The sequence below is a fragment of the Thermosynechococcus sp. M3746_W2019_013 genome (assembly GCF_015296045.1).
Taxonomy (GTDB): domain Bacteria; phylum Cyanobacteriota; class Cyanobacteriia; order Thermosynechococcales; family Thermosynechococcaceae; genus Thermosynechococcus.
Genome location: NZ_DVDW01000009.1, coordinates 1 through 54,756 on the forward strand (window position 1 = coordinate 1; position 54,756 = coordinate 54,756).

Genomic DNA, 54,756 nt, shown 5'->3' on the forward strand with positions numbered 1-54,756 from the left:
AAGTCTGAAGAGGAGCGATCGCTACAGCCGAATGGCCAAAGCAATGACTCCAAAGGCAATGAGGAGCACGCCGCTGACTCTGGTGATCCAACTCGACCACTGCCGCAGGGCCAGTAGCTTTTGTAGGGCACCACTAAAGGTACCCACCACGATCAGGGGCACGACGTAACCTGTTGTGTAGGCCAAGAGCAAACCTGCCCCCACCCAGAGCTTTTGGGTTGTGGCCACCCACGCCAACAGCGTTGCCAAGACGGGTGTGCTGCAGGGGGCAGCAACTATGCCAAAGGTGGCCCCTAGGGTATAGGACTGCAAACCCGCAGGGACGCGATCCGGCAGTTCCTCTAGGAAGCGACTGCGGGGAAAGCTGAGGGGCAAGGCCTCGAGCAAATTTAACCCCATGAGAATGGCCACCAAACTAACCACAAGGGTTAACCCCCAGCCCACCTGACCGTAGATGCGCCCGGCCAAGGCCGCTGTCATCCCCAATACCGTTAAGGTGGTGGCAAGACCCAAGGCAAACCAAAGTGACTGGCGCAACACGGAGCCATGTTGCTTGCTGGCATAGCCGGCGATATAACCCACCGTAATCGGCAGCATGGAGAGGGTACAGGGGGTCAGACTGGTGAGCAGTCCCGCCAAAAAGACGATACCGACACTGATCACCGTTAGATCACGGAGTTGACCGGTCACCCACTGGTTGGCCCACTGTTCCAGTTGGTAGAGTCCTAGGCTGAGGCTGGCCATGGTTTTAGGGGCTAAAGGAAACGGCAGGCCCGGCAGTGACAATTACCAGTCGCTCCGGATCAATTAGCTCTCGTAGGGCTTGATTGACCTCCTCTAAGGTCACCTGCTGCAAGCGATCGCTAAACTGTTGCAATTCCTGCGGCGGTAAACCCACACTAGCATTCCCCAACAACGTCCGTGCCACCATATCCACATTCGCCAACTCCACGATATAGGTATTGCTGAGGCTACGCTTGGCCGCATCGAGTTCGGCAGCAGTGAATCCCTGGCGGCGCGCCTCCCGCAGCAGTTGCAGTGTCGCTTGAATGGCCTTGGCGGTATCTTCGGGGGCAGTTTGTAACTGAATCATAAACGGTCCGGCCTGACGACTGGCCGTAAAGAAACTGTAGATACCGTAGGTTAACCCCTGGCGATCGCGAATCTCCGTACCCAAGCGACTGGCCAGCGTATCTCCCCCGAGAATGTGATTCATCAGCATCGCGGCATAGAAGCGAGGATCCCGGCGATCGATCCCCGGTGCCCCTAAATAGGTAATGGCTTGGCTTTTACCGGCAATGACCGCATTCCGAAAGAGGGTTTGCGGGGGCGGCGAAACCGCAGGAAAGGTGAGGGAAAGGGGAGCCGTTTGGGGCTGCCAAGCGCCAAAAATGTCATTGAGGCGCGATCGCACCGCCAGGGGGTCAAAATCTCCCACGAGGGTCAAAATCGTGCGATCCGGCCTATAGGCGGCACGATAAAAGTTCAGGAGGTCTTGGCGTTGAATAGCCTGCACCGACTCCGGGGTGGCAAAGGGATGCAGCGGATGATTGGCTGGATAGAGGGTTTCCTGCAGGACACGGCGCCCCCAGCGCACCGGATCATCCGCCTCCAGACCCAGGGCTGTCAGGTAGCGCTGCTGACTCAGTTTGAACTCTGCCTCTGGGAAGGTGGCTTCCTGCAGCACCTCGCCAAGGGTGGCCAAGAGGGTGGGTAGCTCCCTAGCTAGGGCATAGCCTTCGACATCAACCCCGTCGCGAAGGGCGCTGAATTCAAGGCTAATGCCGCGATCCTCAAGGGTTTGCGCTAAGGTGAGGGCAGTTTTGGTGCGGGTACCGTTAAGCAAATTGGCGGCGGTGAGGTTGGCAACCCCCGGCTGCGTTAGCAGATCATAGCCCGTGCCAGCATCAATCCGCCCCGCCAGGGTAACCGTGGGGGTACTGCGATCCACCAGTAAGAGCACCCGCAGACCATTTTGCAGCGTTAAGGTTTCCACCCCATTGGTTTTGACCGCCGGGGCAGCCTGGGTGCTTCCTGGGGGTAAATAGGCGGCGATGGTTTGGGGATCCACAGGTTCACCGACCAGATTGTGGGCTGTGGTTTGAACCGCCGGCCGACCCGACAGCTCCACATCGACAAATTCACTGGGAATAAATTCCCCGACAATCCAGCGATCGCGCCCAAAATAGGTTTGCACCACCCGTTGCACATCGGCAGGGGTGACCTTTTCAATGGCCGCCAGGTGGCGATCGCTAAAGCGGTAATCGCCCGTGAGGGTTTCATCATTGGCCAGTTGACTAGCTTGGGCATCAATATCGCGATTGCGGAGAATAAAATTGGCCTTAAGCTGTTGTTTGGCGCGTTGCAATTCACCCAGACTGAGGGAACGCTCCGCCACTTGCTGCAAAATCTTGCCAATGGTCTGCTCAATGGTTTCAAGGGATTGATCGGGGCTGGCGATCGCCCCCATTTCAAACCAGCCCCCCTTCTGCAAGGCAGCTACGTAGGAGTAGGCCGAGCTGGCTTGCCCCGTTTCCATCAGTTCCTGATACAGGTACGAACTGCGGCCGCCACTGAGGAGCATATCCAGGACATCCAAGGCCGCTTGATCCGGATGGGTCATCCCTGGAATAGGCACCAAAATCTGGAGTAGCGGCGCACTCCCCGGTTCCCTGAGGCGAATTCGCTGGGCTGAGCCGGCCTCAGGCGGCGGCAGCGGCGGATCGATCAAAGGTTCTGGCGGCTGCGGAATTGCCCCAAAGGTTTTCTTGACCAGCTCCAGTGCCCTCGCAGGACAGACATCGCCAGCAATCACCACCACGGCATTATCGGGGCGATAGTACTGCTGATAAAAACCCCTGACTGCCGGTAGCGTCAACTGCTCCACATCACTGGCTGTTCCCCCCACTGGTAAGCCGTAGGGATGCTTGGGATAGAGGGCCGCTAGCACCGCACGACTGAGGCGATATTCAGGACTATTTTCATAGCCTTGCAGCTCCGAGATCACCACCCGCTTTTCACTTTCAAGGGCATCGGGGGTGATGAGGGTATGGCGCAGGCGATCGGCTTCAAGGATCAGCAGTGGCTCCAGTTGGTCAGCGCGCACCGTGTGGTGGTAGGCCGTCAGGTCATAGCTGGTAAAGGCATTGGAAGAACTGCCCAGGGCATAAAATAGCTGCCCAAACTGCACCGGTCGGCTTTGGGTCCCCTTAAACATCAGATGCTCTAGCTGGTGGGCAATCCCGTTTTCTCCCTTGGGTTCATGGCGAGACCCCACGCGATACCACACCTGCAAACTCACAACGGGCGCCGTGGGAATTTCCTTAATCAGAACGGTCAGGCCATTATCTAAGACCGTTTTGGTCACGCCACTACCGAGTCCTTCTACCATGGCCAGGGGAAAAATTACAGCTAAACTGGTACTCAAGAGCATCAAGCCAACAAATAAGAAGATTCTAACGAATTTTGGAGTGAGCCCTAGGATCATTGTTTCACTGAATTGCCTTTTAATTGCCTTGGGGGGCGATCGCGCTCCCAGAAGTCCTCATCGCCGCAGAAAGACTCGCCAGAACCACCCCTGATGCTGCCGCCATCATGATTGTTGTTATTGTTGTTGCGATTGTCGTTTCATCGTTGTTGCCATCCACACCAGGCGATCGCACAGATAGACTTCAAACTTGTACCCTTGCCAACTCACTTCCATCACCTTGGAGCTTGGGCAAGTCCGTCTGAAGATGAGGAAGAAAAGTACATCTGTTTGCTTTCGGCACATCTGCGCCCCAGGCCAGCCACTCTCTAAGGACCTTGGCTTGAAATTCCTGATCACCCATCTGCTAGTTGCCCCGCAGGTTCTCTCTATCTTGAATGAATCTTGGCAGAGCGGGTGAAAAAAACGCCTAGGGCACAAAGCGCAGGAATTTTTTCTTGCCCACCTGCAGCACTTGGTTGACGTAGGGTTCTGGCGCGGTGAGGGTAAAATCCACATCGGTAATTTTCTCACTGTTGAGCCGGACACCACCCCCTTGGATTTGCCGCCGTGCTTCGCTGCTGCTGGGGCAGAGCTTGGTGTGACTGAGCACGTAGGTTAGCTTTACAGGAAACTGAAACTCGCCAAGGGAATACTCTGGAATTGATCCCGCCTGTGCCGTTTGCCCTTGGGTGACGATCGCCGCTAGTTCTGCTTGGGTTTGCAGGGCCAGCTCTCGCCCATGGTATTGACTGACCACTTCTAGGGCTAAGGCCTTCTGGCGATCGCGAGGATGAGCGGGCAAACTGTCCAAAGGCAAATCCGTAAGCAACTCAATGTACTGGTTCACCAAAGCATCGGGAATTTTTTCAAGCTTGGAGTACATACTGGCTGCCGACTCCGTGAGCGCCACATAGTTGCCAAGGGACTTGGACATTTTCTGTACCCCATCCGTACCCACTAGGATCGGCATCAGCAGGCCAAATTGCACGGTTGGCAAACGAAAGTGACGCTGTAAATCGCGACCGACGGCAATATTAAACTTTTGATCGGTTCCCCCCAATTCCACATCTGCGGCCACCGCCACCGAATCATAGCCCTGCATCAGCGGATAGAGAAACTCATGGAGAAAAATAGGCGTTTCCTTGGCGTAACGTTCCGCAAATCCCTCCTTGGCCAGCATTTGGCCCACGGTCATCGTTCCTAAAAGCTCAAGCACTTTGCGCAGATCCAGTTTGGCAAGCCACTCTGAGTTGTAGCGAATTTCTAAGCGGCCGGGGGTCTCAAAATCCAAAATCGGCCTCACCTGTTCAAGGTAGGTTTGCACATTGGCTGCTACCTCCTCAGGGCTGAGTTGTTTGCGTACTTCCGACTTCCCCGTGGGATCGCCAATTTGAGCCGTAAAGTCACCAATAATCAGCACGGCACAGTGCCCCGCATCCTGAAACTGGCGCAGCTTGCGCAGGACAATGCTATGACCGAGGTGAATTTCACTGCCGGTAGGATCAATGCCAAACTTAATTCGGAGCGGGCGTTGCGTTTGCCGCAAATAGGCCCAGAGATTTTGCTCGGGTTTGGCGGAATCAGGGACATGGGGGAACGTTTCCACAACGCCGCGCTGGAGCCGTGCAATGGTGGCCTCAAGGTCTGAAGACATCATTTGATTGGGCATTTATGGGCATTTATTGGGGTGAGGACATTTTCTGGTCTAGGATGGCTATGATAGCAATCAATGGCGATCGCGCGGCAATTTTGCCATTCCCGACTTTTATCCAAATAAAAAATCGTATACGAAGCAAAAAATAATAGGCCTGAGGCAGCGATTATCGTGTCCACCACTACCCTTGGCAAACATCCCTCCCAAACCCGCCCCCAAGATGAAAACTTCTGGCGTGGGGTACTGCGAATTGCTAACCGCACCTTCCTGGTGGGGATGACCCTTGGGTGTGCGGCTATTGGAGGTGGCCTGTTGGGCCTAGCGATTAGCTTTCGGAATCTTCCGGATGTGCGATCGCTACGGGGCTATGTCCCCACTGAAACCACCCACATTTACGATGCCAAGGGCACACTCCTTGTGAGCCTTCACGATGAAGAAAACCGCGAAGTCGTTTCCCTAAACGAAATTTCCCCCAATCTGAAGCTGGCTGTGCTGGCGATCGAAGACAGCAGTTTCTACCAGCATCGCGGTATTAATCCCATTGGTATTGCCCGTGCCTTGATGGTCAACCTTACCTCTGGGCGTACCGTGCAGGGCGGCTCTACCCTGACGATGCAATTGGTTAAAAATCTCTTTTTGTCTCGCGATCGCTCCATCAGCCGTAAAGTAGCTGAGGCTGTTTTGGCCATGCGCCTCGAGCAGATCTTCAGCAAAGACGAAATTTTGGAGATGTACCTCAATCAGGTCTATTGGGGACATAACACCTACGGCGTGCAAACTGCAGCCCAAAGCTACTTCAAAAAAAATGCCGCAGATCTCACGCTTGCCGAAGCCGCGATGATGGCTGGGATTATTCAAGCTCCAGAAGCCTATAGCCCCTTTGTGGATTTTGATCTCGCCAAGGAACGGCAGCAATTGGTGCTGGAGCGGATGGTGGAGTTGGGTTGGATTACCCCCCAAGAGGCTGCTGCCGCTGCCCAAGAACCCATCAAGCTGGGGGAAATTACCTCCTTCCAGCGCAGTCGTAGCCCTTGGATTACCGATGCTGTGTTGCAGGAGTTGACCCGCCAATTTGGCCGTGAAGCTGTCATTCGCGGTGGCATGCGGGTGCAAAGCAGCCTTGATCTCAAAATGCAAAAAATGGCGGAAGATGCCATCCGACGGGGATATGAAAGCCTGCAAGCCAGTGGTGTGCGTGCAGATCAGTTAGCTTTAGCTGCCGTGGATCCGCGTACCCACTATGTCAAAGCGCTGGTGGGGGGAGTAGACTACAGCCGCAGTCAATTTAATCGAGCTACCCAAGCCCTGCGCCAGCCGGGATCTGCTTTTAAGCCCTTTGTCTATTATGCCGCCTATGCCAGTGGCAAATATACCCCCGATTCAATCATTAGCGACTCGCCAGTGCGGTACCGGGATGGGGACGGATGGTATGTGCCTCGCAACTACGATGGCTCATTTATGGGTGGAATGTCTATGCGCCTGGCCTTGGCCATGTCCCGCAATATTCCCGCAATTGTCCTTGGCCAAGAGGTCGGCATTGAGCGCGTAATTGAAATTTGCCGTACCCTTGGCATTACCAGTCCAATGCTGCCGGTGGTTTCCCTGCCCTTGGGAGCGGTGGATCTCACCCCCTTGGAAATGGCCGCTGCCTATGCCACATTCGCCAATAATGGCTGGCAATCTCCCACGACAACAATTATTCAAGTCACCGATAACAACGGTCATTTGCTGTTGGATCACACACCGCGCCCCAAACTCGTGCTTGATCCTTGGGCTGCCGCCGCCCTAAATAACACAATGCAGAGTGTGATCACCAGTGGCACAGGGACAGCAGCCAACATTGGCCGGCCTGCCGCAGGAAAAACAGGCACCACCTCTTCTGAGCGGGATATTTGGTTTGTTGGTTATGTGCCGCAACTCTCGGCGGCTGTTTGGGCAGGGAATGACAACTATGCGCCCTTGGGGCAGGGGGCAACGGGGGGTGGTTTTATGGCACCCATTTGGCGAGATTTTATGGCTCAGGCCCTCAAGGATGTGCCTGTGGAGGACTTTACCCCGATGTCGAAGTTCCAGCGACCCAAGCCGCAGCGGCAAAAAAATTAACTCTGCTGGTGCAATTCCCGATCCCCCATAGGGTGAAGCGGTTCAGGGATTGAGCTTGGCATTGGCGGAGGCCGCGTAGGTTATGGGGGCTGGTTGGGCGTTGCAACTCATTGGCAAAAAGTCTAGTAAAACCATTGTAATTATTCTCAATAAGCTCTGGTTGTTGCAAATGCCACTTGTTGTCGGCTATCATGCAAACCAATACCGGCAGATCAAGCGAATCTCCTATGCCACTTTATACAGCAGCAGCCTTGAAGGCGGAACTGAATGAGAAGGGTTGGCGGTTGACGCCACAGCGAGAAACCATTCTCAATATCTTCCAAAATCTGCCTAAGGGCAATCACCTAAGTGCTGAGGACCTGCACCATGAGCTGCGCAAACAGGGACACTCCATTAGTTTATCCACCGTTTATCGTACCGTGAAGTTGATGTCACGGATGGGTATTCTGCGGGAGTTGGAACTTGCTGAGGGACACAAGCACTACGAATTAAATACCATGTCTCCGCATCACCATCACCACATGGTGTGTGTACAATGCAACCACACGATTGAGTTTGATAATGACTCCATTCTCAAGCAGGCCTTGAAGCAAACGGAGAAATATGGTCTGCAACTGATTGATTGCCAACTGACGATCTATACCATTTGTCCAGAGGCGCTGCGGCGCGGTTACCCGGGACTGCCGGAAAACTGGGTCTGTAGTCGCGCGATCGCCCACGGGACGGAACCCCCCTCGCGGGGTAAATAGGGGATGTTACGGCCTCTAGGGATTGCCCTTGTTTTAATCCCTAACATTCTGGGGGTGGAGTTTCCCCATGGGCAGATGGCCTTTGATCAGCCCCCTGTTTGTGTTGAAGTTGTTCTTGAAGCCCATACCCACTATCCTCAAGTGTGGCTCAGGAATACCACCTACAACTTCGTTGTTCGGATACCGACCACCGCAGGGGACCCCCTTGCCCGTCTTGAGATTCAGCAACCGCCGGGCATTGAGACCATTTACTGGTTGCCCCAACGCCTTTGTGCTTTTATGGGCGATCGCGCCTTGGGTCAAAATATCGCTACGGGTGGCTTGCAATTTTACCGCAATTCTAATTTTTTGCTAACGTGACCGCTGTTGCAACATTACCGCCTCCCCTGCAGCCGGGCGATCGCCTTGCCGTCGCCTTTCCCAGTGGTGTTCTGCGCCAAGGAGAACCTTTTTGGCAGGGGGTGGCCTGTTGGCAAGCCCAGGGCTATGAGGTCATTGTTAATGAGGCTGACTTTGCAGGCTGGGGCTACCTTGCGGGTTCTGATCAACAGCGGCGCGATCGCCTACGGCACTTATTGCAAGATAATTCTATTAAGGGTATTCTCTGCGGGCGAGGGGGATTTGGGGCAACTCGTCTGTTGGAGCAGTGGCAGTGGCCTTCAGCACCCCCAAAGTGGCTAATTGGTTTTTCAGATATTACGGCTCTTCTGTGGAGCTATGCGGCCCAAGGGGTGGCCGGCGTCCATGGTCCAGTCCTCACCACACTGGCGCAAGAGCCCCTTTGGAGTCAGCGGCGTCTTTTTGATCTGGTCCAGGGCAAGCCCCTAGAGCCCCTATGGGGAAGCGGTTGGGGGGGCGGTGTGGTGCAGGGGCGCCTCTTAGTGGGAAATTTAACGGTCGCAACTCATTTACTGGCCACACCTGATTGCCCGCCTTTTGAGCATGTGATCTTGGCCCTAGAGGATGTGGGTGAAGCCCCCTATCGCATTGACCGTATGCTGACGCAGTGGCGCCGTAGTGGAGCGTTGTATCAGATCAAGGGGATTGCCCTTGGCCGTTTTAGTCGTTGTGAGGATCCCACCACGCAACCGAATTTTCGGCTGATTGAGGTTTTGGGCGATCGCTTGGGGGATTTGGGAATTCCCATTGTTAGTGACTTGCCGTTTGGCCATGAGGGGGTCAATGCCACATTACCAGTGGGGGTGGCGGCTGAGCTAGATGGCGATCGCGGTTCTTTGCGGCTATTACTCTGACAAGCTGACAACAAGTAAATCACAAGCTGACAAGGCATCGAAATACCCGATGCGCCGCTGTTAAGGGGGGCCAAAACTAATCGAACCTATAAGCACAAGCCGATCGCGAGTAAACAATGAAATGAAAATCTGAGTGATAAGATATGGGGGATTCCATCAAGGCACGTAAAGAGTTATGGATTTGGTGACACTGGCTGGACAGCTCAATGCAGGCACCATTTTGCCGGAAACCATCGTGATTGTGGCGCTGCTTGTCGTCCTGTTGGCAGATTTGATTCAGGGACGTCAGGCCGATCGCTGGACACCCTACTTTGCAATTGTTGGTTTAGGGGGGGCGATCGCCACGATGATTCCCCTGTGGACTCAGCCCGCAACCGTCAGTTTCTTTGGCAGCTTTATTTCCGATCACCTCAGCCTCTTCTTCCGGGGACTGATTGCCCTCTCCGCTTTGGGCACGATTCTCATGTCCATTCGTTATGTTGAGCAAACGGGCAGTTCCCTCGGCGAATTTATGACAATTCTGTTGACGGCCACAGTGGGTGGCATGTTCATTGCCGGTGCCCAAGAACTGGTGTTTATCTTTGTGGCCCTAGAAACCCTGAGTATTGCCTCCTATCTGCTCACAGGCTATACAAAGCGCGATAGCCGCTCCAACGAAGCCGCCTTGAAATATCTCCTGATTGGTGCGGCCAGTTCTGCCATTTTCCTCTATGGCTCATCGCTACTGTACGGCCTTTCCGGTGGGCACACGCAACTGCCAGCCATTGCCCAAGCCCTGTCCTCCGAATCCTTGGGCCTTGTCGTGGCCTTAGTGTTTGTTATTGCCGGCATTAGTTTCAAAATTTCCGCAGTACCCTTTCACCAATGGACGCCCGATGTCTATGAGGGTGCCCCTACCCCTGTGGTTGCCTTTCTTTCGGTGGGTTCCAAAGCCGCTGGCTTTGCCCTTGCCATTCGCTTTTTGACCTTGGCCTTCCCCAGTGTCACCGATCAGTGGCAACTCATCTTTACGGTGCTGGCGATCCTAAGCATGATTCTCGGCAATGTGGTGGCACTCGCCCAAACCAGTATGAAGCGGATGCTCGCCTACTCCTCCATTGGTCAGGCGGGGTTTGTGATGATTGGTTTTGTCGTGGGCACTGAGGCAGGCTATGCCAGTATGCTTTTTTACTTGCTGGTGTACCTCTTCATGAACCTTGGTGCCTTTACCTGTGTGATTCTGTTCTCCCTGCGCACCGGCACCGATCAAATTAGTGAGTATGCGGGCCTCTATCAAAAAGACCCCCTCCTGACCCTCGGCCTGAGCCTATGTTTGCTCTCTCTGGGGGGGATTCCGCCCCTGGCGGGCTTCTTTGGTAAGATTTACCTCTTCTGGGCCGGTTGGCAAGCAGGTGCCTATGGTCTGGTGCTGCTGGGTCTATTGACCAGTGTGATCTCCATTTACTACTACATCCGCGTTGTCAAGATGATGGTGGTCAAGGAGCCCCAAGAAATGTCAGAGGCGGTGCGCAACTATCCCGCAGTCTCTTGGTCAAGTTTTGGTCTGCGACCTTTGCAGGTGGGTTTGGTAATGACGGTGATTGCCACCTCCTTAGCGGGCATCTTGGCCAATCCCCTCTTCAACTTGGTGAATACGGCAGTATTGGATGTGCCCCAACTGGCTAATCAACCAAGGGTTATGGCGGTCACTTACCAAACTCTAGCGCCGGCAGGCAAATCTTAAGGATGATTTCAATTCCGATCCCCCATCTATCCTCCTAGAATCAGGGTAAAACCATGCTAGGACAAGTCACAGTGGTGGAATTGGCGCAACGCCTAGCCACAGAGGCGGATACCTTGCAACTCATTGATGTGCGGGAACCCGAGGAGTGGGCGATCGCCCATCTTCCTCACTTTACGCCTTTGCCCTTGAGCGCGTTTCCCCAATGGTCGCCCCAAATTTGTCAGCTCTTTGATCCAGACCGGGAAACCTTGGTGCTCTGCCACCATGGTGTACGCTCTGCCCAGATGGGGCACTGGTTAATTCAGCAGGGGTTTCGCAATGTCAAGAATATTGTTGGTGGAATTGATGCCTATGCTGCGGTAGTGGATCCAACCCTTCCCCGTTACTAGTGGATAATTTGGGAGAGTTTTCATGACGTTGAGAGTCGGTATTAATGGCTTTGGCCGCATTGGCCGCTTGGTGCTACGGGCGGGTCTTGCCTACGACAATATTCAGTTTGTTGGCATTAACGATCTCGTGCCTGCGGATAACCTAGCCTATCTCTTTAAGTACGATTCCACCCATGGCATCTATCCAGGTACCGTCAAGGCCACAGCGGAGGGTATTGAAATTGATGGTAAGTTCATTCCCTGTACGGCCATTCGCAATCCAGCAGAACTGCCCTGGGAATCCGTTGGTGCAGACTATATCGTTGAGTCCACCGGGTTATTTACGGGCTATGAGGGGGCGGCTCAGCATTTACAAGCTGGTGCCAAACGAGTGGTGATTTCAGCCCCCACTAAGGATGCCGATAAGGTGAAAACAATTGTTGTCGGTGTTAACCATGATACCTTTGACCCGTCGAGCGATCGCATTGTCTCCAATGCCAGTTGCACAACCAATTGCTTAGCCCCCGTTGCTAAGGTGTTGCACGCAAGCTTTGGCTTAGCAGAGGGCTTGATGACCACCGTGCACTCCGTCACTGCTACCCAGCCCACCGTGGATGGCCCCAGCAAAAAGGATTGGCGTGGCGGCCGTGGCGCTGGCCAAAATATTATTCCGGCTTCTACAGGAGCCGCCAAGGCAGTAACGCTGGTGTTGCCCGAACTTAAGGGCAAGTTGACCGGGATGGCCTTTCGTGTTCCCACCCCCGATGTCTCTGTGGTGGATTTGACCTTCAAAACCGAGAAGGCTACAAGCTATGGGGAGATTTGTGCGGCAATGAAGGCGGCGGCTGAGGGGGAACTCAAGGGTATTCTCGGCTATACGGAAGAAGCGGTTGTCTCCAGTGATTTTATCGGGGATGGCCGCTCCAGTATCTTTGATGCTACGGCGGGGATTCAACTCAATGCCAATTTCTTTAAGGTGGTGGCCTGGTATGACAATGAGTGGGGCTATTCCTGCCGGGTGGTGGATCTGCTCAAATTGATGGCCGCAAAGGATGGTCTGCTCTAGCGACCCAAGTCATGGAGGCTGTGGATGACTTCGCAGCAATGCTGAGTGACCGCTTCTAGGGCAGGGCGATCGCCCGAAGCGGGCGGTGGAAGGGGTGCACCAATGCGCACCGTAATTGGAACCGGTCGCGGCAACGTCCCTTTCTTGAGAATCTCCTGGGTGCCCCAAAGGCAAACGGGCAACAGGGGTGCTTGCGCTTTGGCTGCAATCAACGCTGCTCCTAGTTTCGGGTCATAAATACGGCCATCCTTAGTGCGGGTGCCCTCCAAAAAGACTCCTACTGCCCAACCCTGTTCTAGGGCTTTGAGGGCAGCCTGCAATGCCCGCCGATCGCCCGCGCCTCGCTTCACAGGATAGGCGCCATACCACCTAATCAATGTTCGAAAAATGGGAATGTGGAACAATTCCTCCTTAGCCATCCAGGCCACAGGTCGGCGCACACAGTTGGAGATGAGGGGCGGATCAAAGTAGCTGGCATGATTGGCTACCACCACTAGTGGTCCTCGCAGCGGTACCTGGTGGGCACCATAGATGCGCCCCCGAAAATAGGTGTGCAGGAGTGGACTCACCACTGACCATTTGAAGAGATGGTAGAGGAGCAGGCTGATCAGCGGCTCGCGATCGCGACTCACACCAGGCTCTCCAAACTGGCGATCGTTGCCACACCTCTGACATTGATCTCTGGGGTGGTGCGCTTGACCAAGCCAGCTAAGACATTACCGGGACCAATCTCCAGGGCTTGGGTCACTCCCGCCGCCGCCAGGGCATGGCAAGTGTCTACCCAACGCACAGAACCCGTCATTTGGGATCGCAACCGTGCCTTGATCAGCGCTGCATCCGTTGTTGGTTCGGGTTCGACATTGTTCAGGACAGGAAAGACAGCCGCTTGAAACTGGCACTCATCCAACAGTGTGGCAAAAGTTGCCGCGGCCGTCGCCATAAAGGGGGAATGAAAGGCCCCACTGACATTCAAAGGAACCGCCCGTTTGACTTTTATCTTTGCCAGTAGGGCTTCAACGGCCTCGGGCAGCCCCGAAATCACCACTTGTCCTGGATGATTATCATTGGCCAGAACCACATTGGGGGTGCTGGCGATCGCCTGCTGCAACTCCTGGCGGTCAAAGCCAATCAAGGCCACCATCTTGCCTCCACCGGCGGCATTCATCAGTGCGGCGCGCCGCTGCACCAATTTGAGTCCCGTTTCAAAATCAAAGACTTCTGCCGCATAGAGGGCAACATATTCACCGAGACTATGTCCTGCCACGAAGTCCGCCTTAGCTCCCCGTTCCTTGAGGGCATCCACCAGTAGGCTCTCGACGAGAAACAAACTGGGCTGGGTATAGAGCGTTTGATCTAAATTGCCAATGCAACCTGCACAGCAGTCAATGACCGACCACCCTAAAATGGCCGCTGCCTGTTGGCACCGCTCCTTGGCTGGGGGATAGGCTGTCAGCAAATCCGCCATCATTTCTGGATGTTGCGACCCTTGGCCGGGAAATAACCACGCTGTCTTTGTCATCGGCAGTGCTCAACTCAAACCGCAATCTACTTTACCCGATTTGGGAGGTCCGTTATACTAGAAAATTGTCAAGAAAAACCCACCCCTTCTATCTCCATAGGCTGACATGATTAAACTGCGTCTCAAACGCTACGGTAAAAAGCGGAACGCCACCTATCGTATTGTGGCCATGAATAATACCGATCGCCGCGATGGGCGTGCCCTTGAAGAATTGGGCTTTTACGATCCAATCCATGATGAAGTGCGCCTCAACGAAGAGGCTATCAAGCGGCGTTTGGCGCAGGGTGCACAACCCACAGATACGGTGCGGCGGCTCTTTGTCAAGGCGAATCTTCTCCCCGAAACTGCCCAAAAATAGGCAATGACTGAGTCGGCTGCCCCCAACTACGCTGCCTTGATTCGCTTCCTGCTTGAACCCTTTATGGAAGCACCAGAAACCCTGCGGCTCCATGCAGAATTTTCCCCTGCTAATTCTCGCATTTGGGTACGTCTTGCCTTTGCTGGCGAGGATAAAGGCCGGGTTTATGGTCGTGGCGGTCGCAATCTCCAGGCCATTCGAGCGGTTTTACAGGCTGCTGCCCAAGCCGCTGGTCAGCAGGTTTACTTAGATGTTTATGACGCTGCCAAAAGTACGCCTAAAATAGATCATCAAAGGAGCGATCGCCCACGGCGCTCCCGTCGTCGTTTTTATCCATCATCAAGGAGGCAAAGTTAGCGCGTGGCTGAAGTCCGTTTAGGTGAAAACGAATCCATTGAGTCCGCCCTACGGCGATTCAAGAAAAAAATCCAAAAAGCAGGTATTCTGTCGGAAGTCAAGCGGCGTGAACGTTACGAAAAACCCAGCCTGCGCCGCAAACGCAAACAGGAGGCCGCCCGCAAGCGCAATCGCTAAGTTTAGGGTATGACCACGAGGGAAAGCCTCACCATTGACCTCCACAGCATTGAGAGTGCGATCGCCCTTGTCGGTGAGCAAGAAGCCAACCTGCGCATCTTTGCCGCCCAAACAGGGGCGACCCTTGTTTTAAGGGGACGGGATCTCTACATCACTGGCACCCCTGCTCAAATCCAACTCTGCCAACAACTCATTCAAGACCTCAGTACCCTCTGGCGGGAGGGGCGTCCTGTGTCGGGGGTGGATATTCTCACGGTCCGCCATGCCTACGATACTCAGCAGCGGGAAGCCCTCCAAGAGCTGCAACAGGATATTCTAGCTCGCACCCGCCGCGGTGACATTATTCGCGCTAAAACCTTTCGCCAGCGCCAGTACGTTCAAGCAATTCGTAGCCACACCCTCACCTTTGGCATTGGGCCCGCGGGCACCGGCAAAACTTTCTTGGCCACGGTCCTAGCGGTCCAAGCCCTACTGGCGGGCACCTATGAGCGGTTAATTCTAACACGGCCTGCAGTGGAAGCGGGTGAGCGGCTTGGCTTTCTGCCAGGAGATCTACAGCAAAAAATTGATCCCTATCTGCGCCCCCTCTACGATGCCCTCTACGAGCTAGTAGAGCCGGAGAAAATTGGCAACCTGATGGAGCGGGGCGTGATTGAAGTAGCCCCCTTGGCCTATATGCGGGGGCGTACGCTGAATAATGCCTTTGTCATCCTCGACGAGGCTCAGAACACCACTCCTGCCCAGATGAAAATGGTGTTGACCCGTATTGGTTTTAACTCCTGCTTGGTGGTGACCGGGGACTTGACGCAAACCGATCTACCAGAACATCAAACCTCTGGCCTCAGTGTGGCTACGAAAATTCTCAAGGATGTCGAGGGGATCGCATTTTGTTATCTAACCAAGGGGGATGTAATTCGCCATCCCCTTGTCGAGCGGATTATTGATGCCTACGATCGCCATGAGCAGGCCTTGTGCCCTAAGCCAAAAGATCGCGCATCTGAGCATAGCGATCGCTCACCCAAGGCCAATTAACCACCTGCCACCAAGCCTCTAGGTACTGATCGCGACGGTTGCGATAGGTCAGGTAGTAAGCATGTTCCCACAGATCATTGCCCAAGAGGGGCACTTGCCCTTGCATCAGCGGAGAATCTTGGTTTAGCGTGGTGGTAATGGTCAAATTCCCTTGGGGCGTAAGCACAAGCCAGACCCAGCCACTGCCAAAGTGCTGCAGACCTGCCTGCTGAAACTGGGTTTGAAACTCTGGAAACGAGCCAAAAGTGTCTTCTATTGCTATGGCGAGGTCCCCCGTGGGCTCACCGCCGCCATTCGGTGCCATACTTTGCCAAAAGAGGGAATGGTTAGCATGGCCACCGCCGTGGTTGCGCACAGTTTCTTGGATAGCGGTGGGGAGTTGGTGAAGGTGGGGCAGGAGTTCTTCGATGGCCAGCCCGTGCCATTGACGGTAGGGTGTCAGTGCCTTGTTGAGAGTGTTGACATAGGCTGCATGGTGTTTGTCGTGGTGCAGACGCATTGTCTCTGCATCAATCACTGGCTCTAGGGCCTCGTAGTCATAGGGCAAAGGCGGCAGCGTATAAATTTCTGATGGCTCACCTGCCGCCACGGCTGGGCGCGATCGCAACCACAGTGCAGCAGCACTGCCGACTAGGAGGCTGAGGGTTTGACGACGGGTTAGGCGCATAACGAGTACGTGAAATGTTCCCGCTAATAGTCTAAGCCCCTCGGAATTATTCTTGGCGCAGCAGGAGTTGTTGGGCTTGGCTGGGAGTCAGGCGTTGGCCATCCAGCTCAATTTGTAGCACCTTGTCGGAGGATGGTTGCAGTGTGGTACTGCCCTGGCGGTGGTCTTTAGAACGCCCCTGATTTTGCCAAAGGCGGTTCATTTCTGAGGATGCAAAGCCAGTGGTCGGGGAAATGGGATTAAAGAGCGGGGGCAGAGGAGTGGCCAACGTGGCAAGGGGGTAGAATATCGCCGTCAGCGCTACGCTCATCCGCAGTAGACGGGTCATCAATCAATACCTCCTAGGAGCGATCGCAAGGGGAATTTCCCCTACCTACATCTTAGAAGCTCTTGGAAACTGCAAAATCCTTGCCCTGGAGAACTATCTTGGCGGCGCGTCTGGCTAATGTGAACTGAAATGCTGTAGCTAGATGACAATAGATGCAAGCAAAAATTCACGAGGTAAGTGAGGTTTGCAATGAAGCGCTTACCCATAGAAAAAAAATTGTGGTGCAGCCCCATATCCCCTACTTGATTCGCGAGCGGAAGCAAGGTGGAGAAAGAGGTCCGTCCCACACATTGGTGACTTAGGCAGCGCGTTTGACCAAGGAGCGAATGACGTTGTCTTTCATCATCAATAGGCGAGAGGCTTGCAACAGTAGCTCACGAGCTTCCTGAAGGCTCATGGCACTCACTTGCTCCTCCATGACCCGCATTTGAAACTCCTGTTCAAAGCTGAGGTCAACATTCAGTTCGGGGAAGCGTTGCTCCATAGAACGTACTCCTTATTCCATGTCATCGGGTATAGGTGTTAAAAAATATAACAAACACATTGACAAAGTTGCCACTCAATGGATATCACCTGCGCAAAGGATAAAATGTTCAGTATGAACGATTTCACGAAATTCTTGATCCGTTTCATAAATGAGACCTGATAGACTGAGCTAAAATTCAAGTTCAATGATGAGGACGGCAAGATGCGGTTGGCAGATGTCGCCGAACGGTTTGGGGCAACCCTCGACTGTCCAGAGCAAGGCGATCGCCCGGTGTTGGGGGTAGCCCCCCTAGAAACAGCAACAGCAACGGATATTTCTTTTCTGGCCAATCCTAAGTACACCGCCCTGTTGCAGATCACCCAAGCGGCTGCTGTGTTTGTGCGTCCCGACTTTCAAGGGGAGGCGGCCTGTCCTCTGCTGCGGGTGCCCCATCCCTACCTTGCCTTTGCCAAGTGTATTGAATGGTTTTACCCGCAACCCAAACCTGCCGCCAAAATTCACCCGACAGCAATTCTGGGAGCTGATGTGGTTTTGGGAGCTGAGGTCACGATTGGTGCTTATACGGTGATTGGCGATCGCGTCCGCATTGGCGATCGCACGGTCATTGATAGCCATTGCACCCTTTACGACGATGTGGTCATTGGCTCAGACTGTCGTATCTACAGCCACTGTGCCCTGCGGGAGCGAGTGCAACTGGGCGATCGCGTCATCTTGCAAAACAGCGTGGTTTTAGGGAGTGATGGCTTTGGCTATGTCCCCCTGGCGGATGGTCGTCACTACAAAATTCCCCAAGTGGGCACCGTGGTCATTGGCAATGATGTGGAAATTGGTGCTGGCACAACGATTGATCGCGCCACCCTTGGAGAGACCACCGTGGCAAATGGCACAAAAATTGACAACCTGACGATGGTGGCTCACAACTGCACCATTGGTGAAAATGCCATTCTCTGTGCCCAAGTGGGGTTGGCAGGCTCGACCCACATTGGTAATCACGTGGTCTTGGCTGGGCAGGTGGGGGCAGCGGGTCATTTGACCATTGGCGATCGCACTGTTGTCTCCGCCAAATCCGGCATTAGTAGCTCGGTACCGCCAGATAGCCGCATGGGGGGGATCCCGGCGATGGATCAAACCCTCTACCTCAAGGTCTCAGCCGCAGTGAAGCAATTGCCAGAGCTCCTCAAGCGAGTGCGCAAATTGGAAGCTAAGGTGGGCGAATAGCATCGATACTCTAGCCACCCTCTATAGTGGAATTAAGGACTAGCGTTGCCCTGTCTAGCCCTTATCAGAGGGTGAGGGAAAATGAGTCACATCAATCTGCGGCACTAAGTCTATGACTCCTCCAGCGGCAATTCGATTACTGCCCAGCGATCAAAAACTGTTCCAAGACCTCCTTGGCTATCATGAACTCACAACCAAGGCAGAAAGACAGGCGGCCTTGATCTCCTTGCTTCAGCGCGATCGCGCCCAAGTCATTGTCAAAAGTCTTGCCCAAGCTGCCTTTCCCCAAACCGCCTTTAATGTTGCTCTTTGGATGCTCAACCATGACTTGGTGACACTCGATTGGCTCTACGACATCACCTACCGCATTTCAACCCAAGGCTGCCAAGAAACGATTGATCTGAGGTTGCTCTACACGAGCCTCCAACACTTAAGTCCGGGGGATGCCGCCATTGTTCTAGGCCAAACCGATGCTGCCCTTAAGGCCATTCGTCTGGATGACTTAGACCTAGCCACCTTAATTACGACATTGGAACCGGGGATGGCCATTAGTTTGCTCTCTTGGTTTGTCACCTTCAAGAAAATTACGACAGTGGATCTAGAGTACATCAGTCAAATCGTCCAGAAGGTAAAACCGACTGCCGCGCCGCCCCAAGAGACCACTGAGATCCACTCTCAGCCCCTTGTCCCTGAGCCCCATATCATTGAACTCACCCTCGAAGACAAATTGCTAGAGTTAAATTTGCAATTGGGAGGCACAGAAACAGAAATCCTACCTAAGGTTTTGGATCGCTTTTTGTTTCGGCGTACCCGCGAAGATAAGGTGGTCTATCGTCCCAATACACAGGTGGTACGCCTAGCCTGCGTCGGCGGAGAGCGCCGCGACATTCCAGTGCCAGTGCGCAGTGCCAAAACGTGGCCACCGGGAGTCTATGTGATCTATCGCGAGCAGGAGTCCCTTCAACTGATGCGCTTGCCGGATAATGAGTTCTACGAAATTTTGCCCTTTGGGCCTGATCCCTATCTGCGTGCCGAAACGATCGCCCGCCTGGTCAAGGAAGGACAGCCCTAGCTATAGACAGGCAGTGTGAAGTGGAAGCAACTGCCTTTCCCCGGTTGGGAGTCCACCCAAATCTGGCCATAGTGCATGCGAATAATCTGGCGGCAAAGGGCAAGGCCAATGCCATAGCCTTCAATGGCGCGATCGCGATCGAGGCGAACCGTTTCGCCAAAAATTTTCTCCTGCTGTTCAATGGGAATACCCGGGCCGGTGTCACAGACGGTAACTTGCACCTTTTGGGTCATGCGATGAAAAGCACTCAGGTGAATTTTGCCCCCTGCGGGAGTGTATTTACAGGCATTGTCCAGTAGGTTGACCAGCACCTGACGAATGCGACTGCCATCGCCATAGACCAAAGGTAAATCCAAAGGAATATCGGTGGTAAAGTGCTGCTTTTTACGCTCAAAATTTAAGCGGACCTCCTCAGCGGTTTCTTGGCACAGTTTTCGCAAATCCAGTTGCCGTGCTATAACTTGCAGCTTGTCCTGCGGGCCGCGGGCCGCCAAGAGTAGGTCCGTAATTAGTTGTCCCATGACTTGAGTTTGGCCGCGGGCATGGTGAAACAGCCGCTGCACCTCTTCAAGATTGAGTTTCTGGCACATCTCCTCCTGAAGGTTGGACTCTAGGGTTTCAAGGGCAATCCCAACAGCAGTGAGGGGGTTACGCAACTCATGAGCCAGCAAGCCAATAATCCGATCTTTGAATTGCAGTTGTTCGGCCAGGTGATCGCGTTCTTGACGCAGTTGAAACAGCTCATCCTTAAGGCGGCTGAGTTCTATAGAGCAATCTGACTGCTCCGCTGCCGACTTTTGCATATCTGCCTGTAGGCAAAGGGCCACTTCCCGCTGCCAGCGCGGCCACCAATAGTCCACCTTTTGCAGGAGCTTACGACCCGCGAGGGTTTGGCGCGGCTCAGGACGGACTTTAATCAAGGCAGGCGTGGCAACTAGCTTATACTCCTCTAGGAGGTAGGGTTGCTCACCAATGGGCACCACTTTTAGTTCAAAGCTAAAGTTCGAGGGCAGTTGCTGAATGTGAGCTTGAATGGCAGCGGTTTCCTCTTCATCGCCCGGACGATTGGCAACAAACAGGAGCAAACTGAGCGGCGGTGTCGTTTCTTGGGGAGAACTGGCATCCGCAGACGCTTTCATTGAATCACCGGCGAGTATTCTTAAGGGCAGTGAATTGCGCTTCCTAGAGGGGAAACACTAGAGAGGATGCTTAAAGAGTAACTAACATAAAGGTTAACTGAAATGTTAGCGGATTCTCATCCGGAGCCCAGCCTAGGAGCGCTGGCCATCCCGCCGTCCGAGTTCGTAAATTGCCCCAGCGATGGTTGCCATCAGGCCTAAACTCAAGGCCCAACTTTGACCCAAGCCCAAACTACAGAGGATAAAGCAACCCGTACCCACAAGAATAAAGGGAATGAGCCCCACCATCCCTGCCCAGAATTCGGCACTTTGGTTTGCCTCACCCCCTAGCCACATCACTAAACGCTGCATGAAGGCTTGCCCCGTGGGATAAAACCCCCAGTAGAGGCCGATCGCCCACAGACCAGACCCCGCAATGGCAATGGGGGAGAAAGAAACCTGTGGCAAATTGGGAATCATAGGAGTCCTTGAAAAATCTTGGGATCAAACATTTCTCGGAGAGATAAATAGTAGGGTGTAAACACACTTGTATCATGCCCAGTGGCACGGGTTTGTATTTCCTTACCCAAAAGGTGCACCATTTGAAACACCAGCTCCCATGTCACCTTCAGAGAAGGATACAGCATCAAACAGAGGGGAAAAAGTTCCCGTTGCAGTGCCTCAAGGCTTTGCTCTAAAAGACACACCCAAAGATAGATTTGGAACATCTCAACATCGCGAATACTGGAAACGCGCACACTGGCTTGGGTTAAAGGGCCACTAAAACAGCGGTGCTGGGGGTTGAGTTCGGCAACACGGTGACAAATGGCGGTGGCGATCGCTGTGCTCTGGGGCAACAGATGGCGCACTAAAGCCAAGGCAGGATCAGTGTAGTCGTAGTTGGCTGCTGCGCTATAGGCGCGGTGCAAGGGCATGTAGAGGTGATCATCAATGACCTTGAAGAAGCTACTGAGGATGGAACGTTGGCTTGGGGGTGCTACTTCCAGCAGTAATACCCCCGTGTGATGAAATTGCAGACTCACAAAGCCAATCACTCGGGGATCGACCGCTGTATAGCGGCTGCGGATCTCACTGACGGCACTGCCTATCTTGGCAGTCATTTGCGGGGTGCCCTTGCCAGCTGCGTAGAGTTTCAGAGTGCGCTGATAAATGTCATGAATGTCTTTGGAGATGCTCCAGGGATCCACCAGTTCCGCTGGGATGCCATGGCGAATCATCTCTCCAGCCAAAAAGCCTTCGGTGCGCTGCCAAGCCTTGACGCTGGCATTCCGCAGTTCGGCCAAGAGTCGGGGAGCCACCGCTGCCGGATCATCCTCCGCAAGGGCAGTGGTGTTGAGGTTGGTGATATAGCGCTTTGCCCAAGCCTGTGCCAGACTAGTCAAGGAAGTGGTGTGCGGCGCGATCGCGTTCGATCCATCAGTGGTATTCAACAGGAGCACCTCCACCCTTATTGAACAGGGCTATGACTATACGCAGAACTGATGTTAAGAATTGTAACTTACTTTAAGCTGATCCGGCCACGCTGAACCATGACCCTCGTTGGCTGTTACTGCCTATACTGTTACGCTGCCCTATAGCAGCAACATCTTTGGAGAGACCGGATGGACTGGCAATCCTTGGCCGTAAGTTTTGCGATTGTTTTCTTATCGGAACTGGGGGACAAAAGTCAACTGGTGGCGATTACTTTAGGGAGTAATGCCCGCTCTGCTACTGCCGTGTTTTTAGGGGTCGCCTCTGGCTTGGTGTGTACAACGTTTTTGGGTGTGCTTTTGGGCAGTGGGATGGCCACATTGATCCCCGTTAAGGTGGTCAAGGCGATCGCTGCAATGATGTTTGCGTTTCTGGGTTTTTATTTGCTATCTCAAACAACGGCTGACAGCCTTGACAAGGAGCAAATTTGATTATAGCCAGAGGATTGATTATCATAGTGACTACAGGTTAGCAAATGGATAATCCTGAAGCTGCGATTAAATCGCAATAGGCTACTTAACTAAGCAAAATCTGCTGTTTGAGTTTTATTTTTTAGGATAGCGCCGTGTTCACGTCTCCTGCTCCCAGTTCTCTACCCCCCATTCGTTCCCTTGAGGATGCGATTGATCGCTGTCAACGCCTAGGACTGCGCCTTAGTCGGCAGCGGCGTGCTATTCTCGAACTGCTCTGGGATGCCAAGGATCACCTGTCAGCACGGCAGATCTACGATCGCCTGAATCAAGCGGGCAAAGACATCGGCCATACTTCTGTGTATCAAAATCTGGAAGCCCTTTCAGAGCATGGCATCATTGAGTGCGTTGAGCGCGCCGATGGCCGTCTTTACGGCAATATCAGTGATAGCCACAGCCATGTAAATTGTCTCGATAGCCAGAAGATTATTGACGTTCACGTTGAGCTACCTCCCTCTCTCATTGCTGAGATTGAAGCAAAAACTGGTGTGAAAATTGTTGACTATCGCATTGATTTTTACGGTTATCAAAACACTGAGCCAAGGGCCCAAGGATAACTGCCGTGGCCAATCCCCAACATCTTCAGCTTCTTAAGCAGGGGGTTACCGCTTGGAATCAATGGCGGGAGCAAAACAGTGATATTTGCCCTGATCTGGGACAGGCGGATCTCACTGGCGCCAATTTAGAGCTGTACAACCTCACCAATGCCAATCTCGATCAGGCAAATTTAGCGGGGGCTGATCTGCGCAACGCTCTGCTCAAGGATGCTTACATGGTAGGAGCCAACCTCTACATGAGTGACCTGATTGAGGCAGATTTGCAGGGTGCCTGTTTACAGCGAGCCACCTTGGCGGGTGCCGATCTCTACAAGTCCAACATTGCTATGGCCGATCTGCGCCAAGCCAACTTAGTGGGCACGCTACTGCGGCGAGTGAGTTTAATAGAGTCAACCCTTGCCTATGCCAACCTCACCCGTGCCAATCTTTTTCAGGCCAACCTGCACTTAGCTGATCTCAGGGGTGCAGTTTTGCAGGAGGCGATTCTCGAAAGCGCCAGTCTCATTGAGGCGAACTTTGAATATGCCGTTCTCATTGCTGCCAAGATGTCAAAGGCCAATGCCCGCCGTGCCAACTTTAAGGGAGCAAACCTCTACAAAGCAGAAATGGATGGCATGGATCTGCGGGATGCGATTCTCGATAAAGCTTAGAACCAACAACTTGTGAAAAGACAAGGTTCGGGCTACGTTAGAGGTGAATCATCCTCGCCTATTTGGAACTCGAAAGGAGTGCCTGTGACTAAAAACATCCGTAACACAGCGCGTATGGTTCTTGGTGTGATTTTTGGAATTATTGGGGTTGTGGGCTTTATCTTACCCCTAGTGCCAGGAACGCCTTTTTTGCTGATGGCGGCAGCTTGTTTTAATTCTATGGAACCCGAGGAGACCTCCAGTGCCCAAGGGAATGAATCGCCACCCGTGGCATGAAATACTTTTTCCTCACTGAGGGGTGGCACATTGGCCGTGTGTGGGAACCCCAAGGCCTCTGGAATGAGCAAGCGTGGCGGCGATCGCCCGTGATCACCCGTACCTGCCTCTACATCCTAGAGGGGGAAGAAAAGCTCTGGCTTTACCAAGTGGAGGACATGGTTCTTATGGTGGAAGTCAAGCCGAGCCATCCTGATCCTGCCTCAACTATTGGCCAAGTGGTGCTAAAGCGCCTGATGAGTGCAGAGGATGTGCTGACGTACCTGTGTACCACCCCTGCGATTTCCAAAATTCAAGTGGAGCGAACCTCCCCCTCAGGCGATCGCCCCTAGGGAGTGTTAAGCCCTTGGCACAACTGAGTAAAGAACTGAATCAAAGCGGGCGCCCATGATCGCCATTTGGGGTAAACTAGTTCGATGTTGTTGCCAACCGATGCAAACGTATTGGGCAACTAAACCCTAGACTTTTGTGAGCGATTAATTTTTAAGGTGTCCTTTGGTTGCAAATTCCGCTGCCTGCCTTGATGGCAAGTCCTTAGCCCAGTCTATTGAACGCCAGTTGGCTGACCATGTGCGGACGTTTCAAGCCCAGTGGGGGCGATCGCCTGGATTAGCGGTGTTGCGAGTTGGCGATGATCCCGCCAGTGCGGTGTATGTCCGTGCCAAGGAACAGGCCTGTGGCCGCGTCGGGATTCAATCCTTTGGTGCCCACCTGCCGGCCACTATCACAGAAGCAGCTCTCTTGGCCAAAATCACTGAGCTCAATCAAGACGAACGAGTGGATGGCATTCTCCTGCAATTGCCCCTGCCGCCCCACCTTGATCCGCGTCCCCTGCTATACGCCATTCATCCCGATAAAGATGTGGATGGCCTGCATCCAGAAAATCTGGGTCGGCTAGTGCGCGATGAACCGGGACTGCGCAGTTGTACGCCCGCGGGGGTGATGCAGTTGTTGGCCGCCTATGGCATTGATGTCGTAGGTCGCTCAGCAGTGGTCGTGGGTCGCAGTATTTTGGTCGGTAAGCCCCTGGCGCTGATGTTGCTCAGTGCCAATGCAACGGTGACGATCGCCCACTCACGCACCCCTGAGCTCGCCAGTGTCACCCGTCGTGCCGAGATTTTAGTCACAGCGATGGGGCAGCCGCGGCGCATTACGGCCGATATGATCCGACCAGGGGCAGTGGTCATTGATGTGGGCATTAATCGCATTCAACGCTCCGATGGCAAATCAAGTCTCTGGGGCGATGTGGACTACGAGGCTGCCTGTGGGGTGGCCAGTTATATTACCCCTGTTCCGGGGGGCGTAGGTCCGATGACCGTTGCCATGTTGTTGCACAATACTGTATGGAGCTACTGTCGCCGTCACAACTGGCACCAGCCCCTCCTTTCCTTGACCTCTATGCCGCCCGCACGCTGAGGAGTTGTTCATGATTTCCGCTGATCCCCCCCAAGTTCATCCCGCCGGCACATTTGATCTCAAGGCCTACCTCAAAGAACGCCAAGCCCTTGTGGAAGCTGCCCTTGAAGCCTCGATTCCGGTGGCCTATCCGGAGAAAATTTACGATGCCATGCGCTATTCACTGATGGCGGGGGGCAAGCGGCTGCGCCCGATTCTCTGTTTGGCCACCTGTGAACTGATGGGGGGCACCGTGGAAATGGCGATGCCCACTGCCTGTGCGTTGGAGATGATCCATACGATGTCGCTGATCCACGATGATCTGCCGGCCATGGACAATGACGACTACCGTCGCGGCAAGCTCACAAATCACAAGGTCTATGGCGAGGATATTGCCATTCTGGCGGGGGATGGCTTATTGGCGTATGCCTTTGAATATGTGGTGGAACAAACCAAAAATGTGCCAGCGGAGTATCTGCTGAAAATTGTGGCGCGGTTGGGGCATGCGGTGGCAGCAACGGGATTGGTCGGTGGTCAAGTGGTGGACTTAGAGTGTGAAGGACAGCCCGACATTGGTCTGGAAACGCTGCATTTTATCCACTCCCACAAAACGGGAGCACTACTGGAGGCCTCTGTGGTTTCTGGGGCATTGCTGACGGGGGCGAATGAATCTGACGTGGCACGCCTGTCCCGCTATGCGGCCAATATTGGCTTGGCATTCCAGATTGTGGATGATATTTTGGATATTACTTCGACCCGCGATGTCCTCGGTAAAACCGTTGGTAAAGATGTGGCTGCCCAAAAAATGACCTACCCGCGCCTGTGGGGTCTGGACAAATCTCGCCAAGAGGCTGAGCGCTTGGTGGCGGAGGCGAAGGCAGAGTTGGCTGTATATGGGGCGGCCGCCATTCCTTTGCAGGCGATCGCCGACTACATTACCAGCCGTAGTCATTAACGATCCCAAAGTGGGTTAGGATGGGCGCAGAGTTTGTCCTTGTCCGTAACCATGATGGACGGTCTTCGTGAGCTACTGGCTAACCATGTCCTCTGGGTTGCTTTCGCCGCAAGCGCGATCGCTCAAATGCTCAAGTTACTGATTGACATTGCCAAGCACCGCAAGCTCAATTTCCGCGTTTTGGTGGAAACCGGTGGCATGCCTAGTTCCCATTCCGCCCTGGTCACGGCTTTGGCGACTGGAGTGGGGCGGCAGCGGGGCTGGGATAGCATTGAGTTTGCAATCGCCATTGTCTTTGCCTGTATTGTCATGTATGATGCCGCTGGGGTACGCCAAGCAGCGGGTAAACAAGCCCGCATTCTCAATCAAATTGTTGATGAATTTTTCCAAGATGGGCACGAATTGGCAGAAGCCCACCTCAAGGAGTTGTTGGGTCACACCCCCATTCAAGTGATTGCCGGTTCCGCCCTGGGGGTGGCGATCGCTTGGCTAGCGGTCTAGAGTTTTGCCTTTATTGCTCTGTCTTGCGACCATAGCAATCCTCAAAGCGGACAATATCATCCTCCCCCAGGTATGACCCCGACTGCACCTCAATCATCTCAAGGGGAATTTTCCCCGGATTGGCCAAACGGTGCACTGCTCCCACGGGAATATAGGTGGACTCATTTTCGGTAAGCAAAAACGTCTTGCCATTGCAGGTGACCTCTGCGGTGCCCCTGACCACAATCCAATGCTCGGCACGATGATGGTGCTGTTGGAGTGAAAGGCTGGCTCCTGGCTTCACCGTAATCCGCTTTACCTGAAAGCGATGACCGGCATCAATGGCATCGTAGTAGCCCCAAGGGCGATAGACCACCCGATGATTATAGGCCTCGCTGCGGTTGCGGGCTTGGAGTTGCTCCACCACCTGTTTCACCTGTTGTGCCGCCTCGCGATGGGCAATCAGAATAGCATCGGCCGTTTCCACCACCGTGAGGTTGTCCACGCCCACCAAGGCAACCAAGCGGTGCTGACTCTGGACAAAGCAGTCTTTGCTGTTACAAACGAGGACATCGCCGCGGCAACTGTTCCCCCATTCATCCTTGGGCATGATCTCCCAGAGACTCGACCAAGACCCCACATCGCTCCAGCCGCAGTCTAGGGGCACGACAGCTGCTTTTTGGGTCTTCTCCATGAGGCCATAATCCACAGAAAGATTGGGGCACTGGTCAAAGGGTTCCTTCGCCAAGCGGATAAAGTCTAAATCCTCCCGTCCCTGCCGCAGTGCCAAGCGGCAATAGTTTAAAATCTCTGGCTGTTGCTGTGCCAGTTCCGCCAAAAAACTCTGGGCCCGGAAGAGAAACATGCCGCTATTCCAAAGATAGTCCCCCTCAGCAAGATAGGCCTCTGCCGTTGCTAAATCGGGCTTCTCCACAAACTCTGCCACGCGATAGGTGTCAGGATCACTGAGGGACTCGCCGCGCCGGATGTAGCCATAGCCGGTGTGGGGAGAAGTGGGCGCAATCCCAAAGGTTACCAACCAATCCTTGGCTGCGGCTGAAAATCCCCGTTGCAGTCCCCACTGAAAATGGGCGACATCCTGAATGAGGTGATCTGCCGGCAGCACCAAGAGAAGGGCATCGCTGGCAAGGACTTCTGTGACGTAGAGGGCAGCAACGGTAATGGCAGGGGCAGTATTGCGCCCTATGGGTTCAAGTAAAATGCGCGTCGGCGTTACCCCCAGCTCCTGGAATTGCTCCGCCACCAGAAAGCGATGGGCTTCATTGGCAACAACAACGGGGGGCTGAAGTTGGGGTAGGCCCTGCAACCGTTGCCAGGTTTGCTGTAGCAGACTCTTGCCTTCGGGAGTTAGGCGCATAAACTGCTTGGGATGGGCTTGTCGCGACAATGGCCAGAGGCGACTTCCTACGCCCCCCGATAGAATGACGGGAATACAGTCCATGCCAAAACTCCCCAGTGGTATTGTGACCCCTAAGGGTAGTTTAACCACAGGCAGCCTACTGTTGACCCACTGCCATTCCCTGATCCCCTAAAATGGGGAACGATTTCTGTGGAGTGTCCTATGGCAATTAAAAAAGGAGATTTGGTGAAGGTTGTTGCTGAAAAGTTGGCCAATAGTCTTGAGGCTCTAGCGAGTGATCACCGCTACCCCCCCTATCTCTTTGAGGGACGGGGCGAGGTGGTGGAAATTCGCGGTGACTATGCCCAGATTAAATTTCCAGTGCCCACTCCCACGGTTTGGCTGCGGCTCGATCAACTTGAGGTTGCCAAATAACCCCCATCAGTGTCTTTTGCTCCTCTGTTCTTCTGGCAGCTAGTGAAGAGTACCAGTGTTAGCAATTTTCAGCGTGTCTGGATATGATGAAGGCAATGCTGTTGCTTAACATTTGGTAATGCTGGTTCAACCTTCGCAACCTCAACGCTGGTTTCAGTGGCTCAAGCAGACACTCTTTTTTGGCCAAGAGCCCAGTGGCGAACTCTTAGCCATTTTGCTGGTGTATTTTGTCCAAGGGGTTTTGGGCTTAGCACGGCTGGCCATTAGCTTTTTCTTTAAGGATGAGTTGGGGCTGTCGCCGGCGGAAGTGGCGGCGTTGATGGGTGTGGCTGCGCTGCCCTGGGTGATTAAGCCGGTCTTTGGTCTGGTTTCTGATAGCTTGCCGCTTTTGGGATTTCGCCGCCGCTCCTATCTTGTCCTGGCGGGCTTGCTGGGCTGTGGGGCGTGGTTGAGCCTGGGGACCTGGGTGGCTACCCCTTGGCAGGCAATGGCAGCGATTCTAGCAGCATCGATCGCGATCGCCCTCAGTGATGTGATTGTCGATTCACTGGTGGTTGAACGGGCACGCCAAGAATCCGCCACAGAAATGGGAACTCTACAATCCCTAAGCTGGGCCGCTACTGCTGTGGGGGGCATCCTCACCGCTTACTTTAGTGGCCAACTGCTGCAGTGGTTTAGTCCGCGTACAGTCTTTCAAATTACGGCGGTGTTTCCCCTCTTGGTGTCGGCGGTTGCCTGGGCGATCGCCGAAGCACGGGTCACAGCTCGGCCTCAACTGAGTCAGACTTGGGAGCATATCAACCGTGTGCGCCAAGCCATGATGCAAAAACGGATTTGGTTGCCGGTGGCCTTCCTCTTCCTCTGGCAGGCAACCCCCGGCTCGGAATCCGCTTTCTTTTTCTTTACAACGAATGAGTTGGGCTTTGAGGCGGAGTTTTTGGGGCGGGTGCGCCTTGTCACTAGCATCGCCTCCCTCTTGGGGGTGTGGATTTTTCAGCGGTATTTGAAAACGCTGCCCCTGCGTACCATATTTTTCTGGAGCACGATTCTTTCGGCTTTTTTAGGACTCTCTAGCTTGATTTTGGTCACCCACCTCAATCGCCAATGGGGCATTAGTGACCAGTGGTTTAGCTTGGGTGATAGCTTGATTTTGGCTGTCATGGGGCAAATTGCCTTTATGCCAGTACTGGTCTTGGCGGCGCGGTTGTGTCCGCCGGGGATTGAGGCCACCCTCTTTGCGCTGCTGATGTCCATTAGCAACCTTGCCAATTTGGTCTCCCATGAGTTGGGGGCGCTGCTGACCCACTGGCTGGGGATTACCGAGCACAACTTCGATCGCCTGTGGTTGCTGGTGCTCATTACTAACCTAAGTACGCTATTGCCACTACCGCTGTTGAACTGGTTGCCGCAGCAACTGCCCGCCCCCACCTCTCAATCCGCTGTCGCTGTTGAGTTGGAGCCAAGTGTTCCATGACTGGAGTTTTAGATCGCCCCTACACAATGACCGATTGGCGGGGGGGTACCGAATCCCTGACCCAAGAGTATGACTATTGGATTGAGGATGTCGAAGGCACGGTGCCCCCGGATTTGGTGGGGACCCTCTACCGCAATGGCCCTGGACTGTTGGAGCGCGGCGGAGTGTCCTTAGCCCATCCCTTTGATGGCGACGGCATGATCTGTGCCTTTCGCTTTGAGAAGGGACGGGTACATTTTCGCAATCGCTACGTGCGCACTGCCGGATTTTTGGCGGAGGAAAAGGCCAATCGCCTGCTCTATCGCGGTGTCTTTGGCACCCAAAGGCCGGGCGGCTGGCTCGCCAATTTTCTCGATACCCGTGTCAAAAATATTGCCAATACCCATGTAATCTATTGGGCAGGGAAATTACTGGCGCTCTGGGAAGCAAGCCTGCCCCACCGCCTTGATCCTGTGACCCTAGAAACCATTGGACTCGACAACCTAGGCGGTCTCCTCAAGGAGAGTGATGCCTTTGCAGCGCATCCCCGCTTTGACCCCCAGACGCAGCGGCTGGTGAATTTTGGTGTTAAGCCCGGTCTTAATACCCGCATTAGGCTCTATGAGTTTGATGCCACTGGTCAGTGTGTTTCGCAACCAACATTTCAAATTCCAGGGTTTGCCTTTATCCATGACTTTGCCCTCACCCCCAATTACGCCATTGTTTTTCAAAACCCAGTGCAATTCAATCCCTTGCCCTATCTGCTAGGACTGCGGGGCGCTGCCCAGTGCATTCAATTCAATGCTCAGGAACCGACACGGGTTTGGCTGCTGCCCCGTCGGGGGGGCAGTCCCCAGATGCTGACGATGCCTGCTTGTTTTGTCTTCCACCATGCCAATGCCTACGAAGCGGGGGATGAAATCCACGTGGAGTCCATTGCCTACAGCCACTTTCCCAATTTGGAACCGGGCATGGATTTTCGGGAGGTGAATTTTGCGGCCCTGCCCGCAAGTTTGCTGTGGCGGATCCGGTTGAATCCGAAGACCAAAGCCGTGGACTGGCAGGTGGTGAGCGATCGCCCCTGCGAATTTCCTGTGGTGCATCCGGCTAAGGTGGGGCAACCCTATCGCTACACCTATTTGGCGGCGGGGCATGATCCGAAAACCAATGCACCCCTACAGGCACTGTGGCGGCGCGATCGCCAGACGGGCGAAGAACAGTTTTGGTCAGCAGCGCCGCGCGGTTTTGTCAGTGAGCCGATCTTTGTCCCCCGTGGTCTGCAAAAGGGGGACTTTCTCTGGCAGGGGGCCCAAGGAGAAGAGGATGGCTGGCTGTTGCAGGTGGTTTATGATGCCAGTTGCCACAAATCGCAGTTACTCATCTTTGATGCTGCGGCCATTAGCGCCGGCCCTGTGGCACGGTTGCACCTGAAACACCACATTCCCTACGGTCTCCACGGTTCATTTACCACGGTGGTCTAGGCAATGGCAATTGAAATTGAGCGCAAGTTCCTCGTCACAGGTGAACAATGGCGGTCCCTGGCCACAAGTGTGGCCGAACTTGCCCAAGGCTACCTCTCAACGGTTCCTGAGCGCACTGTGCGCGTGCGTCTTGCGGGTGAGGAGGCATGGATCACGATCAAGGGCAAAGCCAGTGGTGGCCAACGCCGTGAGTATGAGTATGCTATCCCCGTTGCCGATGCCAGGGAACTCCTTGCGGAATTGTGCCTGCAACCAATCATTCAGAAAAATCGCTATCGCATCCCGGCGGGTGACCTCTGTTGGGAAATTGATGAATTTGCTGGCGCCTGTGCGGGTCTCATTTTGGCAGAAATTGAATTGCCCTGTGTTGACTATCCCCTGACTTTACCCCCTTGGATTGGCCTTGAGGTGACCGACGATCCCCGCTATACCAATGCCTACTTAGCGGAGCATCCCTATCAGGCGTGGTCAACCTGAATTCCTAAGATTGGATAGCATGCAAAAATATCCCACGGCTTCACTATGCTTGCTCGGATTCGCCAGATTACCCAAACCCTCACGCCCCGTCTCATTGAAATTCGTCGCCATTTGCACCGCTACCCCGAATTGAGTGGCCAAGAACATCAAACCGCTGCCTATGTGGCTGGGGTGCTGTCCTCCGTAGGCTTAACTGTACAGCAGGATGTGGGCAAAGTGGGGGTGATTGCTGAGCTGGAGGGGAATCCTCAAGAACAGCGGCTCTTGGCCATTCGCACCGATATGGATGCCCTGCCGATTCAAGAGCGCACCGGACTCGAGTTTAGCTCGAAACATACGGGGGTGATGCACGCCTGCGGCCACGATGTCCACACGACAGTGGGTCTTGGCACGGCAATGGTCTTAGCCGCCCTCAAGGAGGAGTTCCCTGGCCGCGTGCGGTTTATTTTTCAGCCTGCGGAAGAAATTGCCCAAGGGGCCAGTTGGATGATTGCTGACGGCGCCATGAAAGAGGTGAGTGCCATTTTGTCGCTCCATGTTTTCCCAAGTATTCCAGCGGGGGACGTGGCGGTGCGCTATGGTGCTTTGACAGCCGCTGCCGATGACATTGAGTTAACGATTTTGGGGGAATCGGGGCATGGGGCGCGCCCCCATGAAGCGGTGGATGCCATTTGGATTGCTGCTCAAGTTATCAGTGCTTTGCAACAGGCCATTAGTCGTACCCAAAATCCGTTGCGCCCCGTGGTGCTCACTTTTGGCAAAATTCAAGGGGGACGGGCGGCCAATGTCATTGCTGATCAGGTAACACTTCAGGGAACCGTGCGATCGCTCCATCCGGAAACCCGTGCTACCCTTCCTACTTGGATTGAGCAAATTGTGGCTAATGTCTGCCACGCCTACGGTGCCCGCTACCAGCTCCACTATCGGCGGGGGGTGCCGGGAGTGGAAAATACCCCCTACCTATCGCAATTGCTGGCCGAGGCGGCCACTGATGTGGTCGGTGCCCCCCATGTGCATATCTTGCCAGAACCGTCCCTTGGGGCAGAAGATTTTGCTCTTTACCTAGAGCACGCCCCCGGTGCGATGTTTCGCCTTGGCGTCGGGTTTCGCGATCGCCCCAACTATCCGCTGCATCACCCCGAATTTGATGTGGATGAACAGGCCATTCCTGTGGGGGTCATGACCCTTGCCCATGCGGCCTGTCGCTATTGGCAGATTCCCTACTGATGACCTACTAATGACGATTGGCCTGGTAGAGCATCCCTAGGGCGATCGCGCTCACAATTCCCTTCGGTAGCCAACTGGCCACCATCGGGTCCACCGCTCCACCCTCGCCAAAGGCAGTGAAAATAAAAGCGGCAACATAGTAGCCAAAAATAATCACCACACTCAGCCCAAAGGCTCGTCCCTGTCCTTGGCGGGGAGAACTGATCCCCAAAACAGCGCCAATGACAGCAAAACTGAGACACAAAAAGGGGAGGGAGAGCTTTTCCTGCAACTGCACCCGCCACTGCCGCAAGCGTTTGGTATCGCCACTTTCCGCCAAAATTTGCAAGTACCGATAGATTTCGCGGCTGGTCATAAACTCTGGTACCCGCGTTTCCATGGCTAAATCAAGGGGGGTGCGGGGGTAGTCAAACCTTCGTTCTGAGAAGCTCTCGGCCACATCATAGTTGCCATCGCCCCTGAGGTGGTGGTAGGTTCCCTGACGAAACAGCCACGCTGAGCCCTGCCACTGAGCTTTCTGGGCTGTAATAATTTCCCGCAACTGCCCCTGCTCAAAGTTCAACACCGTCACTTGAGCCATGACCTGCCCATCAAAACGATGGGCAAAAAAGAGTTGCTGCAGGTGTCCCTCGACAAAACGACGGTAGAAGATATTGCGGGTCTGAAAGGTGGGTTGCGGGCGGTGGATCGCCACCTCCAAGGTCTTGATGGCGCGGTAGGCCATGGGGGGAGCCACCAGTTCATTGAGGGCAAAGGTGAAGAGCAAGGCACAGAACCCCGCTAAGAGCGCCGGTCGCACCAGACGCACTGGACTAACCCCACAGCTTTTACAGGCAATCAGTTCACTGCGGCGGGAGAGTTGACTATAGGAAAGAAGCGCACTAAAAAGCATGGCCATGGGAATGCCCAGCACCGCGAAGGTGGGTAAGCGCAGAAAAAAAACTTGAATGGCACTGAGGAGGCCAAGGTTGTGCTCCACCATAGTGCGAATCAGGTAGAACACGGTACCAATAACAGCAGCGATCGCCGTAAAAATGCCAAAACCAAAGACAAAGGGGCGAATCATCTCCCGCAGGATATAGCGATCCAACAGGGAGAATCGCGGCTGCCAAGGCAGCTTCTGAAGAGGTCGGGCGATCGCCAACATTATCTATAGCCCCAGGCGAGGTTTTGCCAACTTCCAATAACGAAAGAATCGCTTCAAATCTGCATTGGCTGGCAAGGTAACAAAGGGCTCTGGCTCTAGGATCTCCAGGGGATAGGCCAATTGCCCACAAATGGCGCGAAAGCGGGGGCTAGGACTTGCCATCGTCACCAGGCGATCGCCCCCGTGCACCTCCACAAAGGCATTCACCAAGGGCGCCACCTCGCCACGGTACATTTGCACAGGTAGATCCAGCAGGCACTCATAGAGAAACACCAGCCGCTTCAGACGAATTTGCCATTCCTTGAGCAAGGCCACATCCCAGACAAAAATTGCCGGTGCTGTCGGGTAGCGGCTAAAGATTGGGGCCTTAGGGTCGAGGCAGTCCCCATGCACCCAGAGAATTGGCTGCCCCATTAGCGTTGCATGACCTCTTTTTTCAACTGTTTGCTGTCCCGCTGCGCTGCGGCTGCCAAGTCGGCATCCAAGAGGGTTTGACCGGTGGCTGCCAAATAGACATCATCTAGACTAGGTCGTGATTGCGCCAAGCTAAAGAGGGGCAGTCCTGCTTCCTCTAGCGCCGTTCTAATGGCTGCGATCGCCACAGTGACATCTGTGACTACCAGATTTAAGGAGTTGCCTTGGTTGGTGTTAATCAGGACGGATTTGACGCAGTCCAATTGACTGAGAAGACCCTGCGCCATTTGCGCCTCTTGACGCGGTGTGAATTCCCGCACCCGCAACGTGACGCGATCGCCCCCGATATTAGCCTTGAGTTCCTCAGGAGAACCACTGGCAATCACCCGTCCCTTATCCAGAATCACCAAGCGATCGCTGAGGAGATCCACCTCCTCCAGGTAGTGGCTGGTCAAGATAATCGTCAGTCCTTGGGCCTTGAGATCCCGCAGCACATCCCAAATCACTTGGCGACTTTCAATGTCGAGACCTACGGTGGGTTCATCCAAGACAAGCACTTGGGGTTGGTGTAGAAGTCCCGCTGCAAGATCAAAGCGTTTGCGAATGCCACCAGAGTAGGTGCCACACTGGCGATCGCGCCATTGCAGCAGATCTAAGCGTGCCAGCACCGCCTCAATGCGCTCCGGAATCAGGGCACGGGGAATGTGGTACAGCGCCGCCTGCAATTCTAGAAATTCCTGACCCGTAAGAATTTTATCGAGGGCCACCTCTTGGGCCACATAGCCTAATTTTTGGCGCACCAAATGGGGTTGGTGGAGCACCGAGAAGCCGCAGACTTCCAGTAGCCCCGCATCCGGTTGCGAGAGGGTACACAGACAGCGCAGCGTTGTCGTTTTCCCTGAGCCATTTGGCCCCAGCACCCCAAAAATTTCCCCTTGATGGGCTGTAAAGGAGACATCGGCCACCGCTGTAATGGCCCCGTAGGACTTCTTGAGATGTTCGACCTTTACCGTGGCTGTCATGGTCATTAACTCTGTGTGCGATTCCTTTAACATTTTGACAGATATTTCTCCTTGCTTTGGGGTGCGTGCTACAACAGCAACTAGAGCCTATTGGGTAGGGGTCCCATGGCCACTGCTGAAACTACACCCATTGCCGTAGTCATGCACCTCACGGGCGATCGCCTGCGATTGCGGATTCAAGAACTGAAAACCGATGTCGGCTTTCGCGATTCCTTGACTGCCTACCTGAAAACCCTCCGAGGTATCAAGTCTGTTCACGTTAACCCCCTTGCCGCCTCGATCACCATTGAGTATCACCTCGAGCAAATCACTCCCCTGCAACTGCTCGCGGCCATTCAATTTTGGGGGGATGTCCAGATCATCGGCCAAGGCAATAGGGGCTTGCAAAACCTCACCCGCGCCTTTGATCTCGAACCCGAAGAAGTCGGCAACAAACTCACCTCCATGGGCGGGTTTCTCATAGGCGGCTACGTGGGCGATATGCTCGGTGGCATGGCGGGGGGAACGGCGGGTGGTCTGTTTATGGGGCCTGCGGGTGTAGTCATGGGGGTGCAAGTGGGCACCTTTGTTGGTGGCGTCATTGGTGCGCGACTGGGGATGGAAGCCAGTGAGCAGATGACCCAACTGCAATTTACTGCCCTTGAGGAAACTCCAGAACGGCTCGTGAAAGCTCTGGAGATTCGCAGCGGTGACAAAATTGGCGGTGCAGCCGGTGAAATTGCTGGCGGCTTGGCGGGACAAGTGGTCTTAGGACCTGTGGGTGAAACCCTTGGGCGCATGGTGGGCAATATGGTTGGTTCGCAACTCGGGGAAGATCTGGGGCGACAGTTAGCCGAGCCATCCCCTGAGGAACCTTCTCCCCCCTCGCTGCATCTTTTCCTGGAGTGGTGGGTGAAAACCAGTCAAACCTTTATGAAGGAAACGCTATTGGGCACCCTCGGTGGAATTGTGGCACGGGCAATGCTGGGTCCTCAAGCCGAAGCTGAGGGCATCCGAGCCGGTACCCGGATTAGTCGTCATCTCGATATGCAACAGTCCAACACCGCACCAGGAGAGAAAAAAGTATAATCCTAAAGTAATAGCCTATGGAGATGTCCAGCGCGACAGGAGCGAACTAATGCTCGATACAATCTTACTCCTCATTATCGTCGTGATGGGAATTGCCGTTGGCTTCAACAGCATTGACCTACTCCCAGAAACAGTTCTTGCTCAAGTGGCCAATGTGCGGGGATTGCAGTGGGTCATGGCTGGCTTTGGCGCCATCGTTGGCATTGCCCTTGGCTTATTGTTGCAGTCGCTTTACCATCGTCTCGAGCGCAGTATCCGCCAATTGCCTCCGGAAACGCTCCTGTCGCGGGCAGTGGGTCTTGTTGTGGGGCTGCTCCTTGCCAATTTGATGCTGGCACCGATTTTTCTGTTGCCCATTCCCAAGGACTTCTCCTTTATTAAGCCTCTGATTGCTGTTCTCACTAGCATTCTCTTTGCCTATTCGGGGACAACCTTGGCTGATAGCCACGGACCTGCCCTACTGCGGTTAATTAACCCCAATGCTGTTGCCAGCAGCCTTCTGGCGGAGGGAATGCTCAAACCTGCCCGTGCAAAGGTGCTGGATACCAGTTGCATTATCGATGGCCGCATTGAGGCGCTGTTGAATCTAGGGGTATTTGAAGGGCAAATCATTGTGCCCCAGTTTGTGCTTCAGGAGTTGCAACTGATTGCCGATGCGGGGAATGAGCAAAAACGGATTCGCGGTCGGCGGGGTCTAGATGTCCTCAATCGCCTCCAAGCTAGTTTGGGTGATCGCATTGTCATTCACTCTGCAGACTATCCAGAATTAACGACGGTGGACGCCAAGCTAGTGCGCCTGTGCCAAGAGATCAACGGCACCCTGGTCACCAATGATTTGAATCTGAACAAAGTTGCCCGCTTCCAGAAAGTGGATGTCTTTAACGTCAATGAAGTTGCCCAAGCCCTGCGTCCCATTTATCTCCCTGGGGATACGCTGGAGTTGAAAATTCTTAAGGAAGGCAAAGAGCCTGCCCAAGGGGTGGGATACCTTGAGGATGGCACCATGGTGGTGGTGGAAGAAGGGGTGGATCACATTGGCGATCAACTCTCGGTGGTCGTCACCAGTGCCCTGCAAACTTCAGCAGGACGGATGATTTTTGCCCGTCTGCAAATGCCAACCATGGCCTAAGTTCGCCCTTTTAGGGGGTCTGCTGATGACCCATGAGTCACCCAAGCCCACTTCACCCCCACGGCTGGTTTTACCGTGGGTCTGGGGTTTATTTGTTTTTAGCCTGCTATTTCTGCTGGGCGTATTGTTGGCAACAGTCTGGCAACCGACACTCTTTCCCATCGATTTGGTCAATCCAGATCAATTGCGACCTCTACCGGACCTCTTGCAAATGCCTTCGGATCAGATGAGTAGGTGGTGGCCGGTCATGGTTGCGGGAATGGTGGCGATCGCCCTCAATTTTATTCCCAGCAATAATGTCACCCGCCTCATTATGCGCCTCATTGTCATTCTCTTTGGCTGTCGCTATCTGGTGTGGCGTGGCTGGGTGACGCTGAATGATGCCCACTGGTTGAGTTTTGGAGCAAGTGTCGGTTTCTACGGTCTTGAGCTACTGTACTTTTTGACCTATGTGCTCTACTTTTATCAAACGGCATGGCTGACAACTGCCTGGCGATCGCGCCAGGCCAATCACTACCAGCAGGCGGTTCTTAGTGGTGAATACTGCCCCAGTGTCGATGTTTTCATTCCCACCTACAATGAAGCCCCCTACATTTTGCAGCGAACTATTATTGGCTGCCAGGCAATGAATTACAGAAACAAAACCATCTATGTCCTTGACGATGGCCGTCGTCCGGAAATTGCCGATCTCTGTGAGCGGCTAGGGGTCAACTATCTCACTCGCCCCACCAATGAACACCGCAAAGCAGGGAATCTTAACCATGCCCTGAAACACACCCGCGGCGAACTGATTGTTGTTTTTGATGCCGACTTTATTCCCTTTCAGAACTTCCTGACTCGCACAGTGGGCTTTTTTCAGGATGATCAGGTGTCCATGGTGCAAACCCCCCAGCACTTTTTTAACCCTGACTATTACTCCCGAAACCTTGGCATTGAGTTTATGATGCCCGGGGATATGGAGTACTTTTTTGGGTTTATTCAGCCGGGACGGGACTTCGGCAACGCTATTATTTGCTGCGGTACCTCCTATGTCGTTCGCCGCCGTGACCTAGAAGCCATCGGTGGATACTATACCCGCTGTGTGGTGGAAGATTTCCAAACAGGGACAAAGATGCAGATTGCTGGTTACCGTTTGATCTATCTCAATGAAATTCTCAGTATGGGGGAATCTCCCCGCAATTTTCAGGATTATTTAGAGCAACGGCTGCGCTGGCTCCAAGGGAATATGCAAATCTATTTCTGTGGCGATGATCTTCCCATCTGGTCAAAGCTCTCTTGGTTTCAGCGCAGTTGTCACCTATCGCTGCTGCTGTACAACATCAATCCCTTTATCCGCACCTGCTTTCTCATTGGCCCATTTTTGAGCCTGATGACGGGCATTTCCCTGACAGTAGCCACCTTGAGCGAGTATCTTTTCTACGCCCTGCCCTACACCCTGCTGATGATCGCCACCTTTAGCTGGGCTACAGAAGGACGGTATTTTTCGATCTGGGGTGAGGTTCATGAAGTCACCTTTGCTTTTCCAGGTATGGTGCAACTGATTAAAATCCTCCGCAATCCCTTTGGCAAAATTGGCAGCATTGTCACTAATAAAGGAACAGTGTCCAATCGCAAATGTTTGAATTTACGCTTTACGTGGCCATTGGTTGTCTTTGTGGTGGCGGTGGGAGTGGGGATCTTTATCCGCTATGGTGGCTACTGGCTCCACATTTGGCCGCCAATGGAGTATGAACGGTCGGGTTTAGAGCTGATGTTGGCTTGGACCATCTATAACGCCTTTATTGCCTTAATTGCTGTTTTATCCGCCATTGATCAGCCTACCCGTCGCCAGAGCGATCGCTTCCCCGTTTGCACTGTGTGTCGCTTTCAACTGGGGAATCAAACCTACTGGGGCTATACCCGGGATCTTTCGGAGACAGGGGCGGCTCTATTACTGACCGCTGGCCGGTTTGTGGAAGACCAAGGCAATCAGGTGGGGACGCTCACTTTTTTAGAGCAGGACTTTAGTGTGACCGCAGCTGTTGTTCGCAGCCGTGCAGAAGACGAGAAATGCTGTATTTACCTGCGGTTTCTTGAGGTCGGTGATGAGGCACAGCGGGGCCTAGTACAACTGCTCTATGGTGGCCTCACATGGTGGCACAAACCGAAAGCCCCCAATGGCCTAGATGCCTTTTGGCCAATGTTGATTCGTCTATTCGACTTTCGATCGCTCTTTAGCCTCTATAGCAATAACTAGGAACAACTGACCATCGGCTCACGGCTTAAAAATTTGCCCTGGGGGACAACGACAGTTGGGCAACAGGGGAGATGTCAACGTATTCTTTTGAATAACGCCGGCTCCCATCCAGGCACAACTAGGACCCGTTACTGGTGACCATGCCTAAAGTTGGCCGTCAAAATTTCTACAGATAGGGGATTTACCAGTGGGGGCACCGCTCACCCCTGACTCCCCACTAATCATTACTAAATCATTTCGTACTAATCATTTCGTAGCGATTGCCGTTCTTGGGTAATAGCTCCGGAGCCCCACTGATCTAGAGATGCTTAAGAAAACTAGCAAGGCCTACCCTGTGTCATTTCCAGTTCTTGAGAACTACCATACTGCCTGTGCAGCCCTTTTTGCAGGGTGGTAAAAGCTGCTTTATAACCAAGCTACCAAGAGTGTGGCCACGCCCAAGCCCGTGAGGGCAATCCAAATGAAGGCATTTGGTAAAGGAGTAGCGGGGGGCGGTGGTTCTTGGGGTTTTGGGGTGGGAGCCGATGGCCTTTTCGAGGAGCGGCGATTGGGGGAGGTGTAGCTGCGATCGCCCAGGTGGGATAGGTCAGGAATTTCGCTATACCATTCTGGACGGCGTTTCAGTTGGGGAGCCTCCAAAATCGCTAGCAAGCGACGACTTTCCTGCCGCGTGTGAGGATCGGGATGCCGTTGGAGTTGACGGCAGAGACTCACGGCTGCCCCTTGATCGCCAGCAGCGCTATAAGCTGTGACTAACCAGAGACTAATTTCTCCTGATTGCACCGCATTTCCCTCAGCCAGCGCCGCCGCCTGTCCCAACAGGGCAACGGACTGTTGATAGTTGCCCCGCTCAAAAGCCTCTTGTCCTTGTTGAAAGAGGACAGCTACCGCATCCGTCATTGCTTAAACTTAATAAACTTAAAAGAGAAAATAACGTTGGGCAAGGGGTAAGACACTGGCCGGTTCACAGGTGAGCAATTCACCATCCGCCCGCACCTCATAGGTTTCGGGATCTACCTCAATGTGGGGTAAGTAGTCATTGAGCTTGAGATCTGCTTTGCACAGTTGGCGGATGTGGCGCACCGGCAGCACTGTTTTTTGCAACCCCAACTGTTCTGGGAGGTTGTTGGCAATGCCTGCTTGAGACATAAAGGTTACTGAGGTGGCGGTTTGGCAGCCCCCATAGCTGGCAAACATGGGTTGCATGTGCACTGGTTGGGGCGTGGGAATACTGGCATTGGCATCCCCCATTTGAGCGTAGGCAATCATTCCCCCCTTGATTACCAGCTCCGGCTTGACTCCAAAGAAAGCGGGCTTCCAGAGGCACAGATCAGCAATTTTGCCCACCTCTACTGATCCCACATACTCAGCAATGCCGTGGGTAATGGCAGGATTAATCGTGTACTTGGCTACATAGCGGCGGGCGCGAAAGTTGTCATGATCGACGCCCGGCTGTTGGGGATCCCTGAGATGTCCCCGCTGCAGCTTCATTTTGTGAGCAGTTTGCCATGTGCGAATAATACTCTCCCCCACCCGTCCCATTGCTTGGGAGTCCGAAGAGATAATACTAAAGGCCCCGAGGTCATGGAGAACATCTTCAGCAGCAATGGTTTCTCTGCGAATCCGCGACTCGGCAAAGGCCACATCTTCAGGAATATTGGGGTCGAGGTGGTGGCACACCATCAACATATCCAAGTGCTCATCGAGGGTATTGACAGTGTAGGGGCGAGTGGGATTAGTGGAAGAGGGCAACACATTGGCTTGACCACAGACCTTAATAATGTCCGGGGCATGTCCTCCGCCGGCGCCCTCAGTGTGATAGGCGTGAATGGTGCGGTTTTTGAAGGCAGCAATGGTGTCTTCGACAAACCCAGATTCGTTAAGGGTGTCGGTGTGGATGGCCACCTGAATGTCGTAGTCTTCAGCCACACTCAAACAGGTGTCAATGGCAGCAGGGGTAGTGCCCCAGTCTTCGTGGAGTTTAAGACCAACAGCGCCCGCCTGCACTTGCTCAATCAGTCCTTGGGGTTGGCTGCTATTGCCCTTGCCCAAAAAGCCTAAATTCACTGGAAAGGCATCGGCAGCTTGAAGCATGCGGTAGATGTTCCAAGGTCCTGGCGTACAGGTGGTGGCATTGGTACCTGTGGCAGGCCCCGTTCCGCCACCAATCATTGTTGTAATCCCCGAGGCAATGGCAGTGGCAATCTGCTGTGGACAGATAAAGTGAATGTGGGCGTCAATCCCCCCAGCAGTGAGGATCATGCCTTCGCCAGCGATCGCCTCCGTGCCAGGGCCAATGATAATATCTACCCCCTCTTGGGTGTAGGGGTTTCCTGCTTTACCAATTTTGTAGATCTTGCCCTCTTTGATGCCGACATCGGCCTTGACAACGCCCCACCAGTCCAGAATGACCGCATTGGTGATCACCACATCCACTGCGCCTTCTGCATTAGCAATGGGGGACTGTCCCATCCCGTCGCGGATCACTTTGCCGCCGCCAAACTTGACTTCATCACCGTAGTGGGTGTAGTCGCGCTCAATTTCAATAATGAGATCAGTATCCGCAAGTCGCAGGCGATCGCCCACCGTCGGGCCATAGGTTTCTGCATAAGTCTGGCGATCAATGCGGTAGCTCATGGGGGTCTAAAGAGGTCAGGTGGCAGAGAAGTCCGGCCTTCTCAGTCTAAATTTAGCCTAATTCTTCGACAACAACGAGTCCCTTTTTAATCAAAGCCTGCAGGTCAGCATTGTGGGTTTTGCAGTTGCGCCAGCGCCGCTCATCGACATTTTCATTGCGACCGGGTTGAAGGGTCACAGGCCCAAAGAAACTATCAAAGGTCATGGGCTGTTCGAGGTAGCTAATCACAGTCAGCATGGCAGCAGACGTTCGACAAAATCACTATTTTCAGAATAAGGCTAGAGTGGATCTGATGCCGAGTTGAGTTAAGTATGGTTCGCAGGCAGTTGAGTTTGGTTGGGATGGCGATCGCCCTTGGCGCCCTAACGGCGTGTTCATTGCGTTTGCCCGATCGCACCCCCTCCACCCCCAAGACAGAGGCGTCTCTGCCTCCCCTTGCCCCCATGGAGCGACCCAATGCGAGCGAGAATTTCATTGCCAAGGTGGTTGCTGAGGCGGGGCCAGCGGTGGTGAGTATTGATACTCTACGACTGGGCCGCAGTGGGGAGGATCGTTTTCTCGATCCTTTCCTAATGCCAGATGTGCCGGTGCGCCAAGGTCAAGGCTCTGGGTTTATCTTTACGCCCGATGGCAAAATCATGACCAATGCCCATGTGGTGGAAGGGGCTAGTGCCGTGCGAGTCACGCTTCCCGATGGTCGCCAGTACGATGGCAAGGTGCTGGGTGCTGATTCCCTGACGGATGTGGCGGTGGTGCAAATTAATGCCAGGAATCTGCCCACGGTTCAACTGGGGAATTCCGACACCTTGAAGCCCGGTGAGTGGGCGATCGCCATCGGCAACCCCTTGGGGCTGAGTAACACCGTCACTGCTGGGATTATCAGTGCCATGGGGCGTGCCAGTAGTGAAATTGGTGCTGCCGATAAGCGCGTGAGCTTCATTCAAACGGATGCAGCCATTAATCCGGGAAATTCCGGGGGGCCACTCCTGAATGCCGCCGGTCAAGTGGTGGGGGTCAATACGGCGGTGATTTCCCAAGCGCAGGGCCTTGGCTTTGCCATTCCCATCAATACGGCCTATCGCATTGCTGAGCAAATTATTACCACGGGTGGCGCTCAGCACCTCTACTTAGGCATTCGCATGGTGCCCCTAACTCCAGAACTGGCACTACAAATCCGTGAACAACAGCCCAACTGGACCTTGAACCGAACCCAAGGCACTCTGATCATTGGCGTTGCCCCCAATTCGCCAGCGGCAAAAGCGGGTCTGCAAGCGGGAGATTGGATTGCCAAAGTTAACGACATTAACCAACCCACCCCGCAACAAGTACAAAGCGTTGTTGAGCAAACGAAACTCGGGGAGAAAATTACTTTGGAGATTCAACGGGGCGATCGCCGGCAAACCATGAGCCTTAAACCAGAGCCAATGCCGCCGGAATTGTATCCCTCCTCTCAGCCAGAATAAGTTACCAGAATAAGTTAGTGAATAGTGGGGCTACAGTAGTGCCACTTTTCCTGCAAACCGGCGGCCGCAATAGCTGAGGCACCCGTTAAAACCCGTTAAAAATGGGGTAAACCCGATGGAGAACGCTGGGAAGCCTGTGGCTGGGGAGGGCGGCAAGGATTTGAGCAACCATAGGAAAATTCCCAATTAGGGGATGAGTACCACCTTCCCCTGCACCAAGCGTTGGCTGAGATAGCGGTGGGCATCGGCGGCAGCACCGAGGGGAAAGGTTTTATCCACAACAACCCGGAGCTCGCCGCGATCCACAAGGCTGGCCACCTGCTCTAGGATTTTGCCTTGATGGGCAAGGGCCTCCCGCAGGCCCATGAGTTGAGGGGTGAGCATCAGCGTGAGCTGAATCAAGAGGTTGCGTTGGCGGGCAATTTTCCATGGGGTATCGGCTGCGGGTTCCAAGAGGGTGGCGAGGGTGCCGTAGGGACGCACCGCCTTGAAGGTCTCGGCAAAGGTGGCACCCCCAACGGTATCAAGGGCAAGATCAACCCCCTTGCCGTCGGTCCAATCTAAAACCGCTTGCACCCAGTCGGTTGTTGTGTAGTTAATGGCGAGGGTTGCCCCCAAAGCTTCTGTAAATTGAGCTTTTGCTGGCGAACTGATGGTGGTGGCCACTTGCGCACCTGCGCGCTGCGCTAATTGAATGGCCAGATGCCCCACCCCGCCCGCGCCGGCGTGAATGAGAACGGTTTTTGCGGTAGAGAGGACATTCAACGCTGGGACTGCCCCGCGATCGCCCAAAGCTTCCCAAGCGGTAATGACGGCCAAGGGCAAAGCGGCTGCCTGAATAAAGGAGAGGGTTTTGGGCTTGTGGGCAACAGCAGCTTCCGGCACAACTGCATACTCGGCGTAACAGCCGCCGCGATCGCCCAAGCCGCCATAGCAGAAATAGACTTCATCCCCTATGCGAAAGCGCTGTACTGCCGCACCCACAGCCACCACTACACCGGCACCATCACAGCCGAGAATCGCTGGCCGGCGATCGGGAAAAAACGTGCCCCGCTGTCGTAGCTTAGTATCAATGGGGTTGACACTGGCTGCCCGCAGTTGAATTTTCACCTCATCGGCAGCTTCAATCTGCGGCTCGGGCACCTCCCGTAGCACTAAAACATCGGGCTCGCCAAACTCAGTGATGGCAATGGCTTTCATGTTTTGGCTGGCTGGGAAACCATCTCAGGACGAAATAACGCCCCTATTGTACTCCATCAACTCCACCGCCAAAGAACCCCCTCAAGGGGGAGTCATTGCCAACCCCTCCAGCACTGGTGGCTCCATTTTCAGCTGGGAAAGACTCCCTGCACAGACCCCCCTAGGCGGTAGGCTGGGACTACTATAAGCACAATCCCTTTGCAAGCATCTAGTCCAGATCATTACTTTGTTTTTGTAAAATTTTAATTTTAGATCCGCGGTTGCTCGGGGCGTAATCTCTCTCTAGGACCGGGTTTCCAGCAAATTCAAGCACCTCTAAATCTACCCGCAACTGTCCTAGGGCTGACAGCGTCGGGCCTTGCTAAAATCTTGGAGCAGAGAGAATATTTTTGTCTAGAGATGCTTGATCGACCGCCGTTGGGCACGCCATCGCCGCCGCAGGGGGAAGCCTCTATACTAGGATGTTGACCCTCTGGCCATTTGGTTTGCCCCATGAGCTTGCTCCAAGTCACTGATGTCTATGCCGGCTATATTCCCGATGTGGATATTTTACGGGGGGTTAATTTTCGCCTCGAAGCCGGGGAGCTCGTGGCTGTCATTGGCCCCAATGGCGCGGGAAAGTCCACATTAGCAAAAACCATCGCTGGTTTGCTGACGCCCCGCCTTGGCACAATTACCCTCGCCGGAGAAGATATCACCTACCTGCGGCCTCACGAAATTGTCAAAAAAGGTATTGGCTACGTGCCGCAAATTGCCAATGTGTTCCGCTCACTCACCATTGAAGAAAATCTGGAGATGGGGGCCTTTACCAAAACCGGCAACCTCAAGGCCCTCAAAGAACGGGTCTATGACACCTTTCCCCGCCTGGCGGAGCGGCGACAGCAACGGGCCGGTACCCTTTCCGGGGGCGAACGGCAAATGTTGGCCATGGGACGCGCCATGATGCTGGATCCCCAAATTATGGTCTTGGATGAGCCCTCTGCTGCTCTTTCCCCAGCGCTGGTCAATGATGTCTTTGCCAAAATCAAAGAAATTAATGCCCAGGGCACCGCTATTATTCTCGTGGAGCAAAACGCCCGGAAAGCCCTTGCCATGAGCGATCGCGGGTACGTCTTAGAAATGGGTAAAGAGCGCTATGAAGGACTGGGCAGCGAATTACTCAATGACCCCAAAGTGGGAGAACTTTACCTCGGAATTGTGCGGGCACAGCCTTAGGGCGCTGGGCTAAAAATGGCCGTTTCAAGGGCAATCAGGCTTTTTTCTAGATCATCATTGACAATTTGCACATCAAATTCTGGGGCAGCAGCAATTTCAGTTTCCGCTTGAGCTAAACGGCGGGCGATCGCCTCCTCACTGTCTTGGCCACGGCTGCGCAGGCGGTGTTCCAGTTCTGCTAAAGATGGCGGCAAAATAAAGATGTGACGCGCTTGGGGATAGGATTGGCGCACTTGACGTGCCCCTTGCAGTTCAATTTCGAGGATCACCGTTTTCCCTTGGGCAATGAGTTGAACCAGGGGGTGGCGCGGTGTGCCGTAGTAATGACCTGCAAACTCCGCCCATTCCAAGAGTTGCCCAGCGGCAATCATGGCCTTAAATTCTTCTACAGAGACAAAATAGTAATCCACCCCTTCAACCTCTGTGGGACGCGGCGGCCGGGTCGTGGCCGAAACCGAAAATGCCAGTTCGGGATGGCGTTGCCGCAGTTGCCGTAGGAGCGTTCCTTTGCCGACACCACTGGGGCCAGTAATCACAATGAGTTGCCCGGGCTGGGGCGTTGCACTGGTCATAACTGCATAGGTGAGAAACTTTTTAATCCTACTGTGTTTGCTTAGAGTTTTATCATTAAGGCAACGTGGTTGAGGCATGACCGTGAAGATTCATTTGCCCACTGAAAGTGACAATGTCCGCATTGAAATGCTGCCCCTGATTGATGTGGTCTTTTGTATTCTCACGTTCTTTATTTTGGCGGCGGTGAGTCTGACGCGGCAGCAGGCGATTACGTTGAATCTGCCCCAAGCCAGCACCAGTCAAGCCCAGTCGCAAAAGATGCTGGTGGTGAGCATTGATCCGGCAGGGCAACTCTTTGTGGATAAAGACCCAGTCGACCGCAGTGAACTCTATCAACGCTTGGCCACATACTTGAAAACCAATCCCCAGGGCATGGTAATTTTGCGGGCGTCGCAGGTGGTCAGCTATAACGAAGTCATCCAAGTCTTGGATCTTCTGCGATCCCTAGGGGGCAATCGGGTGGCCTTGGCCACTCAACCCGTTGAACAGCCGGTGCTCAGCACGGAGACCCGCCCTACCCCCCTCCCCTCGCCGCCGGCTAACGACCAACCCATACCCGCCAATCCCTAGGGCGTTACCGTGGAACCGATTTCCAGTATTCCTGTGGCCCCGGTGGGCTTTCGCTCTGGCTTTGTGGCCTTAGTGGGTCGTCCCAATGTCGGTAAGTCCACGCTCTTCAACCATCTGCTGGGACAAAAGGTAGCCATTACCTCCCCTGTGGCGCAAACCACCCGCAACCGCTTACGGGGCATTCTGACAACGGCAACAGCGCAATTTATCTTTGTGGACACACCGGGCATCCATAAGCCCCACCATCGCCTTGGGGAAGTGCTGGTGCACAATGCCAAAGGTGTTCTCAAGCGGGTGGATGCGATTGTCTTTGTGGTGGATGCTGCTAGTCCGCCGGGTCGGGGCGATCGCTACGTGGCGGATCTCCTGACAACGACTCCATCGCCCGTTCTTATGGCCATCAATAAAATTGACCTGCTGCCAGCAGCGGAGCGAGAACAGCGGCAACAGGACTATCAAACCCTTGGCCCTTGGCCGGCCTATCCCTGCTCAGCACTGACTGGAGAGGGAGTTGGTTTGCTGCAATCGGCGATCGCGGCGCAGTTGCCCCTTGGTCCCTATTACTATCCACCGGACATGGTTACCGATCAGCCGGAGCGATTCATCATGGCAGAATTAATCCGTGAACAAATTTTGCACCACACCCGCGAGGAAGTCCCCCATTCAGTAGCCGTAACAATTGAACAGGTGCAGCAGGTGCGCAACCTCACTCATGTGCACGCGGTGATTTATGTGGAGCGTCCAACGCAAAAGGCTATCATTATTGGCCAAGGGGGTCAGTTGCTCAAACAAATTGGCACCGCTGCCCGCCAAGAAATTGAAACCCTCATTGGTGGCAAGATCTATCTAGAACTGTTTGTCAAGGTGCGCCCCCGCTGGCGACAGGATCGGTTGCGCTTAGCGGAGTTGGGCTATCGCATTGAGAAGGATTGAGAACATGGAGACAGTATTGCGAGTCGGTGTGGCAGGGCCCGTGGGTTCAGGTAAAACCGCTCTTGTGGATGCTCTTTGTAAAGCCTTGCGCGATCGCTATCGCCTCGGGGTCGTGACTAATGATATTTACACCCAAGAGGACGCTCAGTTTTTGGTGCGTTCCCAAGCCCTTCCCCCAGAGCGAATTCTTGGCGTTGAAACGGGGGGATGTCCCCACACCGCCATTCGGGAAGATGTTTCCCTCAACCTAGCGGCCATTCAGCAATTGGAAACAGCTCTTCAGCCTTTGGATCTGATTTTTGTTGAGAGTGGCGGCGATAATTTGGCTGCGACATTTAGCCCGGAACTGGTGGATTTAACGATTTACGTGATTGACGTGGCTGCTGGCGATAAAATTCCTCGCAAGGGCGGGCCTGGCATTACCAAGTCGGATTTATTGGTGATTAATAAAATTGATCTTGCCCCCTATGTGGGTGCTGATTTAGAGGTGATGAAACGGGACACCCTAAAAATGCGGGGCGATCGCCCCTATGTGATGACAAACTTGAAAACTGGCCTTGGGCTAGATCAGGTGATTGCTTTTCTCACATTCCACCTGGCAGCCTAAATATCATCACATGGAATTTGACCCAATGCACAACAAGTCACTGGTCATCATCACTGGCACTGCAACAATTTGCCCCTTAAAATCGTTCTATCGGTGTTGACAGCTAGGAAGTATGATGAACTACCCATGGTTCTCACGGTTCTCATGCCCTTATTTGCCGCTCTGGTTCGACCTACGATGTGCTTACCGCAAAGCACGTTGTCAATTGTAGGGATAATTACCGTGCGATTCCTATCAGGAGGCCTACGCCGTTGATTTCAATAGGATTAAATTTTTGCCGATACAGAGCCGATACAGATTTAGCTGTTGTGGAATTCACGAGCCCAAAAACCCAAAAAAAGACTATCCGGTAGCTACGCTAACAAACTCTAACTTTGCCAAGAAAGGGTCACAGGTCTGTAGCGCTGGATCGCTGCAGCCCTGGGGCAAGTGAGTTCCTATTCATTGCCTGTTCAATTGCGAGGATTGAGTGATATGGCGATTCAAGGGGGGAGCCGCCCCATTGCTGTGCTCCTCAGTTTGGCAGTGGGCATGATTGGAGCGATCGCCCATGCCTCTTGGGCAAGTTATCGTCCACCTGCAAACATTGGCCGCCCCGGTAATCGTGAGGGAGCCGCAACGCGAATTGCCCGTCCCATGCTGCTGCGGGAGAGTACCGGTAGTACCGAAAGGTGTCTGACTGAGCCAAAGCAAACCGTGGTTGCCCTCGTGCCCAAGGATAACAATGGCCTCAGCAGCACATCCACCCCCGCCCTCTATAGCTTCATTCCCGCCAATAGGGGAGCCGCCCTAACCCTGACCCTGCGGGATCCCCAAGGTACAGAAGTCTATCGCCAAGAGCGTCCTGCCCCCACAGCAGCGGGCATTATTGGCTGGCCCGTGGAGAATGTCTCCCTCAAAAACGGTGTGGATGACCAGTGGCAACTGACTCTCACTTGCACCAATGGCACCACGGCCCTCAAAACTGTCAGCTGGTTGCGACCGGTGCCCTTATCCCTCAGCCAACAGCAGCGAATTGTCCAAGCTAAAGATGTAGCGGATGCCTTTGCCGTGGCAGGCTACTGGTACGATGCCCCCTCAATCAACTTGCTCAACAACGCCTAGCGCAGCCGGAGAATGCCCAACTCCAGCAAAAATGGCAAGCCCTCTTACCGTCTGCCCCTGTCCAGTTGACCAATGTGGCGAATCAACCCCTCCTTCCCTGGCCATCCCAGCCCTAGCTCCCTAGGGAGAGACTTGCCAGCCACTCGTAGAGGTCAGGAATATTGGCATTGGGTTGAAGGAGATCCTCCTTCATGCGCATGAGTGCCTTGGCCAAAGGTTGGGCGCGATCGCGATACTCTGCGACACTGGCCAGCAAATCTGTAAACACCTGTTCTTCGATCTGGGCGCGAGGGGGTGGCTCAGCCGTTGCATCACGGTAGGTTTCATAGGCCACAGGGGTTGCGGCAAACCCCAGTCGAAAAATAAAAGCCTTAGCTGCCTCTTGTAGTTGCCCTTGGAGCGATCGCACAGACAACTCACCGCGCTCAAAGCCCACTTCTCCTTTGAGGCTGACTTCAACAATCGCCTCTGCCATGTCTGACTGATGCCGCTGCACCAATTGCTGGAGTCGGCTCTCCACCTGGCTCACGGTGTCACTGGGGGTGAGAGTAAGGGTGTAGCGATGGATGGGACGCTGCCAATAGTCGCGCTTGAGTTCCGCCTGGGGTGGTCCCTGATCAAGGCTGACCAACAGTACTCCCCGTGGATTTTGCTGCTGATTTTCCTGAATCGAATTGGCCTCAACGGAGCCGGGATTAAAGATCCAGTCCTCAACGGCATAGTGGCGATGGATATGCCCTAAGGCCAGGTAATCCACACCCGCTTGGCGCAGGGGTAGGAGTTCGTTGTAGCGCAATGCCCCTTGGTAGCGGGAGACTTGCCCCTCAAGACCGTGGTGAAAGAGCAAAATCGTCGCACCAGCAGCGGGGGGCAGTGCCTGAATTTGGCTAGCAAGCTGTTGAATGGCCCGGGGGGCACTGGCACCATACCACTGGGAACCAATTACGCGCACACCACAGGGAAGATCAATATACCCACCCCGCACTGTTTCTGTATCCCAGGGCTGGAGAGCACCTGTCTCGTCGGGTTCCAAAAGATAGAGGTAGTCCTTTTCGCAGAGGTAGCGTAGCCAATTGGACTTGACACCGTAGGGGCAGTTGTCGTGGTTGCCCTCAATGGCGAGCACTGGAATTCCCGCCGATCGCACCTTATCAAGGACGTATTCCGCCTGATTGAGAATGCCGGGGGTAATCATCCGCTCCTCAAAGAGATCACCGGCAATCAGAACAAAGTCGACCCGTGCCTCGATGGCGTAGGTTTCCAAGGCACTGTCAAAGGCACGGAAAAAGTCCAGCATGCGGCTGGGGTTGTCTTGGCGATATTTGTTGTAGCCCAGGTGGACATCGGCAACATGCAGAAACCGCACCATTTGACCCTGTCTCCTAGGGACGATCGCTGGCAAGTTGGGCAAGGCGGACTGCCCAATTGGGATAGGCCTCTGCTGCTTGATCGGTGGCTACCACTTCCACAGTGCGATAGCAGGCCACGGGCAAGTTTAACAAACTGGCCAGAAATGCAGCTAAATCTTCACGACTCAGAAAACCCGTCAGGCGATCGCCTTGATCCAGGCGCAGTTCTTTGCCGCCGGGCTGATCCGTCAGACCACAGGGACGGACAATCGTATAGGGAAGACCACTTTGGCGCAGCATATTTTCCGCTGCTAGTTTCCACGTCAGGAGGCCCCCCAATTGTTTGTTGTATTGAACCGCCAAGGGCTGTCCCTTAACATCAAGATTTGCTTGCTGCGGACGGGTAACCCCGGCAGAACTGACCTGAATAATGCGAGGTAAGGGCAAGCCCCCATAGGCTTGGATGAACTCTATCTCAAGCCTGAAGGAGCCGGGGCGAAAGTGAGGGTTGAGGGCACCGTCATACTCAAACTTGCTCAGCATCAGTTGCAGTGAGTAAATTTGCCCCACATTCAGCGGCGGGGCATTGGTGGCCGTGCGTGCCCGAAATACAGGGATAAAGTGGCTAAAGGGCAACTCAACCGTGATCCACTGATCGGCCGCCGTATCAAAAGAGATGGCATAGCCGACGCCATCCCAAGCGGGGTCACTGCGTAGGAAAAATTTATAGCGCTGGCCATCGCCGCGAACCCGTAGTTGAATGCCCGTATATCCTTGGAAATTGAGCGGTGGGGTGAGGTTGCGGGTGCGAATCGAGACAAAGCCCCCAGAATTTTCTGTAGAAACCACCCCTGTGAAGAGAGCACTGTGATCCTTGAGGTAAAACTGGCTGGCACTGACGCCGCCCATGACCACATCATCAAGGGCACCCCAAACTTCCTTCAGAGGCGGCGTGGGATAGCGATAGTCAAAGAGAGGATAGGTGTTGGGTTGACTTTGAAAATAGGGTTGGGCACGTTCCAACAGATGCCGCATCCCCTCAAATTCAACGGCCTCTGGGCTAGCACCGACAATTTCAAGGCCCGGAGGTGGCGCGTTGGGATTGGGCTGTACCTTTGCCCCGACACAGTTGATCACCGCTCGACTCCCCTGCAGGAGATCCGCAGGCAAGGGCTGAGTCACATCGGCAACGACAATCTCTAAAAAGGGGTCTGGGGGAAGCCCACTTTCAGCCTTGGCGCGATCGCGCACCACTGCCCGCACAGCATAGCCTTGACCCAAGAGGGTTTTCACCACGGCTTGACCGGTTCGACCCGTTGCCCCCATAACCACCACCAGGCCACTGCCCCGATAGGCGGGCGGCTTGAAGAGATCCGGTAAAAGGGGGGACAGCACGGGGCGCAGAGGCTCCAGCGTTCCTACAAAAGGTAAGGTTTGAAAAAAGCGCAGTGTATCGAGAAAGCGACCAAGTTCCCAGTTATTTGCCATAGAGGGGCACCACGCTTGACCAGTGGGGGAATTTTTCCCCTGCCCTTAGTGTATCGTGCCACTGTTGGGCTGCCCATGTCAGCAAAGCCCGGCCATAGTCGCTGAGATGGGGAGGGCGCAGGTGTTTGGAGGGGTGGGGCCAAGTGGCTAGGAGCACCTCTGCCTCGCTGTCTGTGACCAGGCGATCGCCCCAAAGGGCGTGGAGACGCCCTCCCTGATAGCGATAAATGCCAAGGTATTGATGCCCCTGCTGGGCGCGGCGTGACACGATCCCATCCTCTTCTAGGAGTGCGTTGCGATAGTGCCAGGCCATTGTGCCCAGACTAGACAGACCCAAAAGAGGGACTTCCAATTGTTGGGCCAGTATGCGGGCAGTGACGACCCCCAACCGCGTTCCCGTAAAGCTGCCCGGACCACAGCCAATGGCGATCGCCCCCAGTTTAGCCCAAGTGTAACGACCCATGAGTTCCCCAAGGCAGGGGTGAAGTTGGCTGGCCAGTTCTCGACCCAAGGGCCATGTTTTCACCTCTAGCAGTTGATCCGCCTCCAGATCATAGAGACCGGCCACCAGTGTAGCATCACTCGTATCAAAGCCAAGACAAAGCAGATTAGCTCACTCCGATAGCGATCGCCACCAAGCCAGCCACTAAGAGCAATCCACCCCCAACCAACAGGGCTGCCCGTACTTTTTGCTGAGGTGTCCAAGGCTGCGCTTGATAGACCTTGGGTTCAATGGCAAAGTTGTTGAGGCGACCGCCCTCATCGGTGGTATAGCGCATCGAAACAAACCTCAATTCAGCGTTACAGTGCAGCTATTTTAACAAGCGAGCTTTAGGACTCTTGAGAATCCTTAACAATTTCTTGCAATTGACCATGCCGATCCAGGCGTAACCAACGACCGCGCCAGTAGATGCGATTACCAAAACAGCCCCCCAACCAAATCAGGAAACTCATCACATCCCGCAGAGGCAATAGCCACAACCACAACAGCAGCCGTGGCGTGCCCATCAAAACAATGCTGATCACGGCCTGCAACCAGCGAATCCCCTGCACCGTCAAAAAGAGCCCTAAGGTCCAAGGTGTTGGAAACAGACCCCACAGCAGGGCACTATAGACAGTGCCAAACGTCAACACTATGCCAAAATACTGATTGCCGCGATTGCTGCGAATACTGC

61 protein-coding genes (1 of these 61 only partly in view) are annotated in these 54,756 nt (G+C 54.1%); 36 read left to right on the forward strand and 25 right to left on the reverse strand.

What is annotated here, in order from left to right:
* Positions 1 to 21: 21 nt before the first annotated feature.
* From IGQ16_RS01095 to tyrS, 3 genes are all read right to left on the reverse strand, one after another.
* Entirely contained in the window at positions 22 to 744 is a 723-nt protein-coding gene (locus IGQ16_RS01095; RefSeq protein WP_024125493.1) for a cytochrome c biogenesis protein CcdA, read from the reverse strand.
* Positions 745 to 748: 4 nt separating this feature from the next.
* Positions 749 to 3,367, reverse strand: coding sequence for a pitrilysin family protein (locus tag IGQ16_RS01100; RefSeq protein WP_297059932.1), 2,619 nt, complete (start codon positions 3,365 to 3,367; stop codon positions 749 to 751).
* Between the two features lie 529 nt (positions 3,368 to 3,896).
* On the reverse strand, positions 3,897 to 5,123 hold the full coding sequence (tyrS, locus tag IGQ16_RS01105; protein WP_297059958.1) for a tyrosine--tRNA ligase: 1,227 nt from the start codon (positions 5,121 to 5,123) through the stop codon (positions 3,897 to 3,899).
* 276 nt (positions 5,124 to 5,399) lie between these two features.
* Here tyrS and IGQ16_RS01110 point away from each other — a divergent pair, with 276 nt between their 5' ends.
* From IGQ16_RS01110 to gap, 7 genes are all read left to right on the forward strand, one after another.
* A complete protein-coding gene (locus IGQ16_RS01110; protein WP_297059960.1) occupies positions 5,400 to 7,226 on the forward strand; it encodes a transglycosylase domain-containing protein in 1,827 nt (608 codons plus the stop codon).
* A gap of 227 nt (positions 7,227 to 7,453) precedes the next feature.
* Entirely contained in the window at positions 7,454 to 7,975 is a 522-nt protein-coding gene (locus IGQ16_RS01115; protein ID WP_024125496.1) for a transcriptional repressor, read from the forward strand.
* A 3-nt stretch (positions 7,976 to 7,978) separates the two neighbouring features.
* Complete coding sequence (locus tag IGQ16_RS01120) at positions 7,979 to 8,335, forward strand: DUF2808 domain-containing protein (RefSeq protein ID WP_297040379.1); 357 nt, start codon at positions 7,979 to 7,981, stop codon at positions 8,333 to 8,335.
* Complete coding sequence (locus IGQ16_RS01125) at positions 8,332 to 9,228, forward strand: LD-carboxypeptidase (protein ID WP_297059934.1); 897 nt, start codon at positions 8,332 to 8,334, stop codon at positions 9,226 to 9,228. Before IGQ16_RS01120 ends, IGQ16_RS01125 begins: the two co-directional genes overlap by 4 nt.
* Before the next feature lie 175 nt (positions 9,229 to 9,403).
* A complete protein-coding gene (locus IGQ16_RS01130; protein ID WP_297040383.1) occupies positions 9,404 to 10,951 on the forward strand; it encodes an NAD(P)H-quinone oxidoreductase subunit N in 1,548 nt (515 codons plus the stop codon).
* A 53-nt stretch (positions 10,952 to 11,004) separates the two neighbouring features.
* Complete coding sequence (locus IGQ16_RS01135) at positions 11,005 to 11,340, forward strand: rhodanese-like domain-containing protein (protein ID WP_024125500.1); 336 nt, start codon at positions 11,005 to 11,007, stop codon at positions 11,338 to 11,340.
* 22 nt (positions 11,341 to 11,362) lie between these two features.
* Positions 11,363 to 12,385 carry a type I glyceraldehyde-3-phosphate dehydrogenase gene (gap, locus tag IGQ16_RS01140; protein WP_024125501.1) on the forward strand — a complete coding sequence of 341 codons (1,023 nt, stop codon included), beginning with the start codon at positions 11,363 to 11,365 and terminating at the stop codon, positions 12,383 to 12,385.
* On the opposite strand, the gene IGQ16_RS01145 is transcribed toward gap, so the two are convergent.
* Positions 12,382 to 13,017: a 1-acyl-sn-glycerol-3-phosphate acyltransferase gene (locus IGQ16_RS01145; RefSeq protein ID WP_297059937.1), complete on the reverse strand. Its 636-nt coding sequence runs from the start codon at positions 13,015 to 13,017 to the stop codon at positions 12,382 to 12,384. The genes gap and IGQ16_RS01145 overlap by 4 nt on opposite strands.
* A complete protein-coding gene (gene fabD, locus IGQ16_RS01150; RefSeq protein ID WP_297059939.1) occupies positions 13,014 to 13,904 on the reverse strand; it encodes an ACP S-malonyltransferase in 891 nt (296 codons plus the stop codon). The genes IGQ16_RS01145 and fabD overlap by 4 nt, the downstream gene beginning before the upstream one ends.
* 106 nt (positions 13,905 to 14,010) lie before the next feature.
* Here fabD and rpsP point away from each other — a divergent pair, with 106 nt between their 5' ends.
* From rpsP to IGQ16_RS01170, 4 genes are read left to right on the forward strand one after another with little or no spacing between them, the layout of a single operon-like run.
* Complete coding sequence (gene rpsP / locus IGQ16_RS01155; RefSeq protein WP_024125504.1) at positions 14,011 to 14,262, forward strand: 30S ribosomal protein S16; 252 nt, start codon at positions 14,011 to 14,013, stop codon at positions 14,260 to 14,262.
* 3 nt (positions 14,263 to 14,265) lie between these two features.
* Positions 14,266 to 14,619, forward strand: a complete 354-nt coding sequence (locus tag IGQ16_RS01160; protein WP_024125505.1) for a KH domain-containing protein — start codon at positions 14,266 to 14,268, stop codon at positions 14,617 to 14,619.
* 3 nt (positions 14,620 to 14,622) lie between these two features.
* Entirely contained in the window at positions 14,623 to 14,796 is a 174-nt protein-coding gene (rpsU, locus tag IGQ16_RS01165) for a 30S ribosomal protein S21 (protein WP_011055893.1), read from the forward strand.
* 9 nt (positions 14,797 to 14,805) lie between these two features.
* Complete coding sequence (locus IGQ16_RS01170) at positions 14,806 to 15,828, forward strand: PhoH family protein (protein WP_024125506.1); 1,023 nt, start codon at positions 14,806 to 14,808, stop codon at positions 15,826 to 15,828.
* Here the strand turns inward: IGQ16_RS01170 and IGQ16_RS01175 are convergent.
* The 3 genes from IGQ16_RS01175 to IGQ16_RS01185 form a co-directional block, all read right to left on the reverse strand.
* The gene (locus IGQ16_RS01175) at positions 15,773 to 16,495 is read right to left on the reverse strand and encodes a superoxide dismutase (protein ID WP_024125507.1); all 723 of its coding nucleotides are present in this window, start codon (positions 16,493 to 16,495) and stop codon (positions 15,773 to 15,775) included. The genes IGQ16_RS01170 and IGQ16_RS01175 overlap by 56 nt on opposite strands.
* Positions 16,496 to 16,541: 46 nt before the next feature.
* On the reverse strand, positions 16,542 to 16,823 hold the full coding sequence (locus tag IGQ16_RS01180) for a hypothetical protein (RefSeq protein ID WP_024125508.1): 282 nt from the start codon (positions 16,821 to 16,823) through the stop codon (positions 16,542 to 16,544).
* A 298-nt stretch (positions 16,824 to 17,121) separates the two neighbouring features.
* The gene (locus IGQ16_RS01185) at positions 17,122 to 17,307 is read right to left on the reverse strand and encodes an NblA/ycf18 family protein (RefSeq protein ID WP_024125509.1); all 186 of its coding nucleotides are present in this window, start codon (positions 17,305 to 17,307) and stop codon (positions 17,122 to 17,124) included.
* A gap of 204 nt (positions 17,308 to 17,511) precedes the next feature.
* Between IGQ16_RS01185 and lpxD the strand changes: the two genes are divergently transcribed.
* Both lpxD and IGQ16_RS01195 read left to right on the forward strand, forming a co-directional pair.
* A complete protein-coding gene (lpxD, locus tag IGQ16_RS01190) occupies positions 17,512 to 18,528 on the forward strand; it encodes a UDP-3-O-(3-hydroxymyristoyl)glucosamine N-acyltransferase (RefSeq protein ID WP_024125510.1) in 1,017 nt (338 codons plus the stop codon).
* A gap of 112 nt (positions 18,529 to 18,640) precedes the next feature.
* Complete coding sequence (locus IGQ16_RS01195; protein WP_297040887.1) at positions 18,641 to 19,600, forward strand: hypothetical protein; 960 nt, start codon at positions 18,641 to 18,643, stop codon at positions 19,598 to 19,600.
* Here the strand turns inward: IGQ16_RS01195 and IGQ16_RS01200 are convergent.
* The 3 genes from IGQ16_RS01200 to IGQ16_RS01210 all read right to left on the reverse strand — a co-directional run bounded on the left by IGQ16_RS01200 (position 19,597) and on the right by IGQ16_RS01210 (position 22,178).
* A complete protein-coding gene (locus tag IGQ16_RS01200; RefSeq protein WP_024125512.1) occupies positions 19,597 to 20,739 on the reverse strand; it encodes a histidine kinase in 1,143 nt (380 codons plus the stop codon). The genes IGQ16_RS01195 and IGQ16_RS01200 overlap by 4 nt on opposite strands.
* 132 nt (positions 20,740 to 20,871) lie before the next feature.
* Positions 20,872 to 21,198 carry a hypothetical protein gene (locus IGQ16_RS01205; RefSeq protein ID WP_297059941.1) on the reverse strand — a complete coding sequence of 109 codons (327 nt, stop codon included), beginning with the start codon at positions 21,196 to 21,198 and terminating at the stop codon, positions 20,872 to 20,874.
* Positions 21,195 to 22,178, reverse strand: a complete 984-nt coding sequence (locus tag IGQ16_RS01210) for a hypothetical protein (RefSeq protein WP_297040889.1) — start codon at positions 22,176 to 22,178, stop codon at positions 21,195 to 21,197. The genes IGQ16_RS01205 and IGQ16_RS01210 overlap by 4 nt, the downstream gene beginning before the upstream one ends.
* Before the next feature lie 162 nt (positions 22,179 to 22,340).
* Between IGQ16_RS01210 and IGQ16_RS01215 the strand changes: the two genes are divergently transcribed.
* The 8 genes from IGQ16_RS01215 to IGQ16_RS01250 all read left to right on the forward strand — a co-directional run bounded on the left by IGQ16_RS01215 (position 22,341) and on the right by IGQ16_RS01250 (position 27,013).
* Positions 22,341 to 22,640, forward strand: a complete 300-nt coding sequence (locus tag IGQ16_RS01215; protein WP_024125515.1) for a TMEM165/GDT1 family protein — start codon at positions 22,341 to 22,343, stop codon at positions 22,638 to 22,640.
* Positions 22,641 to 22,774: 134 nt separating this feature from the next.
* A complete protein-coding gene (locus tag IGQ16_RS01220) occupies positions 22,775 to 23,236 on the forward strand; it encodes a Fur family transcriptional regulator (RefSeq protein WP_024125516.1) in 462 nt (153 codons plus the stop codon).
* 5 nt (positions 23,237 to 23,241) lie between these two features.
* Entirely contained in the window at positions 23,242 to 23,886 is a 645-nt protein-coding gene (locus IGQ16_RS01225; RefSeq protein ID WP_024125517.1) for a pentapeptide repeat-containing protein, read from the forward strand.
* 84 nt (positions 23,887 to 23,970) lie between these two features.
* Positions 23,971 to 24,162 (forward strand): DUF454 family protein, encoded by a 192-nt coding sequence (locus tag IGQ16_RS01230; RefSeq protein ID WP_041429817.1) that lies wholly within the window; start codon positions 23,971 to 23,973, stop codon positions 24,160 to 24,162.
* A complete protein-coding gene (locus IGQ16_RS01235; RefSeq protein WP_024125519.1) occupies positions 24,159 to 24,494 on the forward strand; it encodes a hypothetical protein in 336 nt (111 codons plus the stop codon). Before IGQ16_RS01230 ends, IGQ16_RS01235 begins: the two co-directional genes overlap by 4 nt.
* Positions 24,495 to 24,657: 163 nt before the next feature.
* Positions 24,658 to 25,578: a bifunctional methylenetetrahydrofolate dehydrogenase/methenyltetrahydrofolate cyclohydrolase FolD gene (gene folD / locus IGQ16_RS01240; RefSeq protein WP_024125520.1), complete on the forward strand. Its 921-nt coding sequence runs from the start codon at positions 24,658 to 24,660 to the stop codon at positions 25,576 to 25,578.
* 10 nt (positions 25,579 to 25,588) lie between these two features.
* Positions 25,589 to 26,512 carry a geranylgeranyl diphosphate synthase CrtE gene (crtE, locus tag IGQ16_RS01245; protein WP_024125521.1) on the forward strand — a complete coding sequence of 308 codons (924 nt, stop codon included), beginning with the start codon at positions 25,589 to 25,591 and terminating at the stop codon, positions 26,510 to 26,512.
* 54 nt (positions 26,513 to 26,566) lie between these two features.
* Positions 26,567 to 27,013, forward strand: a complete 447-nt coding sequence (locus tag IGQ16_RS01250) for a divergent PAP2 family protein (RefSeq protein ID WP_041429222.1) — start codon at positions 26,567 to 26,569, stop codon at positions 27,011 to 27,013.
* A gap of 10 nt (positions 27,014 to 27,023) precedes the next feature.
* Here the strand turns inward: IGQ16_RS01250 and IGQ16_RS01255 are convergent, their stop codons facing one another.
* Positions 27,024 to 28,454, reverse strand: a complete 1,431-nt coding sequence (locus IGQ16_RS01255; protein ID WP_024125523.1) for a mannose-1-phosphate guanylyltransferase/mannose-6-phosphate isomerase — start codon at positions 28,452 to 28,454, stop codon at positions 27,024 to 27,026.
* A gap of 120 nt (positions 28,455 to 28,574) precedes the next feature.
* Between IGQ16_RS01255 and ndhO the strand changes: the two genes are divergently transcribed.
* The 5 genes from ndhO (at position 28,575) to IGQ16_RS01280 (ending at position 33,425) form a co-directional block, all read left to right on the forward strand.
* A complete protein-coding gene (gene ndhO, locus IGQ16_RS01260) occupies positions 28,575 to 28,787 on the forward strand; it encodes a photosynthetic/respiratory NAD(P)H-quinone oxidoreductase subunit O (protein ID WP_024125524.1) in 213 nt (70 codons plus the stop codon).
* A gap of 118 nt (positions 28,788 to 28,905) precedes the next feature.
* Positions 28,906 to 30,261, forward strand: coding sequence for a folate/biopterin family MFS transporter (locus IGQ16_RS01265; RefSeq protein WP_297059943.1), 1,356 nt, complete (start codon positions 28,906 to 28,908; stop codon positions 30,259 to 30,261).
* The gene (locus tag IGQ16_RS01270) at positions 30,258 to 31,721 is read left to right on the forward strand and encodes a carotenoid oxygenase family protein (protein ID WP_024125526.1); all 1,464 of its coding nucleotides are present in this window, start codon (positions 30,258 to 30,260) and stop codon (positions 31,719 to 31,721) included. The genes IGQ16_RS01265 and IGQ16_RS01270 overlap by 4 nt, the downstream gene beginning before the upstream one ends.
* Before the next feature lie 3 nt (positions 31,722 to 31,724).
* Entirely contained in the window at positions 31,725 to 32,198 is a 474-nt protein-coding gene (locus IGQ16_RS01275) for a CYTH domain-containing protein (RefSeq protein ID WP_024125527.1), read from the forward strand.
* Between the two features lie 45 nt (positions 32,199 to 32,243).
* Positions 32,244 to 33,425 (forward strand): M20 family metallopeptidase, encoded by a 1,182-nt coding sequence (locus IGQ16_RS01280; RefSeq protein WP_024125528.1) that lies wholly within the window; start codon positions 32,244 to 32,246, stop codon positions 33,423 to 33,425.
* A 7-nt stretch (positions 33,426 to 33,432) separates the two neighbouring features.
* Here the strand turns inward: IGQ16_RS01280 and IGQ16_RS01285 are convergent, their stop codons facing one another.
* From IGQ16_RS01285 to IGQ16_RS01295, 3 genes are read right to left on the reverse strand one after another with little or no spacing between them, the layout of a single operon-like run.
* Entirely contained in the window at positions 33,433 to 34,572 is a 1,140-nt protein-coding gene (locus IGQ16_RS01285; RefSeq protein ID WP_024125529.1) for an LptF/LptG family permease, read from the reverse strand.
* Positions 34,573 to 34,575: 3 nt separating this feature from the next.
* Positions 34,576 to 34,986: a hypothetical protein gene (locus IGQ16_RS01290; protein ID WP_024125530.1), complete on the reverse strand. Its 411-nt coding sequence runs from the start codon at positions 34,984 to 34,986 to the stop codon at positions 34,576 to 34,578.
* The gene (locus IGQ16_RS01295) at positions 34,986 to 36,008 is read right to left on the reverse strand and encodes an ATP-binding cassette domain-containing protein (protein ID WP_297041186.1); all 1,023 of its coding nucleotides are present in this window, start codon (positions 36,006 to 36,008) and stop codon (positions 34,986 to 34,988) included. Before IGQ16_RS01295 ends, IGQ16_RS01290 begins: the two co-directional genes overlap by 1 nt.
* Before the next feature lie 105 nt (positions 36,009 to 36,113).
* On the opposite strand from IGQ16_RS01295, the gene IGQ16_RS01300 reads away from it, so the two are divergent.
* From IGQ16_RS01300 to IGQ16_RS01310, 3 genes are read left to right on the forward strand one after another with little or no spacing between them, the layout of a single operon-like run.
* Positions 36,114 to 37,076: an HMA2 domain-containing protein gene (locus IGQ16_RS01300; RefSeq protein WP_297059946.1), complete on the forward strand. Its 963-nt coding sequence runs from the start codon at positions 36,114 to 36,116 to the stop codon at positions 37,074 to 37,076.
* A gap of 49 nt (positions 37,077 to 37,125) precedes the next feature.
* Positions 37,126 to 38,205: a PIN/TRAM domain-containing protein gene (locus IGQ16_RS01305; protein WP_041429819.1), complete on the forward strand. Its 1,080-nt coding sequence runs from the start codon at positions 37,126 to 37,128 to the stop codon at positions 38,203 to 38,205.
* 25 nt (positions 38,206 to 38,230) lie between these two features.
* Entirely contained in the window at positions 38,231 to 40,441 is a 2,211-nt protein-coding gene (locus tag IGQ16_RS01310) for a glycosyltransferase (RefSeq protein ID WP_297059948.1), read from the forward strand.
* Positions 40,442 to 40,846: 405 nt separating this feature from the next.
* On the opposite strand, the gene IGQ16_RS01315 is transcribed toward IGQ16_RS01310, so the two are convergent.
* Genes IGQ16_RS01315 through IGQ16_RS01325 form a run of 3 tightly spaced genes read right to left on the reverse strand, consistent with a single transcriptional unit; the run spans position 40,847 to position 43,316 of the window.
* Entirely contained in the window at positions 40,847 to 41,341 is a 495-nt protein-coding gene (locus IGQ16_RS01315; RefSeq protein WP_024125534.1) for a hypothetical protein, read from the reverse strand.
* Between the two features lie 18 nt (positions 41,342 to 41,359).
* Positions 41,360 to 43,078 carry an urease subunit alpha gene (ureC, locus tag IGQ16_RS01320; protein ID WP_297059949.1) on the reverse strand — a complete coding sequence of 573 codons (1,719 nt, stop codon included), beginning with the start codon at positions 43,076 to 43,078 and terminating at the stop codon, positions 41,360 to 41,362.
* A gap of 52 nt (positions 43,079 to 43,130) precedes the next feature.
* Positions 43,131 to 43,316 (reverse strand): hypothetical protein, encoded by a 186-nt coding sequence (locus tag IGQ16_RS01325; protein WP_024125536.1) that lies wholly within the window; start codon positions 43,314 to 43,316, stop codon positions 43,131 to 43,133.
* A gap of 74 nt (positions 43,317 to 43,390) precedes the next feature.
* Between IGQ16_RS01325 and IGQ16_RS01330 the strand changes: the two genes are divergently transcribed.
* Positions 43,391 to 44,542 carry a trypsin-like peptidase domain-containing protein gene (locus tag IGQ16_RS01330; RefSeq protein WP_297059951.1) on the forward strand — a complete coding sequence of 384 codons (1,152 nt, stop codon included), beginning with the start codon at positions 43,391 to 43,393 and terminating at the stop codon, positions 44,540 to 44,542.
* 186 nt (positions 44,543 to 44,728) lie between these two features.
* Here IGQ16_RS01330 and IGQ16_RS01335 read toward each other — a convergent pair whose 3' ends face one another.
* Positions 44,729 to 45,742: a zinc-dependent alcohol dehydrogenase family protein gene (locus IGQ16_RS01335; protein ID WP_297040935.1), complete on the reverse strand. Its 1,014-nt coding sequence runs from the start codon at positions 45,740 to 45,742 to the stop codon at positions 44,729 to 44,731.
* Positions 45,743 to 46,234: 492 nt separating this feature from the next.
* Here IGQ16_RS01335 and IGQ16_RS01340 point away from each other — a divergent pair, with 492 nt between their 5' ends.
* Complete coding sequence (locus IGQ16_RS01340) at positions 46,235 to 46,957, forward strand: ABC transporter ATP-binding protein (RefSeq protein WP_024125539.1); 723 nt, start codon at positions 46,235 to 46,237, stop codon at positions 46,955 to 46,957.
* On the opposite strand, the gene gmk is transcribed toward IGQ16_RS01340, so the two are convergent.
* Positions 46,954 to 47,529: a guanylate kinase gene (gene gmk / locus IGQ16_RS01345; protein WP_024125540.1), complete on the reverse strand. Its 576-nt coding sequence runs from the start codon at positions 47,527 to 47,529 to the stop codon at positions 46,954 to 46,956. The genes IGQ16_RS01340 and gmk overlap by 4 nt on opposite strands.
* Positions 47,530 to 47,605: 76 nt before the next feature.
* Between gmk and IGQ16_RS01350 the strand changes: the two genes are divergently transcribed.
* The 5 genes from IGQ16_RS01350 (at position 47,606) to IGQ16_RS11700 (ending at position 50,860) form a co-directional block, all read left to right on the forward strand.
* Positions 47,606 to 48,100: a biopolymer transporter ExbD gene (locus IGQ16_RS01350; protein WP_024125541.1), complete on the forward strand. Its 495-nt coding sequence runs from the start codon at positions 47,606 to 47,608 to the stop codon at positions 48,098 to 48,100.
* Between the two features lie 9 nt (positions 48,101 to 48,109).
* Entirely contained in the window at positions 48,110 to 49,033 is a 924-nt protein-coding gene (gene era / locus IGQ16_RS01355) for a GTPase Era (RefSeq protein ID WP_024125542.1), read from the forward strand.
* Positions 49,034 to 49,037: 4 nt separating this feature from the next.
* Positions 49,038 to 49,640: an urease accessory protein UreG gene (gene ureG / locus IGQ16_RS01360; RefSeq protein ID WP_024125543.1), complete on the forward strand. Its 603-nt coding sequence runs from the start codon at positions 49,038 to 49,040 to the stop codon at positions 49,638 to 49,640.
* 474 nt (positions 49,641 to 50,114) lie between these two features.
* Positions 50,115 to 50,744, forward strand: coding sequence for a DUF928 domain-containing protein (locus IGQ16_RS01365; protein WP_041429226.1), 630 nt, complete (start codon positions 50,115 to 50,117; stop codon positions 50,742 to 50,744).
* Positions 50,702 to 50,860, forward strand: coding sequence for a DUF928 domain-containing protein (locus IGQ16_RS11700; protein WP_162147205.1), 159 nt, complete (start codon positions 50,702 to 50,704; stop codon positions 50,858 to 50,860). The genes IGQ16_RS01365 and IGQ16_RS11700 overlap by 43 nt, the downstream gene beginning before the upstream one ends.
* Here IGQ16_RS11700 and IGQ16_RS01370 read toward each other — a convergent pair.
* The 5 genes in view from IGQ16_RS01370 to IGQ16_RS01390 are tightly spaced (at most 52 nt apart) and all read right to left on the reverse strand, a layout consistent with a single transcriptional unit that may run on beyond the window.
* Entirely contained in the window at positions 50,857 to 52,113 is a 1,257-nt protein-coding gene (locus IGQ16_RS01370) for a DNA repair exonuclease (protein WP_024125544.1), read from the reverse strand. The two genes, IGQ16_RS11700 and IGQ16_RS01370, sit on opposite strands and share 4 nt — an antisense overlap.
* Positions 52,114 to 52,126: 13 nt before the next feature.
* A complete protein-coding gene (locus IGQ16_RS01375) occupies positions 52,127 to 53,581 on the reverse strand; it encodes a CIA30 family protein (protein ID WP_024125545.1) in 1,455 nt (484 codons plus the stop codon).
* Entirely contained in the window at positions 53,571 to 54,188 is a 618-nt protein-coding gene (gene tsaB, locus IGQ16_RS01380) for a tRNA (adenosine(37)-N6)-threonylcarbamoyltransferase complex dimerization subunit type 1 TsaB (protein WP_297059961.1), read from the reverse strand. Before tsaB ends, IGQ16_RS01375 begins: the two co-directional genes overlap by 11 nt.
* 1 nt (position 54,189) lies before the next feature.
* Positions 54,190 to 54,360, reverse strand: a complete 171-nt coding sequence (locus tag IGQ16_RS01385; RefSeq protein WP_024125547.1) for a ssl1498 family light-harvesting-like protein — start codon at positions 54,358 to 54,360, stop codon at positions 54,190 to 54,192.
* 52 nt (positions 54,361 to 54,412) lie between these two features.
* On the reverse strand, positions 54,413 to 54,756 hold the final stretch of the coding sequence (locus IGQ16_RS01390; RefSeq protein ID WP_297059953.1) for a glycosyltransferase. It continues 820 nt past the right edge of the window; 344 of the gene's 1,164 nt are visible here — the last part of the coding sequence; the start codon falls outside the window, past its right edge; it ends in the stop codon at positions 54,413 to 54,415.

Excerpts from the sequence above, each read along its gene's own strand:
- IGQ16_RS01095 (WP_024125493.1), bottom strand. The coding sequence starts at position 744 with ATGGCCAGCCTCAGCCTAGGACTCTACCAACTGGAACAGTGGGCCAAC.
- tyrS (WP_297059958.1), bottom strand. The coding sequence starts at position 5,123 with ATGTCTTCAGACCTTGAGGCCACCATTGCACGGCTCCAGCGCGGCGTT.
- IGQ16_RS01110 (WP_297059960.1), top strand. The coding sequence starts at position 5,400 with ATGACCCTTGGGTGTGCGGCTATTGGAGGTGGCCTGTTGGGCCTAGCG.
- IGQ16_RS01115 (WP_024125496.1), top strand. The coding sequence starts at position 7,454 with ATGCCACTTTATACAGCAGCAGCCTTGAAGGCGGAACTGAATGAGAAG.
- IGQ16_RS01120 (WP_297040379.1), top strand. The coding sequence starts at position 7,979 with ATGTTACGGCCTCTAGGGATTGCCCTTGTTTTAATCCCTAACATTCTG.
- IGQ16_RS01130 (WP_297040383.1), top strand. The coding sequence starts at position 9,404 with ATGGATTTGGTGACACTGGCTGGACAGCTCAATGCAGGCACCATTTTG.
- IGQ16_RS01135 (WP_024125500.1), top strand. The coding sequence starts at position 11,005 with ATGCTAGGACAAGTCACAGTGGTGGAATTGGCGCAACGCCTAGCCACA.
- gap (WP_024125501.1), top strand. The coding sequence starts at position 11,363 with ATGACGTTGAGAGTCGGTATTAATGGCTTTGGCCGCATTGGCCGCTTG.
- fabD (WP_297059939.1), bottom strand. The coding sequence starts at position 13,904 with ATGACAAAGACAGCGTGGTTATTTCCCGGCCAAGGGTCGCAACATCCA.
- rpsP (WP_024125504.1), top strand. The coding sequence starts at position 14,011 with ATGATTAAACTGCGTCTCAAACGCTACGGTAAAAAGCGGAACGCCACC.
- IGQ16_RS01160 (WP_024125505.1), top strand. The coding sequence starts at position 14,266 with ATGACTGAGTCGGCTGCCCCCAACTACGCTGCCTTGATTCGCTTCCTG.
- IGQ16_RS01170 (WP_024125506.1), top strand. The coding sequence starts at position 14,806 with ATGACCACGAGGGAAAGCCTCACCATTGACCTCCACAGCATTGAGAGT.
- IGQ16_RS01175 (WP_024125507.1), bottom strand. The coding sequence starts at position 16,495 with ATGCGCCTAACCCGTCGTCAAACCCTCAGCCTCCTAGTCGGCAGTGCT.
- IGQ16_RS01180 (WP_024125508.1), bottom strand. The coding sequence starts at position 16,823 with ATGACCCGTCTACTGCGGATGAGCGTAGCGCTGACGGCGATATTCTAC.
- IGQ16_RS01185 (WP_024125509.1), bottom strand. The coding sequence starts at position 17,307 with ATGGAGCAACGCTTCCCCGAACTGAATGTTGACCTCAGCTTTGAACAG.
- lpxD (WP_024125510.1), top strand. The coding sequence starts at position 17,512 with ATGCGGTTGGCAGATGTCGCCGAACGGTTTGGGGCAACCCTCGACTGT.
- IGQ16_RS01195 (WP_297040887.1), top strand. The coding sequence starts at position 18,641 with ATGACTCCTCCAGCGGCAATTCGATTACTGCCCAGCGATCAAAAACTG.
- IGQ16_RS01200 (WP_024125512.1), bottom strand. The coding sequence starts at position 20,739 with ATGAAAGCGTCTGCGGATGCCAGTTCTCCCCAAGAAACGACACCGCCG.
- IGQ16_RS01205 (WP_297059941.1), bottom strand. The coding sequence starts at position 21,198 with ATGATTCCCAATTTGCCACAGGTTTCTTTCTCCCCCATTGCCATTGCG.
- IGQ16_RS01215 (WP_024125515.1), top strand. The coding sequence starts at position 22,341 with ATGGACTGGCAATCCTTGGCCGTAAGTTTTGCGATTGTTTTCTTATCG.
- IGQ16_RS01235 (WP_024125519.1), top strand. The coding sequence starts at position 24,159 with ATGAAATACTTTTTCCTCACTGAGGGGTGGCACATTGGCCGTGTGTGG.
- crtE (WP_024125521.1), top strand. The coding sequence starts at position 25,589 with ATGATTTCCGCTGATCCCCCCCAAGTTCATCCCGCCGGCACATTTGAT.
- IGQ16_RS01250 (WP_041429222.1), top strand. The coding sequence starts at position 26,567 with ATGGACGGTCTTCGTGAGCTACTGGCTAACCATGTCCTCTGGGTTGCT.
- IGQ16_RS01255 (WP_024125523.1), bottom strand. The coding sequence starts at position 28,454 with ATGGACTGTATTCCCGTCATTCTATCGGGGGGCGTAGGAAGTCGCCTC.
- ndhO (WP_024125524.1), top strand. The coding sequence starts at position 28,575 with ATGGCAATTAAAAAAGGAGATTTGGTGAAGGTTGTTGCTGAAAAGTTG.
- IGQ16_RS01265 (WP_297059943.1), top strand. The coding sequence starts at position 28,906 with ATGCTGGTTCAACCTTCGCAACCTCAACGCTGGTTTCAGTGGCTCAAG.
- IGQ16_RS01270 (WP_024125526.1), top strand. The coding sequence starts at position 30,258 with ATGACTGGAGTTTTAGATCGCCCCTACACAATGACCGATTGGCGGGGG.
- IGQ16_RS01275 (WP_024125527.1), top strand. The coding sequence starts at position 31,725 with ATGGCAATTGAAATTGAGCGCAAGTTCCTCGTCACAGGTGAACAATGG.
- IGQ16_RS01280 (WP_024125528.1), top strand. The coding sequence starts at position 32,244 with ATGCTTGCTCGGATTCGCCAGATTACCCAAACCCTCACGCCCCGTCTC.
- IGQ16_RS01285 (WP_024125529.1), bottom strand. The coding sequence starts at position 34,572 with ATGTTGGCGATCGCCCGACCTCTTCAGAAGCTGCCTTGGCAGCCGCGA.
- IGQ16_RS01290 (WP_024125530.1), bottom strand. The coding sequence starts at position 34,986 with ATGGGGCAGCCAATTCTCTGGGTGCATGGGGACTGCCTCGACCCTAAG.
- IGQ16_RS01295 (WP_297041186.1), bottom strand. The coding sequence starts at position 36,008 with ATGACAGCCACGGTAAAGGTCGAACATCTCAAGAAGTCCTACGGGGCC.
- IGQ16_RS01300 (WP_297059946.1), top strand. The coding sequence starts at position 36,114 with ATGGCCACTGCTGAAACTACACCCATTGCCGTAGTCATGCACCTCACG.
- IGQ16_RS01305 (WP_041429819.1), top strand. The coding sequence starts at position 37,126 with ATGCTCGATACAATCTTACTCCTCATTATCGTCGTGATGGGAATTGCC.
- IGQ16_RS01310 (WP_297059948.1), top strand. The coding sequence starts at position 38,231 with ATGACCCATGAGTCACCCAAGCCCACTTCACCCCCACGGCTGGTTTTA.
- IGQ16_RS01315 (WP_024125534.1), bottom strand. The coding sequence starts at position 41,341 with ATGACGGATGCGGTAGCTGTCCTCTTTCAACAAGGACAAGAGGCTTTT.
- ureC (WP_297059949.1), bottom strand. The coding sequence starts at position 43,078 with ATGAGCTACCGCATTGATCGCCAGACTTATGCAGAAACCTATGGCCCG.
- IGQ16_RS01325 (WP_024125536.1), bottom strand. The coding sequence starts at position 43,316 with ATGCTGACTGTGATTAGCTACCTCGAACAGCCCATGACCTTTGATAGT.
- IGQ16_RS01330 (WP_297059951.1), top strand. The coding sequence starts at position 43,391 with ATGGTTCGCAGGCAGTTGAGTTTGGTTGGGATGGCGATCGCCCTTGGC.
- IGQ16_RS01335 (WP_297040935.1), bottom strand. The coding sequence starts at position 45,742 with ATGAAAGCCATTGCCATCACTGAGTTTGGCGAGCCCGATGTTTTAGTG.
- IGQ16_RS01340 (WP_024125539.1), top strand. The coding sequence starts at position 46,235 with ATGAGCTTGCTCCAAGTCACTGATGTCTATGCCGGCTATATTCCCGAT.
- gmk (WP_024125540.1), bottom strand. The coding sequence starts at position 47,529 with ATGACCAGTGCAACGCCCCAGCCCGGGCAACTCATTGTGATTACTGGC.
- IGQ16_RS01350 (WP_024125541.1), top strand. The coding sequence starts at position 47,606 with ATGACCGTGAAGATTCATTTGCCCACTGAAAGTGACAATGTCCGCATT.
- ureG (WP_024125543.1), top strand. The coding sequence starts at position 49,038 with ATGGAGACAGTATTGCGAGTCGGTGTGGCAGGGCCCGTGGGTTCAGGT.
- IGQ16_RS01365 (WP_041429226.1), top strand. The coding sequence starts at position 50,115 with ATGGCGATTCAAGGGGGGAGCCGCCCCATTGCTGTGCTCCTCAGTTTG.
- IGQ16_RS01370 (WP_024125544.1), bottom strand. The coding sequence starts at position 52,113 with ATGGTGCGGTTTCTGCATGTTGCCGATGTCCACCTGGGCTACAACAAA.
- IGQ16_RS01375 (WP_024125545.1), bottom strand. The coding sequence starts at position 53,581 with ATGGCAAATAACTGGGAACTTGGTCGCTTTCTCGATACACTGCGCTTT.
- IGQ16_RS01385 (WP_024125547.1), bottom strand. The coding sequence starts at position 54,360 with ATGCGCTATACCACCGATGAGGGCGGTCGCCTCAACAACTTTGCCATT.